Annotated in this window: 46 protein-coding genes and 2 pseudogenes (2 of these 48 cut by a window edge); 10 read left to right on the forward strand and 38 right to left on the reverse strand. The window is 71.9% G+C overall.

Translation table 11 applies throughout. The features are described from left to right. Together hrpB and VMR06_RS00840 are read right to left on the reverse strand one after the other, a co-directional pair. Positions 1-1,065, reverse strand: the start of a protein-coding gene (hrpB, locus tag VMR06_RS00835) for an ATP-dependent helicase HrpB (protein ID WP_325372000.1). 1,473 nt of this gene lie to the left of the window's left edge; only the first 1,065 of its 2,538 coding nucleotides appear in the window; its start codon is at positions 1,063-1,065; its stop codon lies beyond the left edge, outside the window. Between the two features lie 13 nt (positions 1,066-1,078). Beyond that, entirely contained in the window at positions 1,079-1,876 is a 798-nt protein-coding gene (locus tag VMR06_RS00840) for a zinc-ribbon and DUF3426 domain-containing protein (protein WP_325372002.1), read from the reverse strand. Positions 1,877-2,096: 220 nt separating this feature from the next. Here VMR06_RS00840 and ubiM point away from each other — a divergent pair, with 220 nt between their 5' ends. Beyond that, the gene (gene ubiM, locus VMR06_RS00845) at positions 2,097-3,284 is read left to right on the forward strand and encodes a 5-demethoxyubiquinol-8 5-hydroxylase UbiM (protein WP_325372004.1); all 1,188 of its coding nucleotides are present in this window, start codon (positions 2,097-2,099) and stop codon (positions 3,282-3,284) included. 24 nt (positions 3,285-3,308) lie between these two features. Here the strand turns inward: ubiM and VMR06_RS00850 are convergent, their stop codons facing one another. The 8 genes from VMR06_RS00850 to yihA form a co-directional block, all read right to left on the reverse strand. Beyond that, entirely contained in the window at positions 3,309-3,839 is a 531-nt protein-coding gene (locus VMR06_RS00850; RefSeq protein WP_325372006.1) for a DUF488 domain-containing protein, read from the reverse strand. A gap of 84 nt (positions 3,840-3,923) precedes the next feature. After that, on the reverse strand, positions 3,924-4,820 hold the full coding sequence (prmA, locus tag VMR06_RS00855) for a 50S ribosomal protein L11 methyltransferase (RefSeq protein WP_325372008.1): 897 nt from the start codon (positions 4,818-4,820) through the stop codon (positions 3,924-3,926). A gap of 7 nt (positions 4,821-4,827) precedes the next feature. Then, the gene (gene accC, locus VMR06_RS00860) at positions 4,828-6,195 is read right to left on the reverse strand and encodes an acetyl-CoA carboxylase biotin carboxylase subunit (RefSeq protein WP_325372010.1); all 1,368 of its coding nucleotides are present in this window, start codon (positions 6,193-6,195) and stop codon (positions 4,828-4,830) included. A 14-nt stretch (positions 6,196-6,209) separates the two neighbouring features. Beyond that, positions 6,210-6,671 (reverse strand): acetyl-CoA carboxylase biotin carboxyl carrier protein, encoded by a 462-nt coding sequence (gene accB / locus VMR06_RS00865; protein WP_325372012.1) that lies wholly within the window; start codon positions 6,669-6,671, stop codon positions 6,210-6,212. Positions 6,672-6,713: 42 nt separating this feature from the next. Next, positions 6,714-7,163 (reverse strand): type II 3-dehydroquinate dehydratase, encoded by a 450-nt coding sequence (gene aroQ / locus VMR06_RS00870; protein WP_325372014.1) that lies wholly within the window; start codon positions 7,161-7,163, stop codon positions 6,714-6,716. Positions 7,164-7,264: 101 nt separating this feature from the next. Continuing rightward, a complete protein-coding gene (gene dnaG / locus VMR06_RS00875) occupies positions 7,265-9,004 on the reverse strand; it encodes a DNA primase (protein ID WP_325372016.1) in 1,740 nt (579 codons plus the stop codon). An 89-nt stretch (positions 9,005-9,093) separates the two neighbouring features. Beyond that, on the reverse strand, positions 9,094-9,267 hold the full coding sequence (locus VMR06_RS00880) for a DUF1328 domain-containing protein (protein ID WP_325372019.1): 174 nt from the start codon (positions 9,265-9,267) through the stop codon (positions 9,094-9,096). Between the two features lie 125 nt (positions 9,268-9,392). Continuing rightward, complete coding sequence (yihA, locus tag VMR06_RS00885; protein ID WP_325372021.1) at positions 9,393-10,004, reverse strand: ribosome biogenesis GTP-binding protein YihA/YsxC; 612 nt, start codon at positions 10,002-10,004, stop codon at positions 9,393-9,395. 170 nt (positions 10,005-10,174) lie between these two features. Between yihA and VMR06_RS00890 the strand changes: the two genes are divergently transcribed. Further along, positions 10,175-10,513: a DMT family protein gene (locus tag VMR06_RS00890; RefSeq protein WP_325372023.1), complete on the forward strand. Its 339-nt coding sequence runs from the start codon at positions 10,175-10,177 to the stop codon at positions 10,511-10,513. A gap of 244 nt (positions 10,514-10,757) precedes the next feature. Here VMR06_RS00890 and VMR06_RS00895 read toward each other — a convergent pair whose 3' ends face one another. From VMR06_RS00895 to VMR06_RS00905, 3 genes are all read right to left on the reverse strand, one after another. Continuing rightward, entirely contained in the window at positions 10,758-11,363 is a 606-nt protein-coding gene (locus VMR06_RS00895; RefSeq protein WP_325372025.1) for a YigZ family protein, read from the reverse strand. A 240-nt stretch (positions 11,364-11,603) separates the two neighbouring features. Then, a complete protein-coding gene (locus VMR06_RS00900; RefSeq protein WP_325372027.1) occupies positions 11,604-12,446 on the reverse strand; it encodes a hypothetical protein in 843 nt (280 codons plus the stop codon). After that, the gene (locus tag VMR06_RS00905; RefSeq protein WP_325372029.1) at positions 12,443-13,030 is read right to left on the reverse strand and encodes an RNA polymerase sigma factor; all 588 of its coding nucleotides are present in this window, start codon (positions 13,028-13,030) and stop codon (positions 12,443-12,445) included. Before VMR06_RS00905 ends, VMR06_RS00900 begins: the two co-directional genes overlap by 4 nt. A 254-nt stretch (positions 13,031-13,284) precedes the next feature. Here VMR06_RS00905 and ligA point away from each other — a divergent pair. The 3 genes and pseudogenes from ligA to VMR06_RS00915 all read left to right on the forward strand — a co-directional run. Further along, positions 13,285-15,136, forward strand: a pseudogene (gene ligA / locus VMR06_RS00910) (NAD-dependent DNA ligase LigA); the annotation flags it as partial. 263 nt (positions 15,137-15,399) lie between these two features. Beyond that, positions 15,400-15,645 (forward strand): annotated as a pseudogene (locus VMR06_RS18175) (BRCT domain-containing protein); the annotation flags it as partial. 143 nt (positions 15,646-15,788) lie between these two features. Beyond that, the gene (locus VMR06_RS00915) at positions 15,789-16,694 is read left to right on the forward strand and encodes a glycosyltransferase family 2 protein (protein WP_325372033.1); all 906 of its coding nucleotides are present in this window, start codon (positions 15,789-15,791) and stop codon (positions 16,692-16,694) included. 86 nt (positions 16,695-16,780) lie between these two features. Here the strand turns inward: VMR06_RS00915 and VMR06_RS00920 are convergent, their stop codons facing one another. Beyond that, positions 16,781-19,141, reverse strand: a complete 2,361-nt coding sequence (locus VMR06_RS00920; protein WP_325372035.1) for an FG-GAP repeat protein — start codon at positions 19,139-19,141, stop codon at positions 16,781-16,783. Between the two features lie 239 nt (positions 19,142-19,380). Beyond that, positions 19,381-19,857, reverse strand: a complete 477-nt coding sequence (locus VMR06_RS00925; RefSeq protein WP_325372037.1) for a YciI family protein — start codon at positions 19,855-19,857, stop codon at positions 19,381-19,383. Positions 19,858-20,197: 340 nt separating this feature from the next. Here VMR06_RS00925 and VMR06_RS00930 point away from each other — a divergent pair, with 340 nt between their 5' ends. Next, positions 20,198-20,929, forward strand: coding sequence for a hypothetical protein (locus VMR06_RS00930; protein ID WP_325372039.1), 732 nt, complete (start codon positions 20,198-20,200; stop codon positions 20,927-20,929). Positions 20,930-21,269: 340 nt separating this feature from the next. Here the strand turns inward: VMR06_RS00930 and VMR06_RS00935 are convergent, their stop codons facing one another. After that, entirely contained in the window at positions 21,270-22,091 is an 822-nt protein-coding gene (locus VMR06_RS00935; protein WP_325372041.1) for a lysophospholipase, read from the reverse strand. Positions 22,092-22,165: 74 nt separating this feature from the next. Next, complete coding sequence (locus VMR06_RS00940; RefSeq protein WP_325372043.1) at positions 22,166-22,888, reverse strand: dienelactone hydrolase family protein; 723 nt, start codon at positions 22,886-22,888, stop codon at positions 22,166-22,168. Between the two features lie 67 nt (positions 22,889-22,955). Between VMR06_RS00940 and VMR06_RS00945 the strand changes: the two genes are divergently transcribed. Next, complete coding sequence (locus tag VMR06_RS00945; protein WP_325372045.1) at positions 22,956-23,972, forward strand: GlxA family transcriptional regulator; 1,017 nt, start codon at positions 22,956-22,958, stop codon at positions 23,970-23,972. A gap of 202 nt (positions 23,973-24,174) precedes the next feature. Here the strand turns inward: VMR06_RS00945 and VMR06_RS00950 are convergent, their stop codons facing one another. From VMR06_RS00950 to ahpC, 9 genes are all read right to left on the reverse strand, one after another. Continuing rightward, positions 24,175-24,561 carry a VOC family protein gene (locus VMR06_RS00950; protein WP_325372047.1) on the reverse strand — a complete coding sequence of 129 codons (387 nt, stop codon included), beginning with the start codon at positions 24,559-24,561 and terminating at the stop codon, positions 24,175-24,177. Between the two features lie 79 nt (positions 24,562-24,640). Next, the gene (locus VMR06_RS00955) at positions 24,641-25,006 is read right to left on the reverse strand and encodes a cupin domain-containing protein (protein ID WP_325372049.1); all 366 of its coding nucleotides are present in this window, start codon (positions 25,004-25,006) and stop codon (positions 24,641-24,643) included. A 167-nt stretch (positions 25,007-25,173) separates the two neighbouring features. Then, entirely contained in the window at positions 25,174-26,667 is a 1,494-nt protein-coding gene (locus VMR06_RS00960; RefSeq protein WP_325372051.1) for a serine hydrolase domain-containing protein, read from the reverse strand. 119 nt (positions 26,668-26,786) lie between these two features. After that, complete coding sequence (locus VMR06_RS00965; RefSeq protein WP_325372053.1) at positions 26,787-27,338, reverse strand: demethoxyubiquinone hydroxylase family protein; 552 nt, start codon at positions 27,336-27,338, stop codon at positions 26,787-26,789. 104 nt (positions 27,339-27,442) lie between these two features. Beyond that, the gene (locus VMR06_RS00970) at positions 27,443-27,859 is read right to left on the reverse strand and encodes a hypothetical protein (protein WP_325372055.1); all 417 of its coding nucleotides are present in this window, start codon (positions 27,857-27,859) and stop codon (positions 27,443-27,445) included. A 131-nt stretch (positions 27,860-27,990) separates the two neighbouring features. After that, entirely contained in the window at positions 27,991-28,368 is a 378-nt protein-coding gene (locus VMR06_RS00975) for a hypothetical protein (RefSeq protein ID WP_325372057.1), read from the reverse strand. 107 nt (positions 28,369-28,475) lie between these two features. Further along, positions 28,476-29,345, reverse strand: coding sequence for an energy transducer TonB (locus tag VMR06_RS00980; protein WP_325372059.1), 870 nt, complete (start codon positions 29,343-29,345; stop codon positions 28,476-28,478). A 1,066-nt stretch (positions 29,346-30,411) separates the two neighbouring features. Further along, on the reverse strand, positions 30,412-31,989 hold the full coding sequence (gene ahpF / locus VMR06_RS00985; protein WP_325372061.1) for an alkyl hydroperoxide reductase subunit F: 1,578 nt from the start codon (positions 31,987-31,989) through the stop codon (positions 30,412-30,414). Between the two features lie 196 nt (positions 31,990-32,185). Further along, positions 32,186-32,749: an alkyl hydroperoxide reductase subunit C gene (gene ahpC / locus VMR06_RS00990; RefSeq protein WP_325372063.1), complete on the reverse strand. Its 564-nt coding sequence runs from the start codon at positions 32,747-32,749 to the stop codon at positions 32,186-32,188. Between the two features lie 139 nt (positions 32,750-32,888). Between ahpC and epmA the strand changes: the two genes are divergently transcribed. After that, positions 32,889-33,851, forward strand: a complete 963-nt coding sequence (epmA, locus tag VMR06_RS00995) for an EF-P lysine aminoacylase EpmA (RefSeq protein ID WP_325372065.1) — start codon at positions 32,889-32,891, stop codon at positions 33,849-33,851. A gap of 5 nt (positions 33,852-33,856) precedes the next feature. On the opposite strand, the gene VMR06_RS01000 is transcribed toward epmA, so the two are convergent. Then, positions 33,857-35,032, reverse strand: coding sequence for an MFS transporter (locus tag VMR06_RS01000; protein WP_325372067.1), 1,176 nt, complete (start codon positions 35,030-35,032; stop codon positions 33,857-33,859). Between the two features lie 340 nt (positions 35,033-35,372). Between VMR06_RS01000 and VMR06_RS01005 the strand changes: the two genes are divergently transcribed. After that, on the forward strand, positions 35,373-37,787 hold the full coding sequence (locus tag VMR06_RS01005; protein WP_325372069.1) for an ADOP family duplicated permease: 2,415 nt from the start codon (positions 35,373-35,375) through the stop codon (positions 37,785-37,787). A gap of 4 nt (positions 37,788-37,791) precedes the next feature. Here VMR06_RS01005 and VMR06_RS01010 read toward each other — a convergent pair whose 3' ends face one another. The 9 genes from VMR06_RS01010 to VMR06_RS01050 all read right to left on the reverse strand — a co-directional run bounded on the left by VMR06_RS01010 (position 37,792) and on the right by VMR06_RS01050 (position 53,886). Then, the gene (locus tag VMR06_RS01010; protein ID WP_325372071.1) at positions 37,792-38,454 is read right to left on the reverse strand and encodes a DUF2238 domain-containing protein; all 663 of its coding nucleotides are present in this window, start codon (positions 38,452-38,454) and stop codon (positions 37,792-37,794) included. Between the two features lie 337 nt (positions 38,455-38,791). Next, on the reverse strand, positions 38,792-40,036 hold the full coding sequence (locus VMR06_RS01015; protein WP_325372073.1) for a hypothetical protein: 1,245 nt from the start codon (positions 40,034-40,036) through the stop codon (positions 38,792-38,794). Then, positions 40,026-41,375, reverse strand: a complete 1,350-nt coding sequence (locus VMR06_RS01020; RefSeq protein WP_325372075.1) for a sensor histidine kinase — start codon at positions 41,373-41,375, stop codon at positions 40,026-40,028. Before VMR06_RS01020 ends, VMR06_RS01015 begins: the two co-directional genes overlap by 11 nt. 73 nt (positions 41,376-41,448) lie before the next feature. Further along, positions 41,449-42,846, reverse strand: a complete 1,398-nt coding sequence (locus VMR06_RS01025) for a sigma-54 dependent transcriptional regulator (protein WP_325372077.1) — start codon at positions 42,844-42,846, stop codon at positions 41,449-41,451. 69 nt (positions 42,847-42,915) lie between these two features. Then, positions 42,916-45,309 (reverse strand): ABC transporter permease, encoded by a 2,394-nt coding sequence (locus tag VMR06_RS01030; protein ID WP_325372079.1) that lies wholly within the window; start codon positions 45,307-45,309, stop codon positions 42,916-42,918. Continuing rightward, the gene (locus VMR06_RS01035; RefSeq protein ID WP_325372081.1) at positions 45,306-45,992 is read right to left on the reverse strand and encodes an ABC transporter ATP-binding protein; all 687 of its coding nucleotides are present in this window, start codon (positions 45,990-45,992) and stop codon (positions 45,306-45,308) included. The genes VMR06_RS01030 and VMR06_RS01035 overlap by 4 nt, the downstream gene beginning before the upstream one ends. 38 nt (positions 45,993-46,030) lie before the next feature. Next, positions 46,031-48,448, reverse strand: a complete 2,418-nt coding sequence (locus VMR06_RS01040) for an ADOP family duplicated permease (protein ID WP_325372083.1) — start codon at positions 48,446-48,448, stop codon at positions 46,031-46,033. Positions 48,449-48,975: 527 nt separating this feature from the next. Next, positions 48,976-51,402 carry an ADOP family duplicated permease gene (locus VMR06_RS01045; protein ID WP_325372108.1) on the reverse strand — a complete coding sequence of 809 codons (2,427 nt, stop codon included), beginning with the start codon at positions 51,400-51,402 and terminating at the stop codon, positions 48,976-48,978. Between the two features lie 81 nt (positions 51,403-51,483). Beyond that, positions 51,484-53,886: an ABC transporter permease gene (locus VMR06_RS01050; RefSeq protein WP_325372085.1), complete on the reverse strand. Its 2,403-nt coding sequence runs from the start codon at positions 53,884-53,886 to the stop codon at positions 51,484-51,486. A gap of 240 nt (positions 53,887-54,126) precedes the next feature. Here VMR06_RS01050 and VMR06_RS01055 point away from each other — a divergent pair, with 240 nt between their 5' ends. Then, positions 54,127-54,873 (forward strand): hypothetical protein, encoded by a 747-nt coding sequence (locus VMR06_RS01055; RefSeq protein WP_325372087.1) that lies wholly within the window; start codon positions 54,127-54,129, stop codon positions 54,871-54,873. 63 nt (positions 54,874-54,936) lie between these two features. On the opposite strand, the gene VMR06_RS01060 is transcribed toward VMR06_RS01055, so the two are convergent. Together VMR06_RS01060 and VMR06_RS01065 are read right to left on the reverse strand one after the other, a co-directional pair. Then, a complete protein-coding gene (locus VMR06_RS01060; RefSeq protein WP_325372089.1) occupies positions 54,937-56,016 on the reverse strand; it encodes a TraB/GumN family protein in 1,080 nt (359 codons plus the stop codon). Between the two features lie 127 nt (positions 56,017-56,143). Further along, on the reverse strand, positions 56,144-57,671 hold the 3' portion of the coding sequence (locus VMR06_RS01065) for an ADOP family duplicated permease (RefSeq protein WP_325372091.1). The gene runs 914 nt beyond the window's last position; only the last 1,528 of its 2,442 coding nucleotides appear in the window; its start codon lies off the right edge, out of view; it ends in the stop codon at positions 56,144-56,146.

Genomic DNA, 57,671 nt, shown 5'->3' on the forward strand with positions numbered 1-57,671 from the left:
CAGACGGCGGCTCTCGGGCCACAGCCGCAGGCACAGGCCCGGCCCGAGGCGGCCGGCGCGGCCGGCGCGCTGGTCGGCCGAGGCCTGCGAGATCGTCACGGTCTCCAGCCGCGTGAAGCCGGAGTTCGGATCGAAGCGCGGCTCGCGCGCGAGGCCGCTGTCGACGACCGCACGGATGCCCGGCAGCGTCACGCTCGATTCGGCGACGTTGGTGGCCAGCACGATGCGGCGACCGCCGCCGGCGGCCGGCTGCAGCGCGGCCTGTTGCGCGGCGAGAGCGAGCTCGCCGTGCAGCGGCACCACCTCGGCGCCGGCCAGCGCGTCGCCTTCGGCCGCGAGCGCCTGCGCGACGCGGTCGATCTCGCGCTTGCCGGGCACGAACACCAGCACGTCGCCGTCGCTCTCGGCCAGCGCCTGGGCGATCGCACGGCGCACCTGGAACGGCCAGCCGGGCTCGCCGAACGCCTCGCCGGTGCGCGCCGGCGGATGCGCGATGCGGACCGGAAAGCTGCGGCCGGCGCTGGTCAGCCGCGGCGCGTCGAGCCAGCGCGCGATGCGCTCGCCGTCGAGCGTCGCCGACATCACGACCAGGCGCAGATCGGGACGCAGGTTGGCCTGCGCGTCGAGCGCGAGCGCGAGGCCGAGATCACCCTGCAGATGGCGCTCATGGAATTCATCGAAAACGATTGCGCCGATGCCGGAGAGCTCCGGATCGTCCTGGATCAGGCGCGTCAGGATGCCCTCGGTCACGACCTCGATCCGCGTCGCCGCCGAGACGCGCGACTCGAAGCGGATCCGGTAGCCGACCGTCGCGCCGACCGGCTCGCGGTAGCGCGCGGCCATGAAGCCGGCAGCCGCACGCGCGGCGATGCGGCGCGGCTCGAGCATCAGGATCCGGCGCTCGCCGAGCCATGGCGCGCCGAGCAGTGCCGGCGGCACCTGGGTGGTCTTGCCGGCGCCCGGCGGCGCCTCGAGCACCAGGCGCGGATGTTCGGCGAGCCGGCCGAGGATGTCCGGCAGCAGTGCATCGATCGGAAAGCCGCCCGGCGCGGCCGCGTCGCTCACCGCGGCACGGCCGTCAGTCGAAGCGGAACTCGAACGCGACCGCGTCGCGTCCGGGATCGACCACCTCGAAGACCAGGGCGGCGCTGGCACCGGCGGCGAGGCCGGCGGCGAGCAGCTGCGGATCGGTGAGGTATTCGGACGGCTGGAAGCGGCGCATCGCGACGCGCCGCTCGTCGAGATCCGACAGCACGATCTCGACGACCGGGAAGGCCTGCGCGAACGGCGCGTCGTTGCGCACCGTCGCCGAGATGATCAGCGCGCCGGCCACCGACGGATGCGGACGGATGTCGCGCGAGCTCAGCGCCAGACGCGACAGGTCGCGGCGCGGCGGCAGACGGCATCCGAGCGCCGCCAGCTTCGCGCAGACCGCGTCGGCGCGCGGCCGCCAGGTGTCGCTCTCGAGCCAGCGCGCGCGCTCGACCCAGGCCGCCTGCACGGCCAGCGCGATCGCCAGCACCACGCAGGCGACGACCCATGGCCAGGAGCGGTGGCGGCGCGGCGCCCGGCGCACGCGCGCGAACGCCGGCTTGCCGGGCCGCTCGGCCGCGCGCGGGCGCTCGTCGGGATCGAAGAACAGGCGGGTCTGGCGGCTCTGCGGCCGGTACACCGGCACGCCGAGCTGCGGCGGCGCAGCGGCGACCGGATGCGCCGGCAGGCTGTCGATCGGCTCCGGCGGCAGGCTCTCGGCCACCGTGCGCAGCGCGTCGAAGACGGCATTGCAGTGGCCGCAGCGCACGCTCGCGTTCGCGGCCGCGAGCTCGGCGGCGGCGAAACGGAAGATGGTCCGGCATTCCGGGCACTGGGCGTACATGGGCGTAGGCGGCGGCGAGCGAGCCGGCCGATTGTACGTGCGCGGCGCCCGGCGGGCACGAGACGCCGGTCGCGTCGCGCAGCGCCGCCGAGCCGCGCGCTGCGACCGCGCGCCGCAGGCCGCGGCGCGGCGCGCATGACGCCGGTCAAAGCCGACCGGCACGCCGGCCGCGACACTGCGCCTTCCGTGCCGGCTGGTGCCGGCCGCAGCAGGAACCGTCATGCCCATCGACATCGCCATCGTCGGCGCGGGACCGGCCGGCCTCACGCTGGCGCGCAGCCTGCACGGCAGCGGCCTCGGCATCGCCCTGATCGACCCGCAATCGCGCGAGGCCCTGGCCGAGCCGGCCTTCGACGGGCGCGAGATCGCATTGACGCACGCCTCGCGCCGCCTGCTCGAGGCGGCCGGCATCTGGTCGCGGCTGGATCCGCAGGCGATCGCGCCGCTGCGCGAGGCACGCATCGTCGACGGCCACGGCGCGACGCCGCTGACGATCGGCAGCGGCGACCGCACGCCGCTCGGCTTCCTGGTCGCGAACCAGGCGATCCGCCGCGCGGCGTTCGACGCCGCGATCGGCGGCGACGGCGTGAGCCTGTTCGACGGCTGCCGCGTCGTCGCGCTCGACACCGCGCGGCAGGACCGGACCGTGCTGCAGCTGTCGGACGGGCGCTCGCTCGCGGCGCGGCTGGTCGTCGCCGCCGACGGCCGCTACTCGACGACGCGGCGCCTGCTCGGCATCGGCGCGCGGCAGCGCGATTTCGGCAAGACGATGCTGGTCTGCCGGATGATGCACGAGCGGCCGCACGGGGCGGTCGCGCTGGAATGGTTCGACCACGGCCAGACCGTCGCGCTGCTGCCGCTGGCCGGCCGCTGTTCGTCGCTGGTGCTGACGCTGCCGCCACTGGAGATCGAGCGGCTGATCGCACTGGACGACGAAGCGTTCGGCGTCGAGATCACGCAGCGCCTGCGCGGCCGGCTCGGCGCGATGCAGCCGGCCGGCAGCCGCCATGCCTATCCGCTGGTCGCGAGCTTCGCCGATCGTTTCGCCGGGCCGCGCTGCGCCCTGGTCGGCGATGCCGCGGTCGGCATGCATCCGGTGACCGCGCACGGCTTCAACTTCGGCCTGCTCGGCCAGGCGCGTCTGGCCGCCGCGATCCGCGCCGGCGCGGACTCGCCCGGCGGCGACGTCGCCGATCCGGCACGGCTGGCGCGCTATGCACGCGAGCACCGCCGCGAGACCGAACCGCTCTACCGCGCGACCCAGCTGATCGTCTCGCTGTACACCGACGAACGCGCACCGGCGCGCTGGCTGCGCGCAGCCGTGCTCGGCGCCGCGGCGCGCCTACCACCGCTCCAGCGCGCGATCGCGGCGCGGCTGACCGGGCATGCCCATCGGCTGCCGGGCTGAGCGGAGGAGCGCGTGCGAGCAAGCTCAGAACAGACTGGCCTGCGCCTCGCCGTAGACCGGCACGTCGCCTTCGAGCCGGGCCGGCTCGCGGAACGCGTGCGGCGCGGTCGCGTCGTGGCCGAGGATGTGCTCGACCTGCCAGCCGTGCAGCATGAAGTCGTCGGCCAGCATCGAGCGATGGCACTGCCACCACAATCGCTCCGCGCACATCACCGCGCAGCGCCGGTCCGCGGCCAGCGCCGCGAGCATGGCATACGCCTGGCGATACTCGGCGCTCGCCATGTGGTCGGCATAGCCGCGGAAACCCTCGCTGCGCCAGACGCCGTTGCGCGAATCGGGCAGCGGCCGGCGGCGGCCGCCGAGCGCCTGCAGATGCAGGTAGCCGATGCCGGCCTCGGCGAGCGCGGCCGGCAGCGTCGGCCCGAACTGCGGATGGCGGCGCGAGCCCGGAAAGCGGCGCACGTCGGCGACCACCTCGATCGCATGCGCCTGCAGGCGCTGCACGAAGGCGTCGATCGTGTCGGTCGAATGTCCGATGGTCCAGAGCGTCGGCATCGCGGGCTCAACGGGGCGGCCGCGCGGCCGCAGTGGGCCCGATGCTAGCGGCGCCTGATGAACGCCCGCGCGCCGCGCAACCGCCTAGCGGCGCCGGCCGCTGATGCGGACCCAGTCCTCGCGGACCGCGACGGTCAGATCGTCGAACCACTCGCCGTAGCGCGCGAGCAGCTCCTCGTGCTGGCCGTGCAGGATGCCCGACAGCGCGAGCGCGCCACCCGGCACGACGCAGGCCGCGAAGCGCGGCGCGAGTTCGGCCAGCGGGCCGGCCAGGATGTTGGCGACGAAGACCTCGGCCGGATGGTCGTCGAAGGCGTCCGGCAGATACAGCGCGAGCCGCTCGGCGACGCCGTTGCGCTCGGCGTTGTCGCGGCTGGCGGTGATCGCCTGCGGATCGTTGTCGATGCCGGCGACCTCGGCGGCGCCGAGCTTGAGCGCGGCGATCGCGAGCACGCCCGAGCCGCAGCCGAAGTCGATCACGCGGCGGCCGGCCAGATCGGCCGCATCGAGCCATTCCAGGCACAGCGCGGTGGTCGGGTGTGTACCGGTGCCGAACGCCATGCCCGGGTCGAGCCGCACGATCGCCAGCGCCGGATCGGCCGGCGGCTCGACGTTCCACGGATAGATCCACAGCCGGCGCCCGAAGCGCATCGGCTTGAACTGGTCCATCCAGGCGCGCGTCCAGTCCTGGTCGGCGACCTCGCGAAACGCGATCTGGTCCGGCGCGAGCGCCGGCAGCAGCTCGCCGAGCACGTGGACGAGGCCGTTGCGGTCGACGCCGGCGTCGAACAGCGCCGACAGCTCGATCGTCTCCCACAGCGGCGTCTCGCCGACGCCCGGCTCGAAGATCGCCTGCTCGTCGGGCGTCTCGGCATCGGCGTCGCGCAGCGTGATCGCCAGCGCGCCGACGTCCTCGAGCGCGGCCTCGACGGCCGGCTGGTCGTCCAGGCGCACGGTCAGATTGAGTTCGAGCCAGGCCATGGGAGCGTCAGCCGATGCCGATCGCTTTTTCCTTGGCCTCGGCGATGCGCTTCTCGAGGTAGTGGATGTTCTGGCCGCCGCTGCGGAAACCGCCGTCGGCCATGATGCGCTGCTGCAGCGGCACGTTGGTCTTGATGCCGTCGACGACCAGCTCCGACAGCGCGATGCGCATGCGCGCGATCGCGGTGTCGCGGTCGGCACCGTGCGCGATCAGCTTGCCGATCATCGAGTCGTAGTTCGGCGGAATGCGATAGCCGTCGTACAGATGCGTGTCGACGCGGATGCCGGGGCCGCCGGGCGCCTCGAAGGTCTTGATCGTGCCGGGACTCGGCATGAACGTGTCGGGGTCCTCGGCGTTGATGCGACACTCGATCGCATGACCGGTGAAGCGCACGTCCTCCTGGCGAATCGACAGCGTATGGCCGGCCGCGATCAGCAGCTGCTCGCGGACCAGGTCGATGCCGGTGATCATCTCGGTGACCGGGTGCTCGACCTGGATGCGCGTGTTCATCTCGATGAAATAGAAGCGGCCGTTCTCGTACAGGAACTCGAACGTGCCGGCGCCGCGATAGCCGATGCGCAGGCAGGCGTCGACGCAGACCTGGCCGATCTCGGCGCGCTGCTCGGGCGTGATGCCGGGCGCCGGCGCCTCCTCGACGACCTTCTGGTGGCGGCGCTGCATCGAGCAGTCGCGCTCGCCGAGATGGATCGCCTGGCCCTGGCCGTCGGCCAGCACCTGGATCTCGACGTGGCGCGGGTTCTCGAGGAATTTCTCCATGTAGACCTGGTCGTTGCCGAACGCGGCGCGCGCCTCGGTCTTGGTCATCGCGATCGCGTTGCCGAGGTGGGCCTCGGTGAACACCACGCGCATGCCGCGTCCGCCGCCGCCGCCGGCGGCCTTGATGATGACCGGGTAGCCGATCTCGCGCGCGATGCGCAGGTTCTCGGCGGTGTCCTCGCCGAGCGGTCCGCCCGAGCCCGGCACGCACGGCACGCCGGCGGCCTTCATCGCCTTGATCGCCTCGACCTTGTCGCCCATCAGGCGGATCACGTTGGCGGTGGGGCCGATGAAGATGAAGCCGGACTGCTCGACGCGCTCGGCGAAGTCGGCGTTCTCGGACAGGAAGCCGTAGCCGGGGTGGATCGCCTGCGCGTCGGTGACCTCGGCCGCGGCGATCAGCGCCGGCACGTTGAGATAGCTCTCGGCCGCGGGGCCGGGGCCGATGCAGATCGATTCGTCGGCCATGCCGACGTGCTTGAGGTTGCGGTCGACCGTCGAATGCACGGCGACGGTGCGGATGCCCAGCGCATGGCAGGCACGCAGCACGCGCAGCGCGATCTCGCCGCGATTGGCGATCAGGACTTTCTCGAGCATCGTAGGCTCCGGTCTCAGCCGATCACGAACAGCGGCTCGTCGAACTCGACCGGCTTGCCGTTCTCGACGAGGATCGCGGTGACCGTGCCGGCGACGTCGGCCTCGATCTGGTTGAACATCTTCATCGCCTCGATGATGCCGAGCGTGTCGCCGGCCTTGACCTTCTGGCCGACCGTGACGAACGCCGGTGCGCCCGGACTGGCCGAGGCGTAGTAGGTGCCGACCATCGGCGAATGCACGATGTGGCCTTCCGGCAGGCCCGGCTTGGCGGCCGGCGCGGGGGCGCTCGACGCGGCGGCGGCCGCCGGCGCGGCCGGCTGCTCGACCGCGACCGCCGGCAGCGGCGCGGACACGGTCTGGATGCCCTTGGGGAATCGCGACAGGCGGACGATCTCCTCGCCCTCCTTGATCTCCAGCTCGGCCAGGTTCGATTCTTCGAGCAGATCGATCAGCTTCTTGATCTTGCGCAGATCCATGATGGGAACTCGTCTGTGGGGCCCGGCGGATGCCGCGGCCGGTCAGGATGGAACGGCCGCGAGCCGGGCGAGGATCGCCTGGAGCCCGAACCGGTAGCTGTCCACGCCGAGGCCGCCGATCACGCCGACGGCGAGCGCCGACAGGACCGAGTGATGGCGGAATGCCTCGCGGGCGTGGACGTTGGACAGGTGCACCTCGATGAACGGAATCGCCACCCCGGCCAGCGCGTCGCGCAGCGCGATGCTGGTATGGGTGAACGCGGCCGGATTGATCAGGATCCAGGCCACGCCCTCCTCGCGCGCCGCGTGGACGCGGTCGATCAGGGCGTGCTCGGCATTGCTCTGGAAGCTCGCCAGTGCGTGACCGGCCGCCGCCGCCGCGGCGGCCAGCTCCGCGTCGATCGCGGCCAGCGTCATCGAGCCGTAGACCTCGGGCTCGCGCGTGCCGAGCAGGTTGAGGTTGGGGCCGTGCAGGACCAGGATCTTCGCCACGGGGGCCTTAGCCGATCGAACAGGCGCGCAAGTGTCCTCGAAGTCGGCAATGCTGTCCAGTTCGGCGACGTTTGCCGAAATTTTGCCGAGTGCCGGCCGGATCAGCGCCCGCCGGCCGCCAGCAGGCTGCGCAGCTCGTCGTTTTCGGCGGGGCTGAGCGCGGTTTCGTGCAGCTTGCGCTGCAGATCGTCGCGGCGCTGCAGCCGCGCCTGGCGCTCCAGCTGCGCGAGCGCGCCGGCGAACTCGGCCTGCAAGGCCTCGCCGTCCCCGGGGAACGGCATCACCGCGAGCTTCTGCAGCGCGGCGGCCTCCCCGCGCTCGCCGAAATGCTCGAGCAGGGCGCCGGTGGTCAGGCTCGGCCGGCCGCGCGTCAGCGCGATCAGCTCGATCAGCAGCGCGACGCCGGGCTGGCGCAGCTCGGCGAACGTCCACGGCGGCTCGACGGTCGCGCCGAGCGCCGGGTTCTGCACCAGCAGCGCGACCGCGGTGCGCACCAGCGAGCGCTGCGGCGGCCGCGAGGCCCGCGCCTCGGCCGAGGCGCGCGCGATCAGCGGCGCACCGGCCGGGCCGGACGCGCCGGGCATGCGCGTGCCGCTGGCGCGCTCGAGCTCGCCCTCCATGAGGTCGCGGAACGCGCCCTCGGGAATCTGCGCGATCAGCGGCCGCGCGCGTGCGGCCAGCCGCGCCTTGCCTTCGAGGCTGCCGAGGTCCGACTCCTTGCCGACCTCGGCGAAGAAGAACGCGCTCAGCGGCGTGGCCGCCTTCAGGCGCTGCTCGAAACCGGCCGCACCTTCCTGGCGCACCAGCGAATCGGGATCCTCGCCTTCGGGCAGGAACAGGAACCAGGCCTGACGGCCGTCGCGCATGCGCGGCAGCACCGATTCGACCGCGCGCCAGGCGGCCTGGCGGCCGGCGCGATCGCCGTCGAAGCAGAAGTAGACGTCGGCCGCGTTGCGGAACAGGAGCTCGGCGTGCTCGCGCGTGGTCGCGGTGCCGAGCGTCGCCACCGCCTGCGTGATGCCGGCCTGATGCAGCGCGATCACGTCCATGTAGCCCTCGACCACCAGCAGTCGCGCGATCTTCTGGTTGGCCTCGCGCACCTGCCACAGGCCGAACAGCTCGTGGCCCTTGTGGAACAGCGGCGTCTCGGGCGAGTTGAGGTACTTGGGACCGTCGTCCTTGCCCATGACGCGGCCGCCGAACGCGATCGTGCGGCCGCGCCGGTCCAGGATCGGAAACATCACGCGGTCGCGGAAGCGGTCGTAGCGCTTGCCGCCCTCGCCGCCGGCCAGCATGCCGGCCTTGTCGAGCAGCGCGATCCGCTGCGGCGTGCGGCCGAGCGCCTGCAGCACGCCGTCCCATCTGTCGGGGGCGTAGCCCAGGCCGAAGCGCGCACGCGTGGCCTCGTCGACGCCGCGGCCGTCGAAATAGGCCTGGGCCCGGGGACTGGCCGCCAGCGCGCGCCGGTAGAACGCGGCGGCGCCCTCGAGCAGCTCGAACAGCTCGGCGCTGTCCTCGCGGACCTCGCGCCGGCCGCCGCCCTCGTACGGCACCTTGAGGCCGACCCGCGTGGCCAGCTCCTCGACCGCGTCGACGAACTCGAGGCGGTCGTAGTCCATCAGGAACTTGATCGCGCTGCCGTGCGCGCCGCAGCCGAAGCAGTGATAGAACTGCTTGGCCGGCGACACCGTGAACGACGGCGAGCGCTCGTCGTGGAACGGGCAGCGCGCGGTCCAGTCGCGGCCGGCCTTGCGCAGCGGCACGCGCTGCTCGATCACGTCGACGATGTCGACGCGGGTCAGCAGGTCGTCGATGAAGGTGTCGGGGATGCGGCCGCGCATGAGACGCATAGGATATGCCACGCGGCCCGGCCGCCGGGGCCGGCGGTGGCGCGCCGCGACGCCTCGGTCGCGGCACGCCCGGAGCGCAGCTAGGTGAACAGGTTGATGCCGAGCACGATGCCGAGGATCGCCAGCGCGACCAGGACGAGGAAGATGAAGAAGATGATCTTGGCGATGCCGGCCGAGGCACCGGCGATGCCGGTGAAGCCGAGCGCGCCGGCAATCAGCGCGACCACGGCGAAGAAAATGGCCAACTTGAGCATGGCGACTCTCCTGGGTTCTGGAAGGGCGGGATCCGATCGCGCAACATGAGCCCCCGCGATCGAGACCGCAGCGTGCCAGAGCACGCCGCGCGCCGACCTGAACGCGCTCGGCGCCGATTTAGCGCTCAGTCAGCGCCGCCCAGGCCCAGCCACTGCGACAGCACGCCGCGCGCCTCGTCGACGCCGGTCTTGGACAGCGACGAGAACAGCTGCGCGGTCGCCTGCGGCGCCAGCGTCTGCAGTTCCTTGCGCACCGCCATCAGCGTGCGCATGCCTTCGGAGCGCGAGAGCTTGTCGGCCTTGGTCAGCAGGCAGTGCACGGCGCGTCCGGTCGCGACCGCGTACTCGAGCATCTGCTGGTCGAAATCGCGCAGCGGATGGCGCACGTCCATGATCAGCACCAGGCCCTTGAGCGCCCCGCGCGTGCGCAGATAGGTGTCGATCAGGCCGCGCCAGTGCAGGCGCAGATTGGCCGGCACCTTGGCATAGCCGTAGCCGGGCAGGTCGATCAGCCGATGCATCGCGTCGATCGGGAACACCACCAACTGCTGCGTGCGCCCCGGCGTCTTGCTGGTGCGCGCCAAGCCCTGCTGGTCGCAGATCGCATTGAGCGCGCTCGACTTGCCGGCGTTGGAGCGGCCGGCGAACGCGGCCTCGGCGCCTTCGTCGGGCGGCAGATCGCGCAGGTGGTGCGCGCTGATCAGGTACTGGGCGGTGCGGAACGGATTCTTGGCCATGTCGGTTCGGGTCGGAGGACGGTCCGCGCCGGCACGGCGGGGAAGCGGCGGCGCCCGGCGGCACCGGTGCGCATTCTCGCCCAAGCGCGGCGCGGGCACACCCCGGCGCGCGGCGATCGGCTAGGCTCGCGCCGTCCTCCCCGCCCCACCGCCACGCCGGAGTGCCGTCCATGTGGACCTACACCGCCCCGATCCTGCTGCTGATCGCCTCGAACGTGTTCATGACGTTCGCCTGGTACGGGCATCTGAAGTTCACGGATCGTCCGTTGTTCGCGGTCATCCTGGTCGCCTGGGGCATCGCGTTCTTCGAATACTGCCTGCAGGTGCCGGCCAATCGCATGGGCTACCAGGTCTACAACCCGGCACAGCTCAAGACGATCCAGGAGATCATCACGCTGGTCGTGTTCGTGGTGTTCTCGGTCACCTACCTCGGCGCCGCGATCAAATGGAACCATCTGGTCGGCTTCGCGCTGATCGCGCTGGCGGCGTTCTTCATCTTTCTCGACTAGGGAGGCGCGGCGCAGCGGCGGCCGGCTCGATCGGGCGCCGTGGGCGGCGGGCGCGAGGCCGGTCCATCGGCGGCGGCCGGGACGCGCGTCCTGGACATGCATCGATCGCTGCATCGGCCGCGGCGCCGGCCCCGCGCGATCGCATCGTGCAGCGCGACCCGCGGCCATCGGCGCGCGACCGGCCCGCATCGCCCAACGCCAGCCGGCCCGCGACGCCGGCGCCGCCGCGTAGCGGATCGCGCGGTCAGATCGCAGGCGTTTCGGGATCGCGTACGGAGCCGCGCCCGCGCGTCAGATCGCGCAGCCAGTCGGCGAACGCCGCCGCGCGCTCGCGCGGCAAGGCCACGCGCAGCAGCGCGCCGTCCGCGTCGAAGCGCTCGTCGAGCCGCTCGGCCGCGAACTCGGACAGACGCGCATGCAGGATCGGCAGTGTCGGGAAGTCGCAGCGCACCTCCAGCGTGCTGCGCTCGACGATCGGCAGCCGCGCGGCCAGACGCAGGCATTCGGCCGCGCAGCCGCCATAGGCACGCGCCAGGCCGCCGGCGCCGAGCTTGATGCCGCCGTACCAGCGCGTGACGACCACGACGACGCGATCGAGTCCCTGCCCGTCGATCGCCTGCAGGATCGGCCGGCCGGCGGTGCCGCCGGGCTCGCCGTCGTCGGAGAACCGGTACTGCTGGCCGTACCGGTAGGCCCAGCAGTTGTGCGTGGCGGCCGGATCGGAGACGCGCGCGACGAAGCGCAGCGCGTCCTCGACCGCATCGAGCGGCGCGGCCCGTGCCGCGAAGCGGCTCTTCTTGATGTCCTGCTGCAGGCGGCACTCGCCGGCCAGGGTTTCGCTGCTCGCCATCGCCGCATTGTAGGCGCCGCGGCGGGGCGCTTCGCGTCGACGCGGCCATTGCACCGGCGGCCGCGCGGTTTCGAGAGCGCATCGGCGACCCGACCGCCTGCGCGAGCGTCGCGATGGACACCGGCGCTGGCGCGCCACCGCTTGCGTCACTGACGACGCGCATCCCGGCCAGCCGCGCAGCCGGGCTCGATCACGCCTGCCCTGCGTGGGCTCTGGGTCCGGCGGCGCGACGCGACCGCGTCAATCGTCGAGCAGCGGTTCCAGATCGGCCGGAATCGCGCGACGCGGATGCACGCGGCGGTACAGCCGCAGGTTCTCGCCGGCCCAGTGGTGCTGGCCTTCGCGCTGCAGACGGCGGATCTCGTCGAGCCAGCGCTCCGGCGGCAGACGCATGTTGCGGCGCAGCTCGGTCGAGGTGATCGGCGCCGGACTGGCGACCGCGCCGCCGCGCGAGCGCGCGGCGTCCGCGGCCGGCGCCTCCTCGCGAGCGGGCGCTGCCGGGGCACGCTCGGCAACCGCGGCCTCGTCGGCGCCGGCGGCGGCCTGCTCGGATCTCGACGGGGCGTCCGCCGGCGGTGGCGCGGGGGCCGTCTCGGGCGCGGCCTTGCGCTGGGCGCGTACCGTCAGCGGTTCGGCCGCGGCGGGACGAGGCGCCTGGCGCGCAGACGCCGCCGGCCTGGGCGGCGCCGCCGTGCTCTGTGCCGATGCGGCGGACGGTGCCGACGGCACCGGCGAGGGCACCGGGTCGGCCGGCGGCGGCACGATCGGATCGACCGCGATCACGCCGGGCGGTGCCGGCTGCGAAACCGGTGCCGTGCCGGGCGCGTTTTCGCGCTGCACCTGCCAGGCGATGCCGGCCGCGAGTGCGATGCCGGCGACCGAGCCCAGCCCGAGCAGCCAGCGCTGTCGCGGCCGGCGTCGCGCGTCGGCGCCGCGTACCGCGCGGGCCGCTTCGGCCAGGATCGCGCGATCGAGCCGGCGCGGCGGCTCGGTCCGCGGCAGCTTGCGGTAGACCCGGCCGAGTTCGCCGCCGTCTTCGGCGAGGAAGGCGTCGAGGTCACGCTCGCGACGGTCGCCGCTCACGACTGGAACCTCGCACGGATGCGCGCCAGCGCGTAGCGCAGACGCGACTTGACGGTCTCGCGGCCGGCACCGGTCAGCTCGCCGATTTCCTCCAGCCCCAGCCCGCCCTCGATGCGCAGCAGGAACGCCAGCCGCTGCTCCTCGGGCATGTCCTCGAGCGCGAGCTGCAGCTTGCGGCGTTGCTCGAACTCGCTGAGCACGCGGTCGGGCTGTTCGGCCTCGGGCGCGTCGAGGCGGCGGAACACCACCTCGGTCTCCTCCCCGGAGGCGGTCGGTCGTTGGCGCCGGAAGCGGTCGACGATCAGGTTGTGGGCGATCTGCAGCAGCCAGGTCGTGAACTTCGCCTCGGGCCGGTAGCGCGCGCGCGCGGCGATCAGCCGGCTCCAGGTCTCCTGGAACACCTCGTCGGCGTCGGCGCGGTTGTGCAGGCCGCGCAGCGCGAAGCGATAGACCGTGCCGCGGTGGCGCCGATAGAGGATTTCGAAGGCGACGGTATCGCCCCCGGCATAAGCCGACATCAGTTCTTCGTCCGTTCGTTCGACCCCCATGCCGGCGAGGTTATGACAATCGGCGGGAGTCGTCATCGACATGGCCCGCTGCAACGCGCGCCCGCGCGCGGCGGGGTTCGGACGCCCCCGCGGGCAGACGGCGCGCCGCGGCTCGGCGATGATGGCCGCCCGGCCGCTGCGGCGTCGGGCCGCGACGAACGGTCGGGCCATCGGTTCCACCGTTCTCGTCTGCGCGGGCGCGGGTATCGGCGCGCGGCTGCCGCAGCTGCTGCAGCCGGCTCGCCGGCGCGCTCAGCTGCGAGTCCGCCGCAGGCTCTACACTCCGCGCCATGACCGGTCCCGCCCTCTCCCCCGCCCGCCGCGCCGCCGCCCTGCGCGAGCGCATCGACGACGCCAACCACCGCTATCACGTGCTCGACGACCCGGACATCCCGGACGCCGAATACGACCGGCTGCTGCGCGAACTCGAAGCGCTGGAGACCGAGCATCCGGAACTGGCGACGCCCGACTCGCCGACCCGGCGCGTCGGTGCCGCGCCGTCGCGCACGTTCGCCGAGGTCCGCCACGAGGTCCGCATGCTGTCGCTGGCCAATGCGTTCAGCGACGAGGAGATCCACGACTTCGTGCGGCGCATCGTCGAGCGCACCGACCAGACCGATCCGCTGTTCTCGGTCGAGCCGAAGTTCGACGGCCTGGCGATCAGTCTGCGCTACGAGGACGGCGTCTTCGTGCGCGGCGCGACGCGCGGCGACGGCGAGACCGGCGAGGACGTCACCGCCAACCTGCGCGTCGTCAAGACCGTGCCGCTGCGCCTGCGCGGCCGCGGCTGGCCGCGCGTGCTCGAGGTGCGCGGCGAGGTCTACATGCCGCGCGCCGCGTTCGAGGCCTACAACGAGCGCGCGCGCCGCGACGGCGGCAAGGTGCTGGCCAATCCGCGCAACGGCGCGGCCGGCTCGCTGCGCCAGCTCGACCCGCGCATCACCGCGTCGCGGCCGCTGGCGTTCTACGCGTATGCGCTCGGTGTCGTCGAAGGCGGCGAGCTGCCCGAGACGCATTCGGCCGTGCTGATGCGGCTGCGCGAATGGGGGTTTCCGGTCAGCACGCTGATCGAGACCGCACGCGGCGCCGAGGGCTGCCTGGCCTATTACCGCCGTATCGGCGCGCGCCGCGACACGCTGCCGTTCGACATCGACGGCGTCGTCTACAAGCTCGACGATCTGGCCGGCCAGCGCGAGCTCGGCTTCGTCGGGCGCACGCCGCGCTGGGCGATCGCGCACAAGTTTCCGGCGCAGGAGCAGGCCACGCGCGTGGTCTCGATCGACATCAACATCGGCCGCACCGGCGCGGCGACGCCGGCCGCCAAGCTCGAACCGGTGCAGGTCGGCGGCGTGACCGTGACCAATGCGACGCTGCACAACGCCGACCAGGTCGCGCGGCTCGACGTGCGCGTCGGCGATACCGTGATCGTGCGCCGCGCCGGCGACGTGATCCCCGAGGTCGTGCGCGTCGTGCCCGACCAGCGTCCGCCCGGCACCGTGCCGTGGGCGATGCCGGCGCACTGCCCGGTCTGCGGCTCGGACATCGTGCGCGAGGAGGGCGAGGTCGTCGCGCGCTGCTCGGGCGAGCTGGTCTGTCCGGCGCAGCGCAAGGAAGCGGTGTTCCATTTCGCGGCGCGCCGCGCGATGGACATCGAAGGCCTCGGCGAGCGGCTGATCGAGGATCTGACCACGCTCGGCTTCGTCGGCTCGGTCGCCGACCTCTACCGGCTGACGCTCGACGACCTGATCGAGATGAAGCGCCGGGCCGACGAGCGCGACGGCACCACGCCCGAGACGGTCAAGGCCGGCAAGATCGCGACCCGATGGGCCGAAAACCTGATCGAGGCGATCGAGCACAGCCGAACGACCACGCTGGAGCGCTTCCTCTACGCGCTCGGCATCGAGCACGTCGGCGAGAGCACCGCCAAGACGCTGGCGACCTGGTTCGGCCGGCTCGAGACGATCCGCCGCCTGCCCTGGCCGCTGCTCAAGCGGGTGCCGGACATCGGCAGCGAGGTCGCCCGCGCGATCGGTCACTTCTTCGAGCAGTCCGGCAACCAGCAGGTCATCGACGACCTGCTCGCGCGCGGCGTCGCGATCGGCGACGAGCACGCGCCTTCGCCGAAGCTGCGCCAGGCGCTGGAGATCAAGGACGTGCTCGTCGCGCTGGAGATTCCGAAGCTGACGCCCAGGCGCGCCGAGCAGCTCGCAGCCGCGTTCGAAGGCGCCGCGGCGATCCTCGCGGCGCCCGAGCATCAGCTGGTCGCAGCCGGCCTGCCGGCCGAGACCGCCGCGGCGTTCGTCGCCTGGCTTGCCGACCCGGATCAGGCGCGTCTGTTCGGCGACACGTTCGCGGCGCGCGAGCGCGTGCTGGCCGATCTGGCCTCGTCCGGCGGCGACGACGCGCCGGCTGCGCCGCTCGACGGCCAGAGCATCGTGCTGACCGGCACGCTGACGACGCTGACGCGCGATCAGGCGCGCGCGCGGCTCGAGGCGCTCGGCGCCAAGGTGGCCGGCAGCGTCTCGAAGAAGACCGCCTTCGTCGTCGCCGGCAGCGAGGCCGGCTCCAAGCTCGACAAAGCGACCGAGCTCGGCATCGAGGTCTGGGACGAGGACCGGCTGCTGGCGTTCCTGGCCGAGCACGAGGACTGACGCCGGCGCGGTGCGCCGACGCGGCGCACGCGCCGCACCGGCCAGGGGGCGAAGCGGCCGTCATCGGCCTGCCGTCCGGGCGTCATCGCGGCGACGCGCGGCCTGCCTAGTCTGCGGGCCCGCTTTCCTCGCGAGGCATGCCGATGTCCACGACGATCCGCCGCTGGCGCGTGCAGGCCGCGCGGCCCGAGCTCAGCGTCATCGTGTCCACCTACAACCAGCCGCTGTGGCTCGAGAAGACGCTGGCCGGCTACGCCGCGCAGAGCATGCGCGGATTCGAGCTGGTGATCGCCGACGACGGCAGCGACGCGCGCACCCGCGACGTGCTCGAGCGCATCGCGCCGCAGCTCGACCTGGCGCTGACGCATGTATGGCATCCGGACCAGGGCTTCCGCAAGAGCGCGATCCTCAATCGCGCGATCGAGGCGGCGCAGGCCGACTATCTGCTGTTCTCCGACGGCGACTGCATCCCGCGCGCCGATTTCGTCGCGACGCACGCCGCGCTGCGCCAGCCGGGCCGGTTCCTGTCCGGCGGCTACTGCAAGCTGCCGCTGAGCACCTCGCAGCGCATCGACGGCGAGGACATCGCGCAGGGCCGCTTCGTCGATCCGGCCTGGCTGCGCGCCCACGGCTGCACCGACGCGGCGATCTCGCGCAAGCTGCGCGTGCACGGCCACCGCGCCGCGCTGTGGGACCGCCTGAGCACCGCGCGCGCGAGCTGGAACGGCCACAACGCGTCGGGCTGGCGCCACGACATCCTCGCCGTCAACGGCTTCGACGAGCGCATGGGCTACGGCGGACAGGACCGCGAGTTCGGCGAACGCCTCGCCCACCTCGGCGTGCGCGGTCTGCGCATCCGCCATCGCGCGATCGTCGTGCACCTGGACCATCCGCGCGGCTACGCGACCGCCGAGTCGATCGCGCGCAACCGCGCGATCCGCGTGCAGACGCGGCGCAGCCGCTCGACCTGGTCCGCGCACGGCCTGCGGCCCGGACCGGCGCCGCTGCTCGGTCCGGCGGTGCCGGCATTCGAGCCGGGCCTGGGCTGAGCGCAGCCGGACGGAGCACCGCCGGATCCGTACGATCAGATGGAGCAGCATCGCCGCCGCATCGGCGGTCCGCTGCCGTTCGCCGGTCAGTCGAAGTCCGAACGGAACAGACGATCGCCGGCGTGCACGTAGACCGCGCCCTGAGCGGCGAAATCGACGTCGCGCCCGAAAGCGCCGACCAGGGCCTCGCCCGCACCGCTCCAGCCGACCGCGTAGCCGAAGAAATCGCTCGCCCCGGCATCGGCCAGGCTCAGCTTCTGCACCTGCTGCCAGAGCCCGCCGCGCCGTTCGAACACATAGGCCGTGCCGCGGCGGTCCGTCGGCGGGCGCCAGCAACCGACGATCAAGCGATCACCGCGCAGCGCCGCCGACCAGCACTGCATGTCGGCCGAGACGTCGTCGGGCAGCAGGCTCGTTTCGGGCAGCCAGTGGTCGCCGCTGCGCCGGTACAGCAGCACCGGTGTGGCATTGCGGTTGCTGACCACGGCCAGGCGATCGCCGTCGAGGTGGATGTCGCGACCGAAGCCCTGCTCGGACTGCGTGCCGACCAGCGTGGTCTCCAGCGACCAGGTGCCGGCCTGGCGCCGGTAGATCGCCACCTCGCCGATCTGGCTGCCACCGAGATCCGCTGACGAATGGGCCAGGGCCACGGTGTCGCCGGACAGACGCAGCGGCCAGGCATGGCGCGCGATCGTCTGCTGCCGCGTCCACACGCCGGTGCCGGCGCGCGCATAGACCTCGACACGCTCGTTGCGGTCGCTGATCAGTGCGGTGGTGCCGTCGAAGCCGATGCTGAGGCCATACGTCGCCTGCGCCGACGGTGCCTCGGACTGCAGCTGCGCTTCCAGGGTCCAGTTGCCGCCGCTGCGGCGGAACACGTAGACCGCGCCGGCGCCTTCGATGCCGGACTGGCCGCGTCCGGCCGCGCCGATCATCGCCACTTCGCCACGCAGCGCCACGCCGAAACCGAATGCGTCGGCGGCCTGACCATCGGGTGCCAGCAGGCGCGCCTCGAGCCGATAGAGTCCGGCCGCATCGCGCCGGTACACGTAGGCCGCGCCGCGGCCGGTCTGGATGCCGACGCTCTCGTTCGACGCGCCGAGCAGCAGCAGATCGCCGTCGGCGGCGATGTGGGTGGCGCTGGCCTGGGAGAGCCCCTGACCGACGTCCATCGCGCGCTGCAGCGTCGGTGCCTCGCCGGTGCTGCTGCGCCCGGCCAGCACGACGCCCTGGTTCACGTTGCCGTACAGATCGGCGCCGAGGCTGCCGACGATCAGCGTCGGACCGTCGCGACTGATGTCCACGCGCAGGCCGAGATAGTCCTCCTGCGCGCCTTGCGGGTCGGTGCGCTCGGTCAGCGAGAGCATGCTCGAGAAATCACCGGAGAAGCGCGCCACCTGCACCGCACCGGCCGCGGCCGCGAGCGTGCCGCTGGTGCAGGTGCCGATCACCGCCCAGTCGCCGTCGAGCGCCAGCGAGCAGCCGAACTGATCGCCGGCGACCGGTGCCGGCATCGAGATCGTGAACGAACCCGGCACCCAGCCATCCGGACCGCGCCGGAAACTGCGCACGATGCCGGGCCGCCCGTTGGCCGTACTCGACGGCGCGCTGACCAGCGCGCGATCGGGAACGGCGGTATCGGCGCCGCTGATCGCGACCGCGCTGCCGAAGCGACGCCCGGTCAGCGAGCCGCTGTTGGCCGGCTCGCCGAGCACGCCGGCCAGATTCCAGGTGTCGATCGTCAGCTCCAGCACGAACGCCACGCCGGCGTTCTCGTACACCGGCGAACTGCCCACGCGCGCGCCGGGCGCGCCGACCACGATCGCACCAGCGACGATCGCCACCGCCGTCCCGTACTGCTGATTGGCCGCCGGGATCGGCGAGGGCATGCGGGTCTCGGTCCAGTCGCCGTCGCCATCGCGGCGCAGGATCCAGATGCGCCCCTGATTGTTGCCGGCGCCGCCGTCGAACAACGGCTCGCCGACCACGCCGATGTGGTCGGTGATCGCCACCGCGTCGAAACCGAATGAGGTGCCCGAGGCACGATATTCCTCGGCCCAGCCCTCGCCGTCGTGGCGGTAGATCGCCAGATAGCCGGTCGACGGCGCGACCGAGCGATAGCTCGAGACCAGCAGCGTTCCCTCGTTGAACGCCAGCCGGCAGCCCGAATCGCCCGGTACCGGGAGGTCCTGATCGGCCAGACGCTGCCACTGCGCGCCAGTGCGACGGTAGGTGCGGATCCGTGCCGGCCGTACGGCGCCGCCGAAATCACAGGCGACCGCCAGCTCGCCGTCGATCGCGACGTCCCAGCCGTGCATCAGATAGGGCTCGCCCTCGCCGGAAGCGACGGCGCTCAGCTCCTGGACGAGGCGGTAGTCGTCTTCACCGGCGAATGCCGGCGCCGCAGCCGCTGCGACGAGCAGCGCGAGAAGGATCGAGAATCGCATGACACATCCGAAAGTCCGTGGCGATGGATGCATCCACGCGAAACGAACGCGTCAGGGGCCACTCGGCGCAACGCATGCTGCGCGCTGCGTTGCCATCACCAGGGCGGCAAGGCGTTACCCGATTGCCGGCGCAGGATGCGCGCCTGGCGCGCTGCACCGATACCCGGCGTGCCGCGGCCGGCCACCTCGTCGAATCCGCCCCGGACCGTACGCGGCACGCGTGATGAGCGGCATCACGCTCACGGCGACTTCCTGGCGATTCTGGCGTGCGTCTCGTTGACCTGCATCAGGGCGGCCGAGCTGTACAGGGCGTGGTATTCGGCCACCATTTCGCCGCGCGCGACGACCGGATCGGTCTCGACCAGGCGCTTGGCCTCGGCCAGATCGGCGGTGGCCAGGATGAACAGGCCGCGCCAGCCGTCGACACCGTCGAGCGGACCGGCGACGGCCAGCTTGCCCTCGGCCGCGAGGCGGCCGATGTTCGCGAAGTGGCCCTTGAACATCGCATCGCGTTCGGGTCCCGCGGGCATCTTGTGCGGTCCGGTCTTCAGTACGACCAGCACGTAGTGGCGCATGCCGAGCTCGTCCGCACCGAGCGCGCGCGCCAGCGCCGCATCGTGGACCGGCGCGGCCGGCGGCGGCGGATCGGCGGCGGCCACGCCGCCGGGTGCACAGAACACGAACGCCATCGCGAAAAGCTTGCCGTGCGTCGACATCGCTCAGTCCTCTTCGTTCGATCGGCGGGCGCTGCCGCGCCCCAGCCGCGGCCACCGGTTCGCCGCGTACCGCGCGCCATCCTACGCGCAAGCGCCGCGCGCCGCCGCACAGCGGGCACTGCCGCCGCGCGCTAGCGAGACGGCTGGCGCCGCACGCGGACGGTCGCAGCGATACGGCCGATGCCGGCCGCGATTCGGCGATCCGCATGCGAACCACTCGCCAGCTGCACGCCGCAGCTTGTCCCGTCCAGCTCGCTGTCGTCGATCGTCCGTTCGTCAAGTGGGCGCGCGCCGACCGGCCGCCAACAATGGCGTTTCTTTTGCTTGGGAGTGCGACTACATGCGCAATGCTTCGATTCCGGTCCTCGCGGCGGCCCTGCTGTGGACGTCGGCCAGTGCGGCGAACGCCGCCAGCTGGTCGCGTGGCGATACCGGCACCAATCAGATCAGCGGGACCGCCATTGCGCTCGGCGCCACGTCGATCTCGCAACAGACCGACAACACGCCCGGCATCGATGGCGTCTCCTGCGGCAACGAGAACACCGGCGCGACGCTGGAGAACTCTTTCTATCGCCGCTTCTATCTGTCCGAGCACGGCGCCGCACCGAGCGCGACCGTCAGTGCGGTAACGATCGGCCTGCGCGACGGCGATGCCGGCGCCAACGATGCCGTGCCAATCACGGTCAACCTCTACACGATCCCCGCCTCGACGCCAGCGGACACGATACCGCTCGCCGCGCTGACGCCGATCGGCAGTGCGACGCTCAACCTCTCGGTACCGGCCGGCAACGCACCGACCAGCTTCACGATCCCGGTCACCGGCACGATCGCCGATACCGCCGCGAACAACCTCGTCGTCGAGTGGACCAACGGCGCCGGCGCACAGACGCTGCCCGGCTTCTATCCGGCCAACAACACCGCCGCCGAAACGCATCCCTCGTTCATCCGCGCACCCGAATGCGGTACGCCCGCGCCGGTCCCGTTCGCGAGCATCGGTTTCGACTCGGCCTTGATCATGGTCGTCGAGGGCTCCGGGCTGCCGGTCTCGCTGCAGCAGTTCGAGGTCGACTGACGCCGCGATCTACCACGACGGCGAATCGATCCACCCGCCCGGCGCCGCTCGCGCAACGGGATGGCGGCGGCGTCCGGTCGGGTTCGAGGCGCGTGGGCAAACTGCTTCGCGCCGTCGGCAGCCGGAGAACCCGCGCGAACAGATGCGGGCCACGATGCGGCGCCGGTCACGACGCCACCGCAGCTCCGCGCCACGGGCGGCGTCAGCGCCAAGACCGGTCTCATCGCCATCCGATCGCGGCGGCGCGTTCGGCACGGCCGGCTGCGATGATCGGCATCGCGTACATCGGCGACGAGCGCACGGGCCGGCAAACGGTCCGGCGCAGTCGGTCGGCGCGGGCTCAATGCAGCCGCGTCTCGATCCAGCTCACGATGTCGGCCATCACGCCGTCCTTGCCGAGATCGTTGAGCAGGTCGTGGGCATGGCCGTCGTAGAGCCGCAGCGTCTTGTCGGCCGAGCCCGCCGTTTCGTGGAAGAACCGGCTGCCGTCCGGCACCGTGGCCTTGTCGGCCGTGCCGTGCAGGATCAGCACCGGCAGCGTGATCCGCGGAAATTCACGGCGCAGCCGCTCGTTCGCGCGCACCAGGGCGGCTACGGTCGCGGCCGGCTGCACTTCACCGCGCGTCAGCGGATCGGCGTCGAGCGCGGCCACCGCGGCCGGATCGCGCGAGAAATCGGCGTTCTTGAGCTTGAGCACCGGCAGACGCGGCGCGAGGCGCGCCAGGCCCTTGATCACGGCGAGCGCGAAGGCCGGCGCGGGCACCTGGAATGCGAAGCTCTCGCAGATCAGCCCGGACAGCCGGTCCTGGTGGTCGAGCGCGTACGTGCACGAGACGACGCCACCGGCGCTGTGACCGAGCAGGAAGACCGGCAGACCCGGCTCGCGCGAGCGCGCCGTTTCGATCAGCGTGCCGAGGTCCTCGGCGTAGTCGGCGATGTCCTCGACGTAATAGCGCGCGCCGTCCGAGCGGCCCCGGCCGCGCAGGTCCAGCGCGTAGACCGCGAAGCCGGCCGCCTCGAGACGCTCGGCGGCCCACCCGTACTGGCCGCCATGCGAATTGACGCCGTGGCAGATCACGACGACCGCGCGCGGCGCGGCCGGACGCCACGATCGCGCGAAGATCCGGATACCTCCGCGCCCTGCGAAGCTCTCTTCTTTCATCGTGGTGCTCCTCGGCCTGTCGATCAGCGGACTGAACAAAGCGCGAATCCCCTGCGTGCCGCGGGGCGCCGGACTCAGCCCAGGTGGCGGCGCAGGAAATCCAGCGTGCGGCTGCGCGACAGCTGCGCCGCTTCGGCGTCGTAATGCATGCCGCCGTGGCGCGAGAACGCGTGCCGGCAGCCCGGATAGCCATGCACTTCGAAGCCGGGCCGACCGCGCAGCGCCTCCTCGATCCGCCGTTGCGCCTCCTTCGGAATGAACTCGTCCTCGTCGGCCAGGTGCATCTGCAGCGGAGCCCGGATCCCATCCGCCTCGGCCAGGAACTCGTCGGTGCGCGCGCCGTGGAACGCCACCGCGGCATCGACCGGCGTGCGCGCCGCGGCCAGGAACGTCAGCAGGCCGCCCAGACAGAAGCCCATCACGCCGACCTTGCCGGTGCTGCCCGGCAGCGTGCGGGCCGCTTCGACGGTCGCGGCGATATCGCGAACGCCGGCGTCGAGATCGAACGCCCGGTAATAGGCCAGTCCCTGCTCCCAGTCGGTCTTCGAGCGCACCGACAGGTCCACGCCGCGCGCCTGCCGCCAGAACAGTTCCGGACACAGCGCGAGGTAGCCGGCCGCGGCCAGCTCGTCGCAGGTCGCACGCAGGTCTGCGTTGACGCCGAACACCTCGTGCAGCACGACCACGGCCGGTCGCGGCGCCGAGTCCGGTCGCGCCCGATACGCGTCGAACTCGCCGTCGGCCGCTGCGATGCTCAGCCGCTGGGCCGGATCGTCCCGCCAGGTCGTCGTGGTCATGCCGCTCCCCTTTTCTTGAAGTACGCCGCAAGATAGCGATCAGGTGCTCGGCCCGGGAGGGACGCAAATGACAAAGAGCGGGCCGGAACTGACAGACCCCGCGCCGGTCGACGTCGCCGTGGTCTGCTATCCCGGATCGCAGGCCACCTGCATCCACGGCGTCACCGACCTGTTCACCTACGCCGACTATTTCGCGCGCCAGCAGGCGGCCGCGTCGAGGACGTTCGTGCGCATCACGCACTGGCGCCCTTCGGCCGGCGACGGCCGGCTCGAATGCACGTTCGACAGCCGGCCCGGACCGGTGCGCGCGCCGACCTTGGTCGTCGTGCCGGCCAGCGATCTGGCGCCGATCGCGCGCGGCCATTCGCCCGAGAGCAGCGCCTGGCTGGTGTCGCGGCATGCCGAAGGCGCGATCGTCGCGGCCGTGTGCGGCGGCGTGTTCGTGCTGGCCGACTCCGGCCTGCTCGCCGGGCGCCGGGCGACGACGCACTGGATGTTCGCCGACGAGCTGCGGCGGCGCCATCCGGAGCTGACGATCGAGGCGGACCGCCTGGTCATCGACGACGGCGACATCGTCACCGCCGGCGGCGTGCTGGCCTGGGCCGACATGGGTCTGAGCCTGGTCGAGCGCCTGCTCGGCACCGCGGTGATGCGGACGACCGCACGCTTCATGCTGATCGACCCGCCCGGGCGCGAGCAGCGCTACTACAGCGATTTCACGCCGCCCCTGCAGCACGGCGACAAGGCCGTACTCGCCGCGCAGCACTGGCTGCAGACCCATGCGCCGGCACCGTTCTCGATCGCCGCACTGGCCGGGCGAGCCGGTCTCGGCGCGCGCACGTTCCTGCGCCGCTTCGTCAAGGCCACCGGTCTGACGCCGAGCGAGTACCACCAGCAGCTGCGCATCGCGCGCGGCCGCGAACTGCTCGAACGCACGCAAGACCCGGTGGACCGCGTCGCCGCGGCCGCCGGCTACGAAGACAGCGGCGGCTTCCGCCGCAGCTTCAAGCGTCTGGTCGGCCTGTCGCCGGGCGAGTACCGGCGGCGATTTCAGGGCATGCGGCGGCCGCAGCGCTCGGAGTGAGGCTGTCGCTACGGTGCCGATGACTTCGCGGCATCGGCACGGTGGATCCGATCGGGTCTCGCTGCGTCGGAAGCGGTGGGGTGCCGGTCTCCATCCGGCGCCGAACTCGGCGCAGGTGGGTACGCCGGTGATGCGCTGAGGCGCTCCTGCCTGCACCCCGCTCGCTCCGACGAGGAATGCCGAGACGGATGCCCTGACACCTCTATGGCATCGGCTCGCGCAGCTGAAACACGTTGCCTTCCGGATCCACCGCGTTGCAGACGCGAAACCCCGGGCCGTCCCATACCTCGGCCAGCACCTCGCCTCCGAGCGCCGCCGCGGATCGACGTGCTTCGGCGAGGCTCGGCACCGTGAAGAAGAACTTCAAAGCGGTGTCCTCGCGCCGCTTGGGCGGCGAGTCGATCCGGATCGTGGCGGCGATCGCCGGCGGTATCGCGTGCACGATCAGTTGAATCGACGCGCCGCCGAGCACGGCCAGCTCGGCGGCATCGTGGACGCGCCGCAGTCCGAGCAGCGCGGCATAGAACCTCGCCAGGCGTTCGACGTCCTTGGCATAGACGAATACGCCCTCGCGCGCGGGACCGCTCATGCGGCGCTGCCCGCAGCGACTGCCGCACGGCAAGATGACACGACGGCGACCCGCTCGACCGGTGCAATAGTCATCGCTGCTAGATCCATACGTCGTTCGGCGCGGTGTAGGCACCGCCGGCCTCTCCGGTGTTGACCACCCCGCGCGGCTCGACCAGCATGACCGAGCATTCGCCGGCGGCCACGGGCCGATGCTCGACGCCCTTGCCGACGACGCACAGCTCGCCGGCCTTCAGCGCCACCACGCCATCGCGGAACTCGATCGCCATGTCTCCGTCGATCACGATGAACACCTCGTCGGTGTCGGCATGCGCATGCCAGACGAACTCGCCCTGGATCTTGACGAGCTTGAACTGGTAGTCGTTCATCTCGGCGATCACGCGCGGCGACCAGTGCTCGCCGAACCGCGCGAGCTTGTCCTTGAGGTTGATGGCGGCAGGAAGCATGGAGGTCGTCGTATCCGCAGGGCCGGTCCGATCCGGACCGTCTGATTATCGCAGCCGGCCGCCGAGGTCGAGTGCCATCGGCCGCACGCGCGCCCTCGGCGGCGGACGAGCCGCGGACGCGCACAGGGCGCCCCGCCCGCCCGTGCCGACGCGCCGGCGGGCCGCCGCTAGCGCGACTTGCCGAACACGATCCGATCGAAGACGAGCGCCTTGACCTGTCCGTCCGCCACCTCGAACGCGGCGAATTCCCCCGAGTTGGGCACCCATTCGATGCGGACCTGATCGCGCTGCTCGGCACCGGTCGCGGTCGCCGCGAGGCGCCCCCAGCGCAGCACCGGCCGTTGCGCAGCGTTCAGCGTGACCGCGATCTCGCCGAGGGCGGCGTGTGCATACGTGCCGACGTAGCGCTCGCGCGGCAGCGACAGGTTGAAGGCACGCGATCCTATGCCGCTGCGCTGCTCGGCGATTTTCGCGCGCAGGCCGCTTGCCTTGTCTGCGAGTTCGGCGAAGCGGCGTGCCGAGGTTGCCTCGACGCCGGGCTCGTCCAGCAGCACGCCGTAGACGTAATCGGCGATCAGATTGGTCAGCTGCGCACCGAGCACGTCGTCGTTGTTGAGCACGACCAGCCCGATCCCGGCTTCCGGCATGAACGACAGGTGCGCGTGGAAGCCCGCAAAGCCGCCGAAATGGTGCAGCATCGGCCGGCCCTTGTAGGCACCGGTGTACCAGCCCCAGGCATAGCCCGAGCGCTCGAAGTCCAGATACTTCGACGACACGGCCGCCTGCGGCCGATGCGAGCGCGCGATCACGGCCGGGGCGATCGGCCCGTCAGCATCGGCCGCCAGCTGCGCGATCAGGAACCGCGCCAGATCCGGCGCCGTGGACAGCAGGCCGCCGGCGGCATGCATCGTCGGGTCGGACTTGGTCAGGTACAGCGGCTCGGCGGCCCGGGCGCTCGCGAACGAGTACGGCCTGGCCAGCGCCCAGCCGGCCGCTTCGGCCCGGCTGACCGATGCGGTCGTATGGCGCATGCCGAGCGGCTGGAAGATCGCCCGCTCGAGCTGCTGCTGCCACGGCAGCGCGTCGCGCCGGTCCATCCAGACGCTGAGGATGTTGTAGCCGACGTTGGTGTACTTGAACGTGCCATGCGCCGCCTCGGCATCCGGCGCCGCCAGCGCGACCAGGGCGCGTCGCGAACGCGCATCGTGCACGCCGCTGAACGCCGTGGCCCAGACCAGCGGCGCATCGTCGAGGCCCGAGGTATGCGTCAGCAGATCGCGCACGGTGACGGCACCGGCATCGAACCCGGCGAAGCGGATGTCGGGAAACAGCTGCTGCAGCGACGTCGTCACGTCGAGCTGGCCAGCCGCTTCCTTCAACAGGGCGTTCAACGCAAAGAACGGCTTGGTCGCCGAGGCGATGTAGAACGCGGTATCGCGCGTGACGGGCTTGCGCGCGCCGATGTCGGCGTAGCCCAGATACGCCTCGTAGACGATCGCGCCCTCCCTGACGACGGCGATGGCGGTGCCGAACGGATGTGCGGTGACGTTCTTCGCGTGCTCGACCTGACGGACTAGCGGCGAGAGATCGGGCGTGGCGCTATCCGCCGCGACGGCCAGCGAGGCAACGGCACTCAACATACAGGCAAGGAAGGTCTTCATCGGCACTCGACTCGAGAATGCCGATGGAGATACGACCGACGGGCCTTCGGTTGCAGCCCGTACTGGGTTGCCGGAGAACCGCTCACCCTTGGTCGATTGAGCGCAGCGCTACAGAGCCCTCACAGCCGCATTCCCAACCAGATCACGATCTCCGTCGAAGTGGATACGATCGGCGTGAGTGCACGCAGCCAGAACGAGTCGGGCTCCACGCAGCGCTCGGCATGATCCCTGTGCACCGCTTCGTCCTCCATGATGGCGGTGATCGCCGCCACGGCCTCCACATCCACGCCGCGCAACGTGATCAGTTGCCGCTCCAGATGGCGAAGCACGACGCGTTCGACGGCGACGGTTGTTGCAGCGATCGCCTTGGCGCCGAGCAATCCCGTCAAGAGACCCAACACCCAGCCACCGAGAGCACACAGTCCGTAGCTTCGGCAGCGACGGCGACGCCTGCGCTCGAGTTCTGCACAGAAGATCGCACGGTGATGCTGCTCGTGCTCACAGAAAAGCCGCAGTTGAGGAAGCATGGCCGGCGCGGTCCAGCGCGCCATGAAGATTTGTCCGCGGTAGATGCTGACCGCGCCGTTTTCGCCGGCGTGATTGACCTTGATGATGCGATCGCCGGTGCTCTCGGACCGACGCGCTTTGGTTCCATTCCGAACCTGGCTCATGGCATCGGATCCGCGGCAGCCGTGCGCTTCACGATGGACTCGCCGTCCTCATGAGACTGACGCCGCATCCTGCCAGTATCCGCCGGACATCCCGGACACTGCGCCTAGGCGTCTATCGAGGATGACTCACCCGCCTCTCCATCAGCCACGCCGCGCCTGGGCCAGATGTAGACCGTAAACAGCGCCCCAACGAAGGCAAGCAGGGTGACGGTGATGATCGGCCCCAGAAAGACGAAGCCGGCATCCGCCGGTGCCACCATCCCCAAGAACAGCAGCAAGACAGCACCTCCTGAGAATCCCGCCAGCACACCGTGACGAACCGGCGCCCGGTGCGCCAAGTACGCCCCGACGGCTCCGGATGCCATCGCCAGCCCCGCTGCGAGAATTGCCAGCATCGTCCACACCGCCTTAGGTGGTCCAAGCGGCATAAGAAAGGATACGAACACCATGCACAGCCGATAGCCGCCCAGGATCACCAGCGCGCCGAGCGAGATCGCTTTGAAGCTGGGCGATGCGTTCACTGATGTCCCCCTATCGAAAGAACGTGCATGCGATCGCGCTCGATCTTCTGCCGGGCGTCGCCTCGCTCCTGCCATGCCACTGTTGAACGCAATCGTGCCTGAAGAACTCCAACTCTTCGACGAAAGGTACGTCACGTCCCACCGCTTCCGCGTACGCCTACCTCTGCAGCGCGCCAGTGCCGCAGGAGCTTGTCGGCCGCATCGGGCGACAGGACACCGACGCCGTGAAGATGCCAGACCAAGTGGATGCCGAGCAGCTGCAGATAGCCGAACTCGACGGAGTCGAACGGACGGTAGCACGCAAGGATCGAGAACCGTCGAATGACTTCCGCCTGTAAACCCCGACGATCTATTGAACGCATCGGCGGGGTCAGCTCGACGTTGGCTGCCGTGCACAGATACTGGAGCCGCCGCGCAACAGCCTCGTTCCGGATGTCGATGTGGAACATGGCCTGACTGTGCTGGACATGCCGATCCATGACCGATACGCCTGCCAGCGCCTCGAGCAAGTGCGATACCTTGTCGAGCAGACACCGAAGTTCGACCATTGATGTGTCGACCGCGGCGGGCTAATGGTAGAAGAAACGCCTGCCATGTGTTCCTGACGAGCGCGAGTTCATCCCGACTGCAGCGGTGTCAGCAGCTGCATGCCCTTACCGATTTCATAGATGCCGCCGGCGACCAATGCGTCGGGACTATCGTTCTCAACGGGCGCTCGCCCGGACCACGGGATCGGCTGACGCGGGCCCGGCACATAGGCCTGCCATTCACCGTATGACGGCGCTTTGACGTCGAAGTCGTATCTGATCGGGACACGTACCGACCAGAAGTCGGCGGACGCAGATGCGCCCTCGGTCGGTGGCTGGAACGTCCAGTTCTTCACCGCGGCGAGCGCCGATCGCGCGAACATGTCGCGCATCTTCCTCATCTCGCTTTCACTCGCGACATAGCGCAGATTGACCTGCTCGACGATCACATCCTCCACCATTCCCTGCCGCCCCACCTTCACGGCGAGATAGACCGTTCCGCGAGCCCCCTTCTCCGAAGCCCCCATCGGATAGGTCGGATTCGGCTTCCTCGACAGCAGCCGGATCGAATCGGCACGGTGCTGCCGTTCCTCGGCCGTCATCGCATCCTCCCCGAAGTAGCCACTGCGGATCGAGACGCCGTACTTGCCGTCGTCCCGCCTGTTGGCCACCAGCAACAGACTCATACGGGCTTTCGCTCGGCGTGCTATGCCGTCCACCCGTACCGGCTCGAACTTCCACGCCGATCCGGCGCTTTCGATCAGACCGGCCACCTCGGTCGGCAAGGCCGCGCGATCGTCGATTTCCAGTTGGCCGACGCTGCCGTCCGGCTCGATCAGGACCGAGCCGGTGACCAGCATACTGGCCTCGATCTGCTTACGAACGGTAGTGGGGCTTGCCGCAAGTGCTGATGCGCTCCACATCAGCATCAGGATCGTGCTCCAGTGACGCAGCTTCATCCACAACTCTCCTTTCGTTCCGAATGGGACATCGGACATCAGTGTCCGAGCCCGAGGTTGCCGATCGTATCCTCCGATCGACAGACAGGTCCACGACGTGTGATGTAGCCGCGGTGACGAAGAACACGGGCGTTTCGATTCGCTTGAAGCGAAGCGCCTCCGCCTACGTACACGCCGACACCGACCCACACTCATCGATATCGCTTGTTGCCGCCACTGGTGAAGCAGTAGCGGCCTCCGCGCGGTCCGTAGCAGTTGGCCGAACCGGAACACGGACAAGCTGAATCATAGGAGGGCCGAATGGCGCGCAAGGGTGAGATCGTCTGGCGCGCAGGCGGGGTCGATGCGACTGCACGCGCACGGAGCCAACAGTTGGCGGTCGCACAAGTATGCCTTTCCGCTATCCACGCAGTGCCGGACACGCCTATCGAAATCTTGATCCAGCCTTCCTTTCGCTCCAGGGCCGCGATGCGGGCTCCTCGAGAAAGACGGCCGACGATGGCTCCGTCCGGGGATTTCCGGTAGTTCAACGAGTCGGCATCGACATACAGGATCGGATTCGGTGCGGGCTGCTGCGGAGTCAGATTCGCAGTGGGAGGCGGTTGCGGAGCGATTCGCGCCGAAACCGGAGGCGTGCGCTCGACCTTCGCCGGTTCGCTCGAGCATTTGCCGAGCATCCAGAAAACGGCCAGAAGAACCGCCACGCCAGGCAGCGAAATGCCGCCAACTGCTTTGGACGTCCGTGCCATCGACCTGCCCCCCGAGGCGCCCTTTACGGCTGCCCGCAAAGGTAATCCTCGACCGAGAGCACGGTCAAATATCGCAATCGATGAATATGACGAGGAGGAGATTGCCCCTCGGCATGCACTGTCCAAATCAGTGCAGGCGCATGCCTACGGGTTGCATCACGTCGCCCGACCGGGCTCGAATCACGCGTCAAACACGCTCATTGATCGAGCGCAGCTTGCAGGCCCGCCGACGGCGGGCCTGCGTCTTCCGGCACGAAGTCCGGAACGTCCGGATATCCGACGCATCCGAGTGACGCGATGCAACGCCCAACACCCGATCACGCCGCCTTGGCCTGATCGGTCGCCGGCGCGCTGCTGCGGATCAGGTAGTCGAACGCGCTCAGTGCGGCCTTGGATCCCTCGCCCATCGCGATCACGATCTGCTTGTACGGCACGGTCGTGCAGTCGCCGGCCGCGTAGACGCCGGGGACCGAGGTCTGGCCGCGGTCGTCGACGATGATCTCGCCGCGCGGCGACAGCTCGACCACGCCCTTGAGCCATTCGGTGTTCGGCAGCAGACCGATCTGCACGAAGATGCCGTCCAGCGGCACCGTATGCGCATTGCCGCTGGGGCGGTCCTTGTAGACCAAGCCGGTCACCTTCTGGCCGTCGCCGAGCACTTCGGTGGTCTGCGCCGAGACGATCACCGTCACGTTGGGCAGGCTGCGCAGCTTGCGCTGCAGCACCTCGTCGGCGCGCAGCTGGCTGTCGAACTCGATCAGCGTCACGTGCGCGACGATGCCGGCGAGATCGATCGCGGCCTCGACGCCGGAGTTGCCGCCGCCGATCACCGCGACGCGCTTGCCCTTGAACAGCGGACCGTCGCAATGCGGGCAATAGGCCACGCCCTTGTTGCGGTATTCGTTCTCGCCGGGCACGTTCATCTGGCGCCAGCGCGCGCCGGTCGACAGGATCACCGTGCGCGACTTCAGCGAGGCGCCGCTGGCCAGCTTGACCTCGATCAGCTCGCCGGGAATCAGCTGCTCGGCGCGCTGCAGGTTCATGACGTCCACCTCGTACTGGCGCACGTGCTGCTCGAGCTGCGCGGCCAGCTTCGGCCCCTCGGTCTCCTGGACCGAAATGAAGTTCTCGATGCCCATCGTGTCGAGCACCTGGCCGCCGAAGCGCTCGGCCGCGACGCCGGTGACGATGCCCTTGCGTGCGGCGTAGATCGCCGCGGCCGCGCCGGCCGGACCGCCGCCGACGACCAGCACGTCGAAGGCCGGCTTGGCGTCGATCTTGCGCGCCTCGCGCTCGACCGCACCGGTGTCCAGGCGCGCGAGGATTTCCTCCACGCCCATGCGTCCCTGCGCGAAGGTCTCGCCGTTGAGGAACACGGTCGGCACCGACATCACCTGGCGGCGGTCGACTTCGTCCTGGAACAGCGCGCCGTCGATCGCGACGTGCTGGATCCTCGGATTCAGCACGGCCATCAGGTTCAGCGCCTGCACCACGTCCGGGCAGTTCTGGCAGCTCAGCGAGAAATAGGTCTCGAAGCGGTAGTCGCCGTCGAGGTGGCGGACCTGCTCGATGACGTCCTGCGCGAGCTTGGACGGATGACCGCCCACCTGCAGCAGGGCCAGCACCAGCGAGGTGAATTCGTGGCCCATCGGGATGCCGGCGAAGCGCAGCGCGATTTTGCCGCCGGGCCGGTTGATCGAGAACGAGGGCGTGCGCTCGTCGCCGCCGCGGTGCTCGATCAGCGTGATCTTGTCCGACAGCGAGACGATGTCCTGCAGCAGTCCCTGCATCTCGCGGGACTTGTCGCTGTCGTCGAGGGAGGCCGTGATCTCGATCGGCTGCGTGACCCGCTCGAGGTAGGCCTTCAACTGGGTTTTGAGATCGGCGTCCAACATGGCGGTACTCCGGTTGCATGCGCGCTCGCGGCGCGATCGGTGACGGTCGATCCGCGGCGGCCGGGCCGCAGGCGGGATCGCCTCACGTCGTGGGGAATCGATGGCCGCCGCTCCGGCGTGGCGGAGCGGCGGCGGGTACTGCGAAGAACACCCCGTGGCTGGCGTCGGCTGGCTGTCGGGGGAGAACGAAAGCCGCTTAGATCTTGCCGACCAGGTCGAGCGAGGGCTTCAGCGTCTGCGCGCCTTCCTGCCACTTGGCCGGGCAGACCTCACCCGGGTGCGAGGCGACGTACTGCGCGGCCTTGACCTTGCGCAGCAGCTCGGAGGCGTCGCGGCCGATGCCGTTGTCGTGGATCTCCAGCACCTTGATGACGCCCTCGGGGTTGATCACGAAGGTGCCGCGCAGGGCCAGGCCTTCTTCCTCGATCAGCACCTCGAAGTTGCGCGACAGCGTGGCGGTCGGGTCGCCGACCAGCGGATACTGGACCTTCTTGATCGCCTCGGAGGTGTCGTGCCAGGCCTTGTGCGCGAAATGGGTGTCGGTCGATACGCCGTAGACCTCGACGCCCAGCTTCTGGAACTCGGCGTAATGGTCGGCCAAATCCTCCAGCTCGGTCGGGCAGACGAACGTGAAGTCGGCCGGGTAGAACACCACGACGGACCACTTGCCCTTCAGGGTGGCATCGCTGACTTCGACGAACTTGCCGTTGTGGTAGGCCTGGGCCTTGAACGGCTTGATGACGGTATTGATCAGGGACATGGTGGATTCCTTCGGTTGGGGTGAAAACGCCGTGCATGTTAGTGCAGTGCAGCGGCATAGGAAAATTGATTGATGGGATTGCGATGATTGATGCTGCCTATGACAAGGCCGCGACGCGGCCCGGCCCGGAGCTGGCGCGATGAGCGGTCCGACCCTGCGCGAGGCCCTGGTCCTGCGCGCCGCGCTGTACCGGCTGATCCGCGACTTCTTCGCCGAGCGCGGCGTGCTCGAGGTCGAGACGCCGATGCTCTCGGAGGCCGGCAATACCGAGCCCAACATCGAGAGCTTTGCGGCCGCTTTCAATGGCCCGGCGGCCGCACGGCCGGGCCCGCGCTGGCTGCGCACCTCGCCGGAACATCCGCTCAAGCGCCTGCTCGCCGCGGGCGTCGGCGACTGCTACGAGCTCGGCCGCGTGTTCCGCAACGGCGAGGCCGGCCGCCGCCACAACCCAGAGTTCACGATGCTCGAGTGGTACCGCGTCGGCTGGGACCACCTCGGCCTGGCCGACGAGACGGTGGCCCTGGTACGGGCTGCTTTGGCGATGGTCGGCCGCACCGCGACGCTGCGCTCGCTGACCTACCGCGAGCTGTTCGTGCAGGCGCTGGCCCTGGACCCGTTCGAGGCGCCGGTCGAGGACCTCGGCGTGCCGCTGGCCGGTTTCGGCATCCGCGGCGAGGGCCTGACGCGCGAGGACTGGCTGGACCTGCTGATCACACACCGGATCGAGCCGGCCTTCCCGGCCGACCAGATCACCGTCGTCCACGACTGGCCGGCCAGCCAGTGCGCACTGGCGCGGATCCGCCCCGGCACGCCGCCGGTGGCCGAGCGCTTCGAGCTGTATCTGGGCAGCTACGAGCTCGCCAACGGCTATCACGAGCTGACCGATGCGGCCGAGCAGCGCGCCCGCTTCGAGCACGACCTGGCGCGACGCCGCCAGCGCGGCCAGGCCGAGCCGCCGATCGACGAGCGCCTGCTGGCCGCGCTGGCCGACGGCCTGCCGGCCTGCGCCGGCGTCGCCCTCGGCGTCGAGCGCCTGCTGATGCAGCTGGCCGGCACCGACGACATCCGCCGCGTGCTGGCGTTCGCGTTCGCCGAGGCGTGAGCGCGCTACACGCCGACGCGCCCCGGCCGCAGCCATATCGCGGCGATCGCCACGGCGACCAGCGCGACGCCGCCGGCCAGCGCGAACGCGGTCTCGCCGCCGGCCAGGCGCCAGACCTGGCCGGCCGCGAGCGCGCCGAGCACGCCGCCGACGCCTGAGGAGAAGCCGTAGAACACGCCCTGGCCGTGGCCGTTCATCGCGCCCGGGAAGAACGCGGCGAGGAAATGCATCGCGGCCGCGAAGAAGCCGGCGAAGCTCAGCGCATGCAGCGCCTGTGCGCAGGCCATCAGCACCGCGCTCTCCGGCCACAGCGCGGTCGCGGTCCAGCGCAGCGCCGAGGCGATCAGCGACGCCATCATGAGGCTGGCCGCCGACCAGCGCGCGAAGATCCGCGCCGACAGAAAGAACACCGCGATCTCGAGCAGCACGCCGATCATCCAGAACAGGCCCAGCGCCGACGGCCGATAGCCGTGCGCGTCCAGATAGATCGAATAGAACGTGTTGTACGGCCCGAACGAGAGCTGCACCAGCAATGCGACGACGAAGAACGCGATCACCTGCGGCCGGCGCAGCCGGCGCCAGAAGCCGTCCTCGTCGCTGCCGCCCACCCGCTCGACGTGCGCGCGACCGTAGTCGTTGACGCAGGCGGCGGCGAGCAGGCCGGCGAACAGCGGCAGCATCAGCCACGGCAGCCAGTCGACCGCGACATGGTCGAACACGACGCCGAGCAGGCCGACCACCACGATGAAGCCGATCGAACCCCAGACGCGGATGCGCCCGTAGCGCTCGGCGCGTCCCTCCAGATGCGACAGCGTCAGCGCCTCGAACTGCGGCATCACCGCGTTGTAGGCGAAGCAGAACACGACCATCGTCGCGAACAGCGCCGCGAAGCCGAGCGGCAGCACAAAGGCGGCGAAGCTCGCCAGCGTCAGCGCGCAGCCCAGGCGCAGCCACTGCACCGGACGGCGTGCGCGCGCCGCGAGCAGGCTCCAGGCGGTCGGCGCGACCATGCGCGTGGCGTACCACAGGCTCATCAGCACGCTGATCGCGGCCACGTCCATGCCGCGCGCCTTCAGGAACAGGCCCCAGTACGGATTGAACGCGCCGAGCGCGGCGTAGTAGGCGAAGTAGAAGCTCGACAGGCGGAGCGCCGGAATCGGCGCGGCGGGAACGGACGGCATGCGCGCAGTGTAGGCGCTGCGCAGCAGCGGTGGACTGGTGCGCGGCGTCATGCCGCCGCTGACGGGCCACGGGCGCGGCGCCGGCCTCGGCTCCGCCTGCGCGCTGCCCGTCGACGCCCGCGGTCCGCCCGCGGTCCGCCCGCGACACCGGGCGCCGTTCGGCCCGCGCCGCGTGCGCCGTCCACCGGCGGACGGCATCTGTCCGCGAGCGGACGCTCGCGCTCGGCGGCGCGACGCAAGCCGTTGATCGGCCGCGCGGACCACCTGGCACGGCACTTGGAACGGATCTACCGACGCCGCGTGTCCGCGCCCGCGGCAACCCGTATCCTCCGGAGCCGTCATGAGTGTTTCGATCCTGCTGACCGAACTGCGCCGCAGCGCCCGTGCTGCCGCGCGTCGCCCCGGCTTCGTCGGCCTGGCCACGCTGACGCTGGCGCTCGGCGTCGGCGCCTGCGCGGCGGTGTTCGCGCTGATCGACGCGATCGTGCTGAAGGCCGCGCCGTATCCGCAACCCGAGCGGCTCGCGGTGCTCAGTCAGAGCTACGGGGCCGGCAACTGGTCGGTGCTGTCGCCGCAGCAGTACCGCCTGCTCGCGGACCTGCCCGGCGTCGAGCAGCTCGGCAGCGCGTTCGCGCCGAAGGACGTCAACGTCGCCGGCGAAGGCGAGCCGGCGCTGGTCACCGCCTGGCCGGCCGACGCCGGTCTGCTGCCGACGCTCGGCGTCGGCCTGGTCCAGGGCCGCAACTTCAGCGCCGAGGAAGACCGCCCCGGCGGCGCGCCGGCGGCGATCCTCGGCCATGCGTTCTGGCAGCGCCATTTCAACGGCGACCCGGCAGTGATCGGCCGCACGCTGGTCGTCGACGGCGTCGCGACGCCGGTGGTCGGCGTACTGCCGGCCTCGTTCCGGCTCGATGCCGCGCCGGATCTGCTGCTGCCGCTGGCACTGCCGCCGACCACGCGCGACAACGGCACCAACCTGCGCGTGATCGCGCGGCTGTCGCCGGGCACGACGGTCGCCGCGGCGGCCGGCGCGCTCGATGCGCGGCTGGCCGCGCACGGCGCCGAGCTCGGTTTCGGCGAGGCGCGCCGCACGCGTTTCACGGCGACCTCGCTGGCCGCGAACTTCGGTGCCGCGGCCTGGCCGGTGCTGTCGCTGTTCTTCGCGTGCGCGCTGTGCGTGCTGGTGCTGGTCGCGGTCAATCTGTCGAATCTGATGCTGCTGCGTGCGGTCGCGCGCAGCCACGACGGCGCGGTGCGCGCCGCGCTCGGCGCCAGCGGACGCCAGGCCAGCCTGCCGGCGCTCGCCGAGGGCCTGCTGATCGGCCTGGCCGGCAGCGGCCTCGGTCTCGCGCTGGCCGCCGCGGCACTCGCGCTCGGCCGCGCCTGGCTGCCGCCGGACTGGCTGCCGGCCGACGCGGCGCTGTTCGGCGCGCGCGTGTGGCTGCTCGCGATCGCCGCGGGCGTCGGGGTGGCCGCATCGTCGGCCGCGTTCGGCGCCTGGCGCGCACGCGCCGACACCGCGGTGCGCGAGCTGGTCGCCGGCGCGCGCAGCGGGCTCAGCCGCGGATCGGGCCGGCTCGGCCGCTCGCTGGTCGTCGCCCAGGCCGCGCTGGCGACCGTGCTGCTGGCCTCGGCTGCCCTGCTCGCCCACTCGCTGCTGCGCCTCAACCGCGTCGACCTCGGCTTCGACGCCGGCGGCGTGCTGGTGTTCCGGCTCAATCCGTCGCCGGGCCTTTATCCGGACGCCGCCGCGATCGAGGACTTCTCGCGCCGTCTGATCGACCGCCTGCGCGCCGAGCCCGGCGTGCGCGAGGCGGCGCTGACGACGAATCTGCCGATCGCCTCGCAGCTCAACCTGCCGGTCAGCGTCGGCACCGATACCGAAGTCTCGGCGATGCAGTTCCGCGCGGTCAGCCCGGGCTCGTTCGCGACGTTCGGCATGCCGCTGCTGGCCGGACGCGATTTCGCCGACGCCGATCGCGCCGGCGCCGAACCGGTCGCGGTCGTCAATGCCGCGTTCGCGCGGCAGTACTTCGGCAACGACGCACTCGGCAAGACGCTGCGCATCGCGCTCGGCCCCGATGCGCCGCAGCTGCGCGTGGTCGGCGTGGTCGGCGACGTGCGCCAGTTCGGACCGCAGGAGGAGGCGCCGCCGATCGTCCACGTCGCGCTGGCGCAGCTGCCGGACCCGGTGCTCGCGCTGCTGCGCCAGTTCATTCCGCTCAACGCCGCGATCCGTGTCGACGGCGATGCGGCCCTGTTCGCCGAGCGCGCGCGCACGGCGCTGCGCGAAGTCGCGCCGCAACAGGGCCTGGCCGCGCTGCGCCTGCTCGAGCGCGACGTCGCCGACGCGACCGCCGGCCAGCGCATGAATGCCGTGCTGATCGGCCTGTTCGCCAGCCTCGCGCTGCTGCTGGCCAGCGTCGGCCTGTACTCGGTGACCGCGGTCGCGGTCGCGACGCGCCGCCGCGAATACGGCGTGCGCGCCGCGCTCGGCGCCGCGCCGATCCGGCTGATGCGCGGCGTTGTCGACGGCGCATTGCGCGACGTCACGATCGGCCTGGGCATCGGCCTGCTCGCCGCGCTCGGTGCGAGTCGCCTGCTCGAAGGATTTCTGTTCGAGATCGGACCGGCCGACCCGGCCTCGCTCGCGATCACGGTCGCCGCGTTGCTGCTGGCCGGCCTGCTCGCGACCGCGCTGCCGGCATTGCGCGCCGCGCGCGAGTCGCCGATGCAGGCGCTGCGCGGGGAGTGAGATTTCAGTGTGCGCCGCCGCTCCGGCGGCGCCCGCGCCACAGCCACACCGGCAGCGCGATCAGCGTGCCGAGCACGGCCAGGGCCATGTCCTTCTGCGCGTCCCAGACGTCGCCCTGCGTGCCGAGATAGGCCTCGCCGAGCTCGCCGCCGAACGCGCTGGCGGCGCCCCATTCGATCAGTTCGTAGATCAGGGCGTGCGAGAACATGAAAGTCGCCGGCAGCACGATGCGCCACGCGCCGCGCAGCGGCACGCGCTCGACCAGCACCTCGGCCGCGACCGGCGTGATCAGCAGGCCGTACAGGAAATGCACGAGCCGGTCGTACTGGTTGCGCTCGAAGCCGAGCAGCGCATCGAGCGAGCGCCCGCCGCTGAGTGCGCCGAACCAGGCCTCGTACGGCACTTCGGAATAGGTGTAGTGCGCGCCGAGCTCGTGGAACAAGCCGAACGCGAACAGCAGCGTGTACGCCGCGCGCGACAGCGGCCGGCCGTGGCGCGCATCCCGAATCAGCCAGGCCAGCGCGGCGACGACCAGGGCGTTCTCGAGCAGCCAGTCCGCGCGCGAGACCGGCGCGATGCCGAGCATCACGAACACCGCCGCGAATATCGCGAGCAGGATCAGGCGATGGCGCGCACCGGTCGCATGCGCGGGATCGTGGTCGGCCATCGTCTCTCCCCTGCTTTTCCGCGTCGCGCTGACGCGTGCGGGTCGATGATGCCTCAGGCGCGGCGTGATCGCCGAGCTCGAACCGCGATTCGAGTCGGCGCACGGCGGCGCGCGACCTGACGGCGCGGTATCGCTCGGTTCGCAAACCGCTTCCTGTCGATGCTGGCGGCCGATGCCCTCGCAGCGCCGGCCGGCGAAGCTCGACGAGGCCTGCGGCGATCGGGCGCCCGCGAGCGGCGGTCCTGTCCGATCCAGGCTCGAGCGGTACCGGCGACAGCGGGACATCCATGCAGCCGCTTCGCCGGTGTCCTGCGCAGTCGCGCGGCCCGGGCCGGCCTCAGCGCTCGCCCAGCGTGAACGGATTGAAGCGGTACGCGCCGAGTACGAGCCACGCGGTCGCACCCAGATGCGGCCGGCGGTAGTAGCGGAAGTCGTCGGTCGTGCTGTCCGGACCGATCGCCAGGCCGGTCGTGATCGACGGGCGGTCGGTCGCGTCGAGATAGCCAGAGGCGCTGCGGACCGGCGGCAGCTCGGCGTAGGCGGCACGCGCCTCGCTGCTGCGGCCGGCGCGCCGGTAGATCAGGATCGCCTGCGCGGTGCCCTCGCTCCAGATGCCGTCGCGATCGGCGTTGAAGTCGAAGCCGCCGCGCACGCCGTGCTGGCGCTCGGCCCAGGCCAGCGCGCGCCACCACTCGGCCGGCGCATCGGGCAGCAGCAGCGGCCACAGCTGGGCGTCGAGGCCGGACGTGCTCTCGTTCGGCGTGACGCCGTCGCTCTGCGTGCCGACGCGGAAGCGGCCCTGCGCGGCGTCCCATTGCGCGGCGACGAAGCTGCGCGCCTGCGCGGCATGGATGCGCCAGCGTTCGGCGTCGGCACCGCGCGCGAGCAGGCCGAACACGGCGGCGAGATCGGCATTGTGCTCGGTCGATTTCCAGCGCAGCCGCTGCGGCGCGGCGTCGAAGCCGTGCACGCCGCCGTCGAAGCCGCCATCGCCGCGCGTGTCGGCGCTGTGCGCGAGCGTCCACTCGGCCAGCCGCACGGCGGCCGCACGCCAGGCCGGGTCGTCGTCGCGCGCCGCGATCGCGAGCATCGCCAGCGCGGTCCAGGCGACGTTGCCGGTCGCGGTGCCCATCTGATACGCGTCTTCGACCCAGCGCCCCTCGGCGGCGTCCCACCAGCCGTTCGGCAGCGGCAGACCGGTCTCGCTGAGCGGTCCGGCGCGGTATGCATTGCGCAGACGCGCCTCGCCGAGTGCGGCCGCGCGCAGCGCCAGTGCGACGCGGCGCGCCTGCGCGGGTCGGTCGCAGGCGGTCAGCGCGATCACCGCCAATGCGTTGTCGTAGCTGAAGGCCGCGGTCGCGAGCGCGGCCTCGTCGGCGGACGGATCGCCGGCGGCCGGCGCATCGTAGCTGCGCAGCAGCAGCGGTCCGTCGCCGGCCACGGCATCGACCTGGGCGGCGATCGCGCGGCAGGCGGCGCGACCGCCGGCCTGCAACGCGGCCGAGCGCGGCGCGGCCGCGACGCCGGCAGCGAGCAGGCAGCCAGCCAGGATCAATCCGACGCGTCGCGATTCACGCCGCATGGCCGGCACGCTCCAGCGGCAGGCGCAGCCGCGCGACGCAGCCGCGCGCATCGCTGCGGTTCTCGAGGCTCAGCGTGCCACCGTGCGCCTCGACGATCTGCCGCGCCAGCACCAGGCCGATGCCCGAGCCGCCCGGCTTGGTCGTGAAGAACGGCACGAACAGATTGCGGCTCGGCGGCAGGCCAGGGCCTTCGTCACGGATCTCGACGACCGCATGATCGCCCTCGACGCGCCAGCGCAGCGCGACCGCGCGGCCGATGCCGAGCGTCGCGTCGACGGCGTTCTGGACCAGGTTGATCAAGGCCTGTTCGATCTGGTCCGGGTCGATCGTCAGCCGCAGCGCGGGCCCCGGGTCGACGTCGACCGCGATGCGCTGCTCGAGCCGCGCCACGCGCTGCAGCAGCTCGTCGAACGCGACCGGCCGCGGACTCGGCGGCGGCAGCCGCGCCAATGCGGTGTAGCGGCCGATGAAGCGCGACAGCGACTCGGCGCGGTCGCTGACGATCGCCAGGCCGCTGGCGGCGTCCTCGCGCCAGTCCTCGGGCAGCGGGTCGTGCGCGAGGATCTTGGCCAGGGTCGCGGTCATCGAGCGGATCGGCGTCAGCGAATTGTTGAGCTCGTGGCCGAGCACGCGCAGCAGGCGCTGCCAGGCCAGGCGCTCCTCCTCGCGCAGCGCGCGGCTCAGATCGCTGATGACGATCAGATCGTGCGGGCGGCCGTCGTCGCGGAAGCGCGCATGACGCACCTCCCAGCGGCCGCTGGCGCCCGGAAAGCTGCGCTCGACCAGGCTCACGGTCGGCATGTCGAAGTACTCGGCCAGACCCAGCGAGCTGGCCGGACGGCCATCGAGCCGGCTGAACTCGGCGCCGAGCAGGCGCTCGCCGGCGGCATTGGCGAGCTTGAGGAAGCCCTCGCCGTCGAACGCGAACACGGCGACGTCCAGCGTCTCGATGACCTTGTCGAGCAAGGCGCTCTTCTCCTCGACCGCCAGCCGCTGGCTGCGCAGCGTGTCGGCCAGCGCATTGATCTCCCAGACCACCTCGCCGACCGCATCGCCGCGGCGCGCGCGCGCGCCGCGCAGGCTGTAGTCACCCTCGCGCAGCGCCTCGAGCAGGTTCGACAGCGTCTGCAGCGGATAGATCGCGCGGCGCCGCACCTCGACCGCCAGCACCAGCGTCAGCAGCGCGACGCCGCCCCAGGCCAGTGCGGCGATCCACGGCGACAGCAGATAGCCGAGCGCGACCGCCAGCGCGATCGACGCCGGCAGCGTCGCCAGCAGCGTCGCGGCCAGCGTGCGCGTCTCGTAGCGCCAGCGCGACGGGGCCGGTGCGGGTTTCACGCGGCGCGTCCACGGGCGGCGGCGGCGCTCGGAGGAGCGCCGCAGCGGTGCCGCCTGCGGAACGGCGCCGGTTTCACTGGATGCCGTACTTTTCCATGCGCCGGTACAGCGCGGGGCGACTCAGGCCGAGCATCGCGGCGGCGCGCTGGATGTTGCCGCCGGTGGACTGCAGCGCGTCGCGCACCATCTGTTCCTCGGCCTGTTCGATCGTGCCGCCGCCGCTCGCCGCCGCGAGCGGCGCAGCGGCCGCGGCCAGGGTCGCGCCGGAGTGCTGTCCGGCGGCGAGGCCGAGCGCATCGGCGTCGATCGCGTTGCCGGCGCTCATCAGCACCGCGCGCTCGATCGCGTGCGAGAGCTCGCGCACGTTGCCGGGCCAGGCATAGGCCGACAGCGCCGAGGACGCCGACGGCGCGAAGCGCAGGCCGTCGCGGTGATAGCGGCGCGAGAAGCGCTCGAGGAACGACTCGGCCAGCAGCGGCACGTCCTCGCTGCGCTCGCGCAGCGGCGGCAGGCGCAGCTCCACCGTGTTGAGTCGGAACAGCAGGTCCTTGCGGAACACGCCGCGCGCGACGTCGTCGGCCAGATCGGCATTGGTCGCCGAGATCAGCCGCACGTCGACCTTCAGCGTGCGCGAGGAGCCGACCCGCTCCAGCTCGCCGTCCTCGAGCACGCGCAGCAGCTTGGGCTGCTGCGCCGGCGGGATGTTGGCGATCTCGTCGAGGAACAGGGTGCCGCCGTCGGCCAGCTCGAAGCGGCCGATGCGGTCGCTCTTGGCGTCGGTGAACGCACCGCGCACGTGGCCGAACATCTCGGCCTCGAACACCGACTCGGGGATACCGCCCATGTTGACCTTGACCAGTGGCCTGGCGGCGCGCCGCGAGCGTGCATGCAGGCGCCGCGCGATCACGCCCTTGCCGGTGCCGTTCTCGCCGAGGATCAGCACGTTGGCGTCGGTCGGCGCGACGCGGTCGAGCTGGTCGAGCAGATGGCGCATCGGCAGCGACTCGGCGATGAAGCCGCCGTCCTCGTCGCCGCGCAGGATCTCGTTCTCGCGCTTGAGTCGCGCGGTCTCGCCGCGCGACTGCGCCAGCGCGAGCTGGTTGCGCAGCACGGTCAGCAGGCGCTGGTTGTCCCAGGGCTTCTCGATGAAGTCGTTGGCGCCGGCGCGCATCGCCTGCACGACCAGGTCGATGCTGCCCCAGGCGGTCATCGCGACGATCGGGATCGCCGCGTCGAGCTTGCGGATCGCGCCGATCAGCTCCAGGCCTTCCTGGCCCGAGGTGGTGTCGCGCGTGTAGTTGAGGTCCATCAGCACCAGCGCCGGCGTCTCCTTGCCGAGCAGGTCGAGCACCTCGGCCGGGCTGCCGGCGCGCACGGTCGGGATGCCCTCGCCCTTGAGCAGCAGGCGCAGCGACTCGAGCACATCGGCTTGGTCGTCGGCGATCAGGATCGGCAGTCGTTCACGGGACACGGCAGGACTCCAGAATCGGTGGTGCGCGGCGCGCGGACGGGCGCGCGATGCGCGAGGATCGCCCGCCGCTCATTCGCTGCGCAAGGCCAGCATCGGATCGGACGCGGCGGCACGGCGGGCGGGCGCCAGCGTCGCCAGCGCGACCGCGGCCAGCACGCCGGCGACCACGGCGGCGACGACCGGCCAGCGCCACGGCGTCACGCCGTACAGGCTGGCGTCGACCAGACCGGCCACCGCCCAGGCCACGGCGAGCCCGGCCAGCGCACCGGCCGCGCCGATCGCGGCGCCTTCGCCGACGACGCCGCGCGCCAGACGCGCCGGCGCCGCGCCGATCGCGCTGCGCACCGCGTACTCGCGGCGGCGCACCGCCAGCAGGAACGACAGCACGACCACGGTACCCATCAGCGCCAGCACCACGGCCAGCGCCGCGAACACGCGGAACGCGGCTTCGGCGAGATTGAGACCGGCCAGCGACGCCTGCGCGCGATCGGCCAGACGCACCGTGTCGAACAGCGGCACGCGCGGATCGACGCCGGCCGCGGCACGCGCCAGCACGTCGGCACCCGGTACGCCGCCGCTGCCGCGCGCGAGCACGACCAGCCCCGCCGGCAGCGCGGCGTCCTGCGCATGCGGAATCAGCACCAGCCGCTCGGGCTCGGCCAGCGCACCGCCGTAGCGGACGTCGTCGAGCACGCCGACGACACGCCGCGGCGCGGCCTCGCCGTCGCTGCCGAGGCTCAGCATGCGGCCGAGCACGTCCTCGCTGCCCCAGACCTGCAGCGCCAGCGCGCGGCTGATCACCGCGACCGGCGGCGCGCCGGCCGAATCACGCGCGTCGTCGAGATAGCGGCCGTGCAGCAGGCCGAGGCCGAGCACCTCGGACACTGGTCCGAGGCTGCTGCTGAGCGCCACGCTGATATCGAACGGACCGCCCGGGCGGTCGGCACGCAAGGCGGTCTGGCGGCGGTAGCGCTGGAACGGCGCGGCATCGACGAACGCGACCTCGGCGACCGCGGGCTCGCTGCGCAGGGCTGCGCGCAGGCGCTCGGCGAACGCGCGGCGCGCGGCCGGATCGGGATAGGCGGCCTGCGGCAGCGTCAGCCGCGTCGAGGCGACGTCGTCGACGCGCAGGCCGAGCGCGCGCGCACGGATGTCGGCGGTGCCGGCGCCGACGCAGACGGCGAGCGCGCCGACCACGGTGGCGGCAGCGACCTGCAGTGCGGCCAGGCCGCGGATCGCGCGCAGCACGCTGCCGCTGGCGCCGATGCGCGCGCTGCCGCGCACGGCGCCCTGCGCGTCGACGCGGCGCAGGCGCGGCCACTGCGACAGCGTCATCAGCGCCGCGCAGCCGAGCACGATCGGCGGCATCCAACGCAGCGAGGCGCCGGCGTAGACGAAGCGACCTTCGAGTTCACGCGGAATCCAGTCGGCCGAGATCAGGCCGACGATGCGGTCGAACACGCTGCCGCCGAGCAGCCAGCCGAGGCCGACGCCGAGCGCGGCCAGCAGCAGATTGGTCGCGAACGCCTCGACGTGCAGGCGGCGCGAGGTCGCGCCGAGCGCGAGGCGCACCGCCAGCTGCGGCTCGGCCGCGACCTGGCGGACGTTGATCAGCGTCGCGACGTTGGCGAGCACGACCAGCAGCATCAGCAGCGAGGCGACGAACAGCAGGCCGACCGCCGGCCGCATCGGGCCCATGACCGCGTCGATCACGCGCTCGCCGCCGATCGTCCAGCCCGGCAGATAGCGCGAGGCCGGCGCCGCGGCGACCAGGCGCTGGGCGAGCGTCGCCAGCGCGCCGCGCAGGTCGGCCAGATCGGTGCCGGGCTTGAAGCGCACGTTGAGCACGTAGGGCCGCGCCGCGTCGAGGTCGGTATCGAGATTGCGCGCATGCGCCGACCACAGGTCGCCGCCCATGAAATGGAAGCGGTCCGGCATCACGCCGACCACCGTGTAGAGCGTGTCCTCGACGCGCAGCGCGCGGCCGAGCACGTCGGCGGCGCCGCCGAACTGCGACTGCCACAGCGCGTGCGAGATCACCACCGCGGTCGAGCCGGCCGCGTCTTCGGCGGACAGGAAGCGGCCGAGCGCCGGCGCGACGCCGGTGACCTCGCGCGCCGAGGGCTCGGTCTGCACCATCAGCATCCGCGTCGGGTAGCCGTCCGGTCCTTCCAGCGCGACCGGCCGGCCGCGGCTGGCGACCATCCGGTCGAACAGGCCGCTGTCGCGCAGCGTGCGGTACTCCTCGGCGCTGAAGCCGTACAGGCTGCGCGTGTCGGCCGACGCGCGATGGGTCAGCACGCCGAGCCGCATCGTGTCGTAGCTCCACGGCGAGACGAAGAAGTTGTGCGCGACCGCGATCGCCGCCAGCAGCACCGCCACCGTCGCGGCCAGCGTCGCAACGGTGACCGCGTTGGCCGCGCGGTGCTTCCAGACACTGCGCAGCAGACGCGCCGGACTCATGCAGCCCTGCCCTCGGCCGCGGCGCCGTCGATCCAGCCGTCGCGCAGGCGCACGATGCGCTGGGCCTCCTTGGCATAGTCCTCGTTGTGGGTCACCTGGATGATCGTGTGGCCCTGGCGGTGCAGCTCGTGCAGCAGGTCCATGATCATGCGCGCCTGGCTCGAGTGCAGCGCGCCGGTCGGCTCGTCGGCGAGCAGCAGCTTGGGCTTGGTGATGACCGCGCGCGCGACCGCGACCAGCTGCTGCTGGCCGCCGGAGAGCTGGTTCGGATAGAGGTCCTTCTTGCCGACGATCTGGAAGCGGTCGAGCAGGTCGGCCACCTGCGCGGCGCGTTCCTTGGCCGGGATGTCGCGGTACTGCAGCGGCAGGTCCAGGTTCTCCCAGACCTTGAGGTCGTCGATCAGATGGTAGTGCTGGAAGATGAAGCCGATCTTCTCGCGCTGCAGTGCCTGGCGCTGCTTGGGGTTGAGCTTCTCGACGGCGACGCCGTCGAGCGTGTAGCCGCCCTGCCAGTCGTGGTCCATCAGGCCGAGCACGTTCAGCAGCGAACTCTTGCCGGCGCCGGACGGGCCCATCACGCTGACGAACTCGCCGGGCGCGACGTCCAGACGGATGTTGCGCAGCACCCAGCTGCGGCCACCGGCGAGCGGGAAGGATTTTTCGACGTTGTCGAGATGGATCATGGTCGGTTACCGGGTTCGGGAAGGGAGGGGGTGTCGGATCATTCCTGCCGCAGCGCGACGACGGGATCGGTGGCCGCCGCGCGGCGCGCCGGCCATAGACAGGCGAGCAGGCCGATCGTGCCGAGCACCAGCGCGACGGCGGCGAGCGTGGGCAGGTCGAAGCTGCCGACCCGGTACAGCCGCGACGCCAGCAGCCGCGCGAACAGCCACGACAGCGGCAGGCCGAGCAGGACGCCGACACCGACCAGCAGCAGGCCCTGCGCGAGCACCTGGCGCAGCACGTGGCCGGCGCGCGCGCCGAGTGCGAGGCGCACGCCGAACTCCGGCACGCGCTGGCGCACCGTGTAGGCGAGCACCGCGTAGAGACCGACCGCCGCCAGCAGCAGCGCGGTCGCGCCGAGCAGGCCGAGCAGCGCGTTCAGGCGCGTGCGGTCCTTCAGCGTGGCGGCGACGCGCTCGTCGAGCGTGACGATCGGACCGAGCGCGTCCTTCGGCGCGATCTCCTCGCCGAGCGCCTTCAGCGGCGCGACCAGCGCGGCCGGATCGACCGTCGTGCGTACGGCGAGCGCCGCATACGGCGGCGCCGCGAACGGCTGATAGACCGCGACGCGATCGGCCACCTCGTCGAGCGAGCGCTGCTTGAGCGTCGGCGCGACGCCGACGATCGTGACCTCGCGATCCGGGCTTTCCGCGCCGGTGCCGACCTTGAAGCGCTGGCCGAGCGGATCGGCCTCGCCGAAATGCCGGCGCACGAACTGCTCGTCGACGACCGCGACCGGCGCGCCCGTGCGCACGTCCTCGGCGCTGAAGCCGCGTCCGCGCAGGATCGGCATGCCGAGCGCGGCGAAGTAGCCGTCGTCGACCTTCTGGTCGTAGGCGATCGGGCGGTCCTTGGCGTCGTCCTGGCCCGGCGCCGTATAGCTGGTCGTGGCGATGCTGTGGCCGAACGGGATCATGCTGCCGAGGCCGGCCGCGGCGACGCCCGGCAAGGCGCGCGTGCGCTCGACCAGCTCGGTCAGGCGCGCGGCGCGCAGCTCCGGCGTCGCGCCGGCCGGCACCAGGTCGAACAGGCCGACGTAGAGCAGATGGTCGCGTCGGAAGCCGACGTCCTCGGCCAGCAGGTTCTGCGTACTGCGCAGCAGCACGCCGATGCCGAACAGCAGCGCGACGGTCAGCGCGACCTGCGCGACGACCAGCGACTTGCGCGCGGTCTGCGCCGCGCCGCTGGCGGTCTGGCGCGATCCGCCGCGACGGATCATGTCGTTGAGATTGCCGCGCTGCACCGCCAGTCCGGCCAGCGCCAGCACGATGCACAGCGCAACCGCGAGCGCGGCCAGCAGCAGCAGGGTCGGCGCGTCGATGCCGATCGCCTGCGGCGTGCCGGTCGGCAGCAGGTCGTAATGGTGCAGCAGCGCGAGGCCGGCCGGCAGCAGCGCGCAGCCGAGCGCGACGCCGCATGCGCAGAGGAGCGCCGCCTCGATCAGCGCGGTACGCCCACGCTGCCACGGCGTCGCGCCGAGCGCGGCGGTCACCGCCGACTCCTGACGGCGGCCGAGGGCGCGCGCCAGGAACAGGTTGACGACGTTGGCGCCGGTGACCAGCCAGACCATCGACACCGCCAGCAGCATCAGCAGCAGCGCCTCGCGCCGCTCGCCGGTCCACAGCGCGCGGATCGGCTTGACCATCAGCTTGAGGCTGTCGCCGAACGCGCCGTCGAGCTCGGGCATCGCGCGCGCGATGCCGTTGAGCTCGTCGGCGACCGGCACCGGCTCGCTGCCGGCGCGCATCCGCGCCAGTGCCAGCGTGCCGTCGAAGCTGCCGGTGCGCGACCGCGCGCGCTGCTCGGCACTGAAGGCGAGCGGCATCCACAGGCGGATCTCGCTGTTCGGAAACACGAAGCCTTTCGGCAGCACGCCGATCACGCGGTAGTCCTGATCCTCCAGCCGCAGCGTGCGGCCGACGGCATCCCCGGCACCGGCGTAGCGCGTCTGCCACTCGTCCCAGGACAGCACGACGCTGCGCGCGGCGCCTTCGGCGACGTCCTCGCCGGCGAACAGGCGGCCGAGCGCCGGCTGCGCGCCGAGCAGGCCGAACACCTGCGGCTCGACCACGGCGACATCGAGCGAACCGGTGCGGCGGCCGGTCTCGTCGCGCAGGACCACGTTCTTCTCGCGCCAGGCCGCGATGCCGTCGAGGCCGCGCGCGGCCTGGGCGATCTCCTCGCGCAGCGGCGTCGACAGGCCGACGTCGAACGGAATGCCGAGGATGCGCGACTCGACGACGACGAGACGGTCCGCCTGCGGATACGGCAGCGGCTTGAAGAGCAGGCCGTAGACGACGCTGAACACGCAGGCCAGCGCGCCGAATGCGAGGCCGAGCAGCAGGATCGATACGGCACTGAAGCCGGGCGCACGCCACAGGCGGCGCAAGGTCTGGCGAAGAGCGGACGGGGTCATGGCATATCCGGACGAAGAATGGACGCCGCGAGCGGCGGCACGGACGGCGCGCGCGGGCCTGCGGCAGGGACGCGGCGGGACGTCGGCGGCGATATGGCGCGCATGCCGGCGACGGCGGCCGTCGCGTTCGCGGCGAGCGGCGGAAGCGGGAACCGGCAGGACCGGTGCGGAGCGGGGGAGCGGATCATCGGCACGGCGCAGACGGAGGACGACCCCTCGTCTCTGGCACGGAGCATGCCAGCCAAGAGCGATCGCCATCTCCCTGTTCGGGCTCGACTTTCCGGCACGAGCCTGGATCGGCGTGTCCGCTTTCGGTCAGGTCGCGGCTCGGATGCGGACACCGCGCAGAGGCCGCTCCAGCGATCGGATCGGCCGCGCACGGTCCGCCTCGGCTGCGTAGCGGCCGGATGGCGCGTGCCTCGCATGCGCGAGCGCCGGATCGCGGCGTCAGGCTCCCTTCCCGACCCGCGGCGGATGCAGGCCCGCCGGCAACGCAGGCGCGCCGACCCGGCGCGCCTGCGCCCGGCTCATTCCTGACGCAGGGCGACCACCGGATCGGTGCCGGCGGCGCGGCGCGCCGGCAGGTAGCAGGCGGCGATGCCGGTGACCGCGAGCAGCGCGGCGACGCCGGCCAGCGTGACCGGATCGAACGGACCGACGCCGAACAGCTGGCCGGCGATCAGATGCGTGGCCGCATAGGCCAGCGGACCGCCGACCAGCAGGCCCGCGCCGACCAGGGCCAGGCCCTGGCCGAGCACGCTGCGCACGATGCGGCCGCTGTCGGCACCGAGCGCCATGCGCACGCCGAACTCGCCCTGGCGCATGCGCACCGCATAGGCCAGCACCGCATACAGGCCGACGCAGGCCAGCACCAGCGCGCCGATGCCGAGCAGCTGCAGCAGCGCGTTGAGGCGCGTGCGCTCGACCAGCGATTCGGCGATGCGGCCGTCCATCGCGACGATCTGGCCGCGCGCGCCGTCCGGCGCGATCTCGTCGTAGAGCGCGCGCAGCGGCGCGGCCAGCGTCTGCGGCGGCACGCTCGTGCGCACGACCATGGCGGACCCGGCCGCGGCGGCGCGCGGCTGGTGGATCGTCGGATAGTCGGCGGTCTCGTCGAGCGCACGCTGCTTGGCGCTCGGCACGACGCCGACGATCGTCAGCTCCTGCATCGGCTGCTCGACGCCGTCGCGCGGCGGCTGACCGATCCTCAGCCGCGCGCCGACCGGATCGGTACCGGTCAGGTAGCGGTCGACGAAACGCTGATCGACGATCGCGACCGGCAGCCGGTTGCGGACCTCCTCTTCGGTGAACGCGCGGCCCTGTCGCAGCGTGACGCCGAGCGCCGCGAAGTAGCCTTCGTCGACGTAGGACTGGTACGCGGCCGGCTGCTGGTCTTCGGCACCGTCGTAGCCGGGCGGCGCGAAGTTCGACAGGTTCATGTTCTCGCCGAACGGCACCTGGCTGCCGGCACCGACCGCGACCACGCCGGGCAGGCCGCGCGTGCGTGCGATCAGCGTATCGAGGCGCGCCCGCGTCAACGCCGGATCGCTGCCGGACGGCGCCGGACGGCCGAGGCCGGCGTAGATCAGATGGGTGCGGTCGAAGCCGACGTCCTGCGCCAGCAGCCGCTGCGAGCTGCGCACGAGCAGGCCGACGCCGACCAGCAGGGCCGCGGTCAGCGCGATCTGGCCGACGATCAGCGTCTGCCGCGCGCGCTGCGCCGCACGGCTGCCGGTCTGGCGCGTGCTGCTGCTGCGGATCGCGGCGTGCAGATCGCCGCGGCGCAGCCACAGACTCGCCAGCGTCATCGCCAGCGCGACCAGCAGGGCCAGCGCAGCGGTCAGCGCCAGCGTCGCCGCATCCAGACCGATGATCTGCGGCGTGCCGTCGGGCACCAGCTCGAAGCGGCGCAACAGACCGAGCGCGACCGGCTGCAGGCCGATGCCGAGCGCCGTCGCCGCCGCGCACGGCAGCAGCGCCTCGACGAAGGCCTGGCCGGCCTGACGGCGGGCGCTGGCGCCGAGCGCGGCCTGCACGGCCAGCTCCTGACGGCGCGCCAGGGCGCGCGCGATCGCCAGATTGCACAGGTTGGCGGCGGTCACCAGCAGCACCAGCGCGACCGCGAGCAGCATCAGGCGCAAGGCCGGCGCGCTGTCGCCGATCCACATCGAGCGCAGCGGCTTGACTTCCATCGCGAACTGGTCGCCCTGGCCGAACGCCTCGGCGAGCCCCGGCATCGCGCGCGCCAGCGTCGTGACCTCCGCGGTCGCGGTCTCGGGCGTCGCATCGGCGGCCAGGCGCGCGATCGCATAGGTCGTGCCGAAATTGCCGCTGCGCTCGGGCGCGCGCTGCGCGGCGGTGAAGCCGAGCGGCAGCCACAGCCGCGTCGCGCGCTCCGGGAACGCATAGCCGCGCGGCAGCACGCCGATGATGCGGCGGTCCTGCCCGTCCAGGCGCACGGTCTTGCCGATCGCGTCCTCGGCGCCGGCATAGCGCTGCTGCCAGGTGTCCCAGCCGAGCACGACCACCGGCGGCGCGCCCTCGCGCGCATCGTCGGCGACGAACAGCCGGCCGAGCGCCGGCGTCGTGCCGAGCAGGCCGAACAGCGCCGGCTCCACGCGCGCGGCCTTCAGCGTCGCCTGGCGCGCGCCGGTCTCGTCCTCAAGCGAGAGGTAGGCCTGCTCGAACGCGGTCAGGTCGGTGACTGCGCGGCTGTCGCGCGCGATCGGCTCGATCATCGGCACCGACAGGCCGCCGTCGATGCCGAGGAAGCGCGCCCCGACCGTGACCAGTCCGTCCGCACCGGCGAACGGCAGCGGCTTGTACAGCAGGCCGTAAAGCACGCTGAACACGCCGCCGTTGGCGGCCAGTGCCAGACCGAGCAGCAGCACGACGGTCAGCGCATAACCGGGCGAGCGCAGCAGGCGGCGTGCCGAGAAGCGCAGTTCGGGCATCGTGATCACGGACATCTCCCTGAGCGGATGGAACGGATCGAGGCCGGCCGGCGCGCACGCCCCGCCACGCCGGCAGCGGCCTCAGTCATGCCGCAGCGCCTCGACCGGCGCGGTGCCGGCCGCACGGCGCGCCGGCAGGTAACAGGCCCAGGCCGCGATCGCGGCGACCAGCAGCGCCGCCGCGGCCCAGGTCGCCGGATCGGTGAAGGCCAGGCCGTGCAGGCGATCGGCGATCAGCCGGGCCAGCGGCAGGCCGGCCAGCACGCCGAGCACGGTGCCGAGCGCGATCAGGCGCGCGCCCTGCCCCATCACCAGACGGCCGACCCGTGACGGCGAGGCGCCGAGCGCCATCCGCACGCCGAGCTCGGCGGTGCGCCGGCGCACCGCGAAGCTCAGCACCGCGGCGAGGCCGAGGGCGGCCAGCAGCAGCGTCAGCAACGCGAACGCGCCGAGCGCCGCGAGCAGCGAGCGCTGCGCGGCCAGCGTCTCGCCGACCAGGGCGGCCAGCGGCCGGTTGACGCCGATGTCGGCGTCCGGTGCGAGTGTACGCACGCGCTGGCGCACGACCTCGGCCAGCGCGCCGACGTCGCCGTCGGTGCGCGTGACCAGCCAGAAGATCGGCAGCGGCGCGTCGGCGATCTGGTAGACCGTGGGCAGGTTGTCTTCTTCGTCGAGGCGCTCGTGCTTGACCGTGCGTGCGACGCCGACGATGCGTGCCGGCCGCGTCGCACCCTGCGCGTCGATCGGCACGTCGACCATCGCGCCGAGCGGATCGGCGCCGCGCAGATAGCGCTCGACCCAGAGCTCGTCGACGACGACCGGACCGGCCGCGCCGAGATCGGCCGCCTCGAAGCTGCGGCCGGCGACCAGGCCGATGCCGAGTGCCTCGAAATAGCCCGGCCCGACCTGGCGCGCGCGCGCCTGCACCGGATCGGGCTGGCCGCGCGTGCGGAAGCCCGAGACGGTCTCCCACTGGCTGAACGGCGGCGCCGTCGCGATCGCGACGCGGCTGACGCCCGGCAGGCTCGCGACCTCGGCGCGCAGGCGCTCGACCAGCGGCTGGTAGCGCGCCTCGTCGGTGGCCGGATCGTAGCGGCGGCCGCTGATGCTGACGCCGGCCGGGTCGACCGCGGTCAGCAGCACGCCTGTCGCGTCGAAGCCGCGGTCCACCTGCATCAGATTGATCGCGCTGCGCAGCAGCAGACCGGCGCCGCCGAGCAGGATCGTGGTCAGCATGACCTGGGCGACGATCATCGCCGGGCGCATGCGGCCCAGTCCGCTGACCGACGCGCGCGTCGACAGGCCGGTCGCGCGGCGCGAGACCGCGGCCGCGACCAGGCCGCTGCCGAGCGCGACGGCGGCGACGATGCCGCCGGCGACCAGCGCCGCCCAGCCGAAACCGGCGCCCTGCGGCAGCGCGCCGGGCAGGATCTCGTAGCGTCGCGCCAGCGCCAGACCGGCCGGCGTCAGCGCGAGGCCCGCGAGCAGGCCGAGCAGCACCGGCGGCGCCAGGTCGGCGACGATGCCGGCGGTGATCGCGCGCTCGCCGGCACCGATCGCGCGACGGATTTCGAACTCGCGCGCGCGGCCGAGCAGCCGGTCCAGATTGAGATTGACCAGATTGGCCGCGACCACCGCCATCAGCAGCAGCGCGGCCAGCTGCAGCAGCGCCAGCGCGCGCCAGTGGCCGGCCGCGTAGCGCTCGCGCCAGGGCCGCGCATCGGCGCGCAGGCCGGCGTTCTGCAGCAGGCCGGCCACGCTCGGGTCGGCGGCGAAGATCGCCTGCAACCGCTCGGCGGCCTGGGCGGTGCCGACGCCGGGCGCGAGCCGCGCGACGACGTCCAGATCGCCGACGTTGCCGCCGTCGGATTGGGCGCGTTCCTCGGCGCTCATCAGGTACGGCCGCCAGGCGTCGACCGAGGCATCCGGAAACACGAAGCCGGCCGGCATCACGCCGATCACGGTGTAGGCGCGATCCTCGAAGCGGACCGTGCCGCCGATCACGCCCGGATCGGCGCCGAACCGGGCGCGCCAGGCCGCATCGGACAGCACCAGCACCGCATCGGCGCCGGGCGCGAGGTCCGCATCCGCGTAGAGGCGGCCGAGCGCCGGCTGCACGCCGAGCACGCCGGACAGGTCCGGCGTGGTGCGCGCGATGCGCCAGCGCTGGCCGCCCTCGTCGACGCGCAGCTGCTGGGCCACGCGATAGCCGAGCGCAGCGGCGAAATGCGCGCTGTCCTCGGCCAGATGCACGCGCAGACGTTCGGTCAGACCGACCTCGAACCCGAACTTGACCAGGTCCGCGCGCAGCTCGACCAGCGCCTCGCCGTCGGCGTAAGGCAGCGCCTTCCAGCGCAAGGCGTGGATCGCGGTGAACGCGGTCGCGTTGACGGCGACCACGATCGCGACCAGCACGGCGACCATCAGCGCGAAGCCCGGCGCGCGGAACGCGCGGCGCAGCGGCTGCGGACATGGGAGCGGCATCGTCGGCACCCCGGATCGGAATATGAGCGCTTCCGGTTCAGCAGGGAACGTGCCAGCGCGGATGCCCGTCCATCACCTTGTATGTCAAGGCTTTGCGGACCGCCCGGGCGGCCGGCCCGATCGCCCCGTCCAGATCCGGACAGCCTCGGCCTCGAATGCGTACACCGGCCGGCCGCGATGTCCGACATCCGCGCGCATTCGCGTATCACCGTTCAGACACTCAGCCCGCGAGACGCCCGCATGTCCGCTCCCGCCACGACCCCGCTCAGCGGCCCGCAGATGCAGGCGCGGCGCCGGCATCTGTTCTTTCCGGCGATCGCGCTGCTGATGCTGGCGGCCGTCGTCACCGGCTTCTGGGGCACGCTGTTCCGGCCGGCCGAACCGCTGCGTCCCTACCTCGTCGTGCACGGTGCGATCCTCGCCGCCTGGTTCGGCCTGTTCGCGCTGCAGACGCTGCTGGTCGCCGCCGGTCGCACGGCCCTGCACCGCCGCCTCGGTGTGGCCGGCATCGGCCTGGCCGTCGCGGTGATCGCCAGCTCGCTGTACACGGTGGCGAACCTGCCGGCCAACTGGCGCCTGCAGGGCATCGACATCGAGGCGCAGCGCGGCCTGGTCGGGCTGGTGATATGGGGCGACTTCGGCGCCCTGGTCGCGTTCGCGGTACTGCTGACCCGGGCCGTGCTCGTGCGCCGCCGGTCCGATGCGCACAAGCGGCTGATGCTGCTGGCGATGTTCTCGATCCTGTCGCCGGCGCTGATCCGCCTCGCCGCGCTGCCGCCGTTCGCCGGCTTCGACGGCGTGGCGCTGACGATGCTCGGCCTGCTCGCGTTCGGCGTGACGCTGATCGTCTACGACCTGATCACGCTGCGCCGCGTGCACCGCGAGACGGCCTGGGGCGTGCCGTTCTTCCTCGTCGTGCACGTCGCGCCGGCGTTCGTGGTGCCCGGTACCGCGCTCGATCGCTGGGTCATGGGGCTGCTCGCCTAGCGAAGGCGCAGCGGGTGCGGACGCCGGCCCGGCGCCCGTGCGACGGTCCGCGCGCATCGGCCGCTACGGCGCCTCGACCTCGTAGCCGCGCGCGGCGAGCTTGGCGAGCAGGCCGTCGGGCTTGAGCACGTCGCCGATCGACAGCGTGCCGAAACTGGTCTCGTGCTCGCGCAGCGCCTGCTCGGCGGCGTCGAGCCAGGCCGCCTCGACTCGCGCCGGCAGATCGTCGATGCCGCGATCGCGCGCGAAGCGCGTCTGCGCGATCGCGTCGAAGCAGGTGCGCACCGGCGTGTCCTGCGGCATCGCGCGCAGCGTCTCGATGTCGCCGACGGCCCAGGCGTTGGCGCGCGCGGCCATCGTGCCGAGATCGGCCTCGAGCCGGTCGAGCACCTGGCGCAGACATTCGACGTCGTCCAGTTCCTCGGCCTTGAACGCCTTGATCGCCGCGCGCGGCTCCTGGATCTTGACCTTGACGTGGGTGTCGAGCTTGGCGATGCCGTGCCGCTTGATCGACTTGGAGACCACCTTGCCGATCTGGCCCGAATCGCTGAGCTTGCGCTTGTCGAGCGCCTCGCGGTACAGCTCGCCGGCTGCGAACAGCGGGCGCCATTTCTCGACCTTGCCGCTGCGGCCGATGTACTTGGCCTTGAGCACCGACCAGCGCGCGTAGAGCTCCGGCGGCAGGATCTCCTCGAGCGTGCGGCCGTCCGGGTTGTTGCGGATCTTGACCAGCGACGGCAGCAGCGCCAGGCGGCCGAAGAAGCCGACGTCGGCGTCCAGATCGACGCCGGGCGAGGACAGCACCACCTGCGAGCCGGCGATCGTCCGGTCGACGTCGTCGGCCAGCCAGGTCATGTCGCGCGGCAGCGGCGAGAGCGTGCCGAGGATCCACAGCACGTGGCTGCCGCGCGAGACGCGCCACAGACCCGGACCCGGCTGCACGCCGGTGACGACGATCGTGTCGAGACTGGCGATGTCGGAGGCGGCCGGTTCGGCCAGTTCGGCGGCTTGTGCCGGCTCCGATGCGGCCGCTGCGGTCGCCGGCGGGCCGGCCGGTTGCGCCGATGCGCAGGCCGTAGCGGCGAACAGACCGATCAGCAGCACACGCGCGGCGATCGGGAGACGAACCAGGAGACGGCGCATGCGGCTTTCCGGCGGCTTGGGGAGGGCGGGTCGCGCTGCGACCGGCGCCTATCGTAAACGGCCGGCGTGACCAGCGGCAGCCGTGCCCGCCGGACCAGGCGGCCGGCGGCACGCACCGCCGGCCGCCTCATTCGTCGCGCAGCGCCACCAGCGGATCGACGCGCAATGCGCGCCGCGTCGGCAGCACGGCGGCCAGCACCAGCACCAGGGCCAGCACGAGGACGACCGCGGCGTAGACGCCCGGATCGTTCTGCGCGCCCGGCATCATGACGCCGCCGAGCAGCTGCGCGAACGCCAGCGCCAGCGGCACGCCGATCAGCAGGCCGGTCAGCACCTGGCGGCCGCCGCGGCGCAGCGTCATCGCGACGATGGTGCCGGCCGGCGCGCCGAGCGCGCGGCGCACGCCGATCTCGCGCGTGCGCCGCGTGGTCTCGAACGCCAGCACCGCATAGACCCCGGCCGCGGTCAGCAGCAGCGCGAACAGCGCGAACGCGCCGAACAGGTGGGCGAGGATGTCCGGCCCCCACATCAGGCCGGCGCGCCAGGCCTCCATCGGACGCAGCCAGTACACCGGCAGGTTGGCGTCCACCGAGGTCACCGCCGCGCGCGCCGCCTCGGCGAGCGCCTGCGGGTCGCCGTCGCTGCGCAGCGCGAAGCTGACGATGTTGCTCGGCGCCTGCGCCAGCGGCCGGAACAGGTTGCCGTCGCTGCGGCTGCCGGCCGGCGTCGCGCTGGTCTCGATGTAGTCGGCCTGCACGCTGTCGGCGACCACGCCGACGATCGTCAGCCACGGCGATTCGGGATTCTTCGGATCGACGCGCAGGCGCTCGCCGATCGCGCTGCGATCCGGGAACGCGGTCGCGGCCAGGCCGGCGCTGACGATCGCCACGTCCGGCGCATCGGCGCCGTCGCGCGCGTCGAACATGCGGCCCTCGCGCAGGACGATGCCGAATGCGTCGAAGTAGCCGGCGGTCACGCTGGACGCCCAGACCTGCGGGCGCTGGTTGTCCTCGGCGTACGCATCGGCCGGGCGCTCGTAGCGCTCGCGGCCGTAGCCCATCAGCGGCAGCGAGGTGCCGAAGCCGACCGCATCGACGCCCGGCAGCTCGGCCAGGCGCGGCTGCAAGGCATCGGTCAGGCGCAGTCGCGCGGCCTCGTCCGGGTAGTCCGCGTCGAACATCGCGATGCGGCCGGTCAGTACGCCGTCGGTCTGGATGCCGAGCGGCGTACGCTGCGCGTCGAGCGCGCTGCGGATCGACACGCCGGCGCAGACCAGAAGGATCACGCACAGCGCGACCTCGCCGGCCACCAGCCAGCGGCCGAGCCGGCCGCGGCCGCCGATGCTGCCGGCGCCGCCCTGGCGCAGGCAGGTCTGCACGTCGACGCGGCCGGCCCGCAGCGCCGGCGCCAGGCCGGCCAGCACGGTCGCCAGCAATGCGATGCCGGCGGTGAAGATCAGATCGCGCGGATCGACGCGGTAGTCGATCCAGTACGGCAGCTGCGTGCCGCTCGGCGAGGCGTCCATCGCGTCGCGCATGAACCAGCTCGCGAATTCCGCGCCGGCATAGCCGAGCGCCGTCGCGGCCAGCGCGATCGCGAACGTCTCGGTCAGCACCTGCACGATCAGCCGGCCGCGGCTGGCACCGAGCGCGGCG

Origin of the sequence: Dokdonella sp., from assembly GCF_035511235.1 — a bacterium.
Lineage (GTDB): Bacteria > Pseudomonadota > Gammaproteobacteria > Xanthomonadales > Rhodanobacteraceae > Dokdonella.

What these genes read in the sequence shown, in the direction of transcription:
- VMR06_RS00840 (WP_325372002.1), bottom strand. Translation starts at nt 1,876, where the DNA reads ATGTACGCCCAGTGCCCGGAATGCCGGACCATCTTCCGTTTCGCCGCC.
- ubiM (WP_325372004.1), top strand. Translation starts at nt 2,097, where the DNA reads ATGCCCATCGACATCGCCATCGTCGGCGCGGGACCGGCCGGCCTCACG.
- VMR06_RS00850 (WP_325372006.1), bottom strand. Translation starts at nt 3,839, where the DNA reads ATGCCGACGCTCTGGACCATCGGACATTCGACCGACACGATCGACGCC.
- prmA (WP_325372008.1), bottom strand. Translation starts at nt 4,820, where the DNA reads ATGGCCTGGCTCGAACTCAATCTGACCGTGCGCCTGGACGACCAGCCG.
- accC (WP_325372010.1), bottom strand. Translation starts at nt 6,195, where the DNA reads ATGCTCGAGAAAGTCCTGATCGCCAATCGCGGCGAGATCGCGCTGCGC.
- accB (WP_325372012.1), bottom strand. Translation starts at nt 6,671, where the DNA reads ATGGATCTGCGCAAGATCAAGAAGCTGATCGATCTGCTCGAAGAATCG.
- dnaG (WP_325372016.1), bottom strand. Translation starts at nt 9,004, where the DNA reads ATGCGCGGCCGCATCCCCGACACCTTCATCGACGACCTGCTGACCCGC.
- VMR06_RS00880 (WP_325372019.1), bottom strand. Translation starts at nt 9,267, where the DNA reads ATGCTCAAGTTGGCCATTTTCTTCGCCGTGGTCGCGCTGATTGCCGGC.
- yihA (WP_325372021.1), bottom strand. Translation starts at nt 10,004, where the DNA reads ATGGCCAAGAATCCGTTCCGCACCGCCCAGTACCTGATCAGCGCGCAC.
- VMR06_RS00890 (WP_325372023.1), top strand. Translation starts at nt 10,175, where the DNA reads ATGTGGACCTACACCGCCCCGATCCTGCTGCTGATCGCCTCGAACGTG.
- VMR06_RS00895 (WP_325372025.1), bottom strand. Translation starts at nt 11,363, where the DNA reads ATGGCGAGCAGCGAAACCCTGGCCGGCGAGTGCCGCCTGCAGCAGGAC.
- VMR06_RS00905 (WP_325372029.1), bottom strand. Translation starts at nt 13,030, where the DNA reads ATGACGACTCCCGCCGATTGTCATAACCTCGCCGGCATGGGGGTCGAA.
- VMR06_RS00915 (WP_325372033.1), top strand. Translation starts at nt 15,789, where the DNA reads ATGTCCACGACGATCCGCCGCTGGCGCGTGCAGGCCGCGCGGCCCGAG.
- VMR06_RS00920 (WP_325372035.1), bottom strand. Translation starts at nt 19,141, where the DNA reads ATGCGATTCTCGATCCTTCTCGCGCTGCTCGTCGCAGCGGCTGCGGCG.
- VMR06_RS00925 (WP_325372037.1), bottom strand. Translation starts at nt 19,857, where the DNA reads ATGTCGACGCACGGCAAGCTTTTCGCGATGGCGTTCGTGTTCTGTGCA.
- VMR06_RS00930 (WP_325372039.1), top strand. Translation starts at nt 20,198, where the DNA reads ATGCGCAATGCTTCGATTCCGGTCCTCGCGGCGGCCCTGCTGTGGACG.
- VMR06_RS00935 (WP_325372041.1), bottom strand. Translation starts at nt 22,091, where the DNA reads ATGAAAGAAGAGAGCTTCGCAGGGCGCGGAGGTATCCGGATCTTCGCG.
- VMR06_RS00940 (WP_325372043.1), bottom strand. Translation starts at nt 22,888, where the DNA reads ATGACCACGACGACCTGGCGGGACGATCCGGCCCAGCGGCTGAGCATC.
- VMR06_RS00945 (WP_325372045.1), top strand. Translation starts at nt 22,956, where the DNA reads ATGACAAAGAGCGGGCCGGAACTGACAGACCCCGCGCCGGTCGACGTC.
- VMR06_RS00950 (WP_325372047.1), bottom strand. Translation starts at nt 24,561, where the DNA reads ATGAGCGGTCCCGCGCGCGAGGGCGTATTCGTCTATGCCAAGGACGTC.
- VMR06_RS00955 (WP_325372049.1), bottom strand. Translation starts at nt 25,006, where the DNA reads ATGCTTCCTGCCGCCATCAACCTCAAGGACAAGCTCGCGCGGTTCGGC.
- VMR06_RS00960 (WP_325372051.1), bottom strand. Translation starts at nt 26,667, where the DNA reads ATGAAGACCTTCCTTGCCTGTATGTTGAGTGCCGTTGCCTCGCTGGCC.
- VMR06_RS00965 (WP_325372053.1), bottom strand. Translation starts at nt 27,338, where the DNA reads ATGAGCCAGGTTCGGAATGGAACCAAAGCGCGTCGGTCCGAGAGCACC.
- VMR06_RS00980 (WP_325372059.1), bottom strand. Translation starts at nt 29,345, where the DNA reads ATGAAGCTGCGTCACTGGAGCACGATCCTGATGCTGATGTGGAGCGCA.
- ahpF (WP_325372061.1), bottom strand. Translation starts at nt 31,989, where the DNA reads ATGTTGGACGCCGATCTCAAAACCCAGTTGAAGGCCTACCTCGAGCGG.
- ahpC (WP_325372063.1), bottom strand. Translation starts at nt 32,749, where the DNA reads ATGTCCCTGATCAATACCGTCATCAAGCCGTTCAAGGCCCAGGCCTAC.
- epmA (WP_325372065.1), top strand. Translation starts at nt 32,889, where the DNA reads ATGAGCGGTCCGACCCTGCGCGAGGCCCTGGTCCTGCGCGCCGCGCTG.
- VMR06_RS01000 (WP_325372067.1), bottom strand. Translation starts at nt 35,032, where the DNA reads ATGCCGTCCGTTCCCGCCGCGCCGATTCCGGCGCTCCGCCTGTCGAGC.
- VMR06_RS01005 (WP_325372069.1), top strand. Translation starts at nt 35,373, where the DNA reads ATGAGTGTTTCGATCCTGCTGACCGAACTGCGCCGCAGCGCCCGTGCT.
- VMR06_RS01010 (WP_325372071.1), bottom strand. Translation starts at nt 38,454, where the DNA reads ATGGCCGACCACGATCCCGCGCATGCGACCGGTGCGCGCCATCGCCTG.
- VMR06_RS01015 (WP_325372073.1), bottom strand. Translation starts at nt 40,036, where the DNA reads ATGCGGCGTGAATCGCGACGCGTCGGATTGATCCTGGCTGGCTGCCTG.
- VMR06_RS01030 (WP_325372079.1), bottom strand. Translation starts at nt 45,309, where the DNA reads ATGAGTCCGGCGCGTCTGCTGCGCAGTGTCTGGAAGCACCGCGCGGCC.
- VMR06_RS01035 (WP_325372081.1), bottom strand. Translation starts at nt 45,992, where the DNA reads ATGATCCATCTCGACAACGTCGAAAAATCCTTCCCGCTCGCCGGTGGC.
- VMR06_RS01040 (WP_325372083.1), bottom strand. Translation starts at nt 48,448, where the DNA reads ATGACCCCGTCCGCTCTTCGCCAGACCTTGCGCCGCCTGTGGCGTGCG.
- VMR06_RS01045 (WP_325372108.1), bottom strand. Translation starts at nt 51,402, where the DNA reads ATGCCCGAACTGCGCTTCTCGGCACGCCGCCTGCTGCGCTCGCCCGGT.
- VMR06_RS01050 (WP_325372085.1), bottom strand. Translation starts at nt 53,886, where the DNA reads ATGCCGCTCCCATGTCCGCAGCCGCTGCGCCGCGCGTTCCGCGCGCCG.
- VMR06_RS01055 (WP_325372087.1), top strand. Translation starts at nt 54,127, where the DNA reads ATGTCCGCTCCCGCCACGACCCCGCTCAGCGGCCCGCAGATGCAGGCG.
- VMR06_RS01060 (WP_325372089.1), bottom strand. Translation starts at nt 56,016, where the DNA reads ATGCGCCGTCTCCTGGTTCGTCTCCCGATCGCCGCGCGTGTGCTGCTG.